Annotated in this window: 65 protein-coding genes (2 of these 65 running past the window's edge); 12 read left to right on the plus strand and 53 right to left on the minus strand. The window is 74.2% G+C overall.

Features of this window, described 5'->3' with window-relative positions:
- From LPU43_RS19580 to LPU43_RS19735, 32 genes are all read right to left on the minus strand, one after another.
- A protein-coding gene (locus tag LPU43_RS19580) for a hypothetical protein (protein WP_229401918.1) crosses the window boundary here: on the minus strand, positions 1-69 show its 5' portion. Its footprint begins 342 nt before the window's first position; the window shows 69 of its 411 coding nt (coding positions 1-69); its start codon is at positions 67-69; its stop codon lies off the left edge, out of view.
- Entirely contained in the window at positions 69-476 is a 408-nt protein-coding gene (locus LPU43_RS19585) for a DUF6093 family protein (protein ID WP_229401919.1), read from the minus strand. The genes LPU43_RS19580 and LPU43_RS19585 overlap by 1 nt, the downstream gene beginning before the upstream one ends.
- 16 nt (positions 477-492) lie before the next feature.
- Positions 493-873: a hypothetical protein gene (locus LPU43_RS19590; protein WP_229401920.1), complete on the minus strand. Its 381-nt coding sequence runs from the start codon at positions 871-873 to the stop codon at positions 493-495.
- A gap of 3 nt (positions 874-876) precedes the next feature.
- Positions 877-1,380, minus strand: a complete 504-nt coding sequence (locus tag LPU43_RS19595) for a hypothetical protein (protein ID WP_229401921.1) — start codon at positions 1,378-1,380, stop codon at positions 877-879.
- 23 nt (positions 1,381-1,403) lie between these two features.
- Positions 1,404-2,060, minus strand: a complete 657-nt coding sequence (locus LPU43_RS19600) for an endonuclease VII domain-containing protein (RefSeq protein ID WP_229401922.1) — start codon at positions 2,058-2,060, stop codon at positions 1,404-1,406.
- 20 nt (positions 2,061-2,080) lie between these two features.
- Positions 2,081-2,983, minus strand: coding sequence for a major capsid protein (locus LPU43_RS19605; protein ID WP_229401923.1), 903 nt, complete (start codon positions 2,981-2,983; stop codon positions 2,081-2,083).
- 14 nt (positions 2,984-2,997) lie between these two features.
- Positions 2,998-3,375: a capsid cement protein gene (locus LPU43_RS19610; protein WP_229401924.1), complete on the minus strand. Its 378-nt coding sequence runs from the start codon at positions 3,373-3,375 to the stop codon at positions 2,998-3,000.
- 3 nt (positions 3,376-3,378) lie between these two features.
- Positions 3,379-4,701 (minus strand): head maturation protease, ClpP-related, encoded by a 1,323-nt coding sequence (locus LPU43_RS19615; protein ID WP_229401925.1) that lies wholly within the window; start codon positions 4,699-4,701, stop codon positions 3,379-3,381.
- A complete protein-coding gene (locus LPU43_RS19620) occupies positions 4,701-5,951 on the minus strand; it encodes a phage portal protein family protein (RefSeq protein WP_229401926.1) in 1,251 nt (416 codons plus the stop codon). Before LPU43_RS19620 ends, LPU43_RS19615 begins: the two co-directional genes overlap by 1 nt.
- A gap of 14 nt (positions 5,952-5,965) precedes the next feature.
- Positions 5,966-7,615, minus strand: coding sequence for a terminase large subunit domain-containing protein (locus LPU43_RS19625; RefSeq protein ID WP_229401927.1), 1,650 nt, complete (start codon positions 7,613-7,615; stop codon positions 5,966-5,968).
- The gene (locus LPU43_RS19630) at positions 7,615-8,196 is read right to left on the minus strand and encodes a hypothetical protein (protein ID WP_229401928.1); all 582 of its coding nucleotides are present in this window, start codon (positions 8,194-8,196) and stop codon (positions 7,615-7,617) included. The genes LPU43_RS19625 and LPU43_RS19630 overlap by 1 nt, the downstream gene beginning before the upstream one ends.
- A gap of 717 nt (positions 8,197-8,913) precedes the next feature.
- A complete protein-coding gene (locus LPU43_RS19635; protein WP_229401929.1) occupies positions 8,914-9,132 on the minus strand; it encodes a hypothetical protein in 219 nt (72 codons plus the stop codon).
- A complete protein-coding gene (locus tag LPU43_RS19640) occupies positions 9,129-9,587 on the minus strand; it encodes a DUF6221 family protein (protein ID WP_229401930.1) in 459 nt (152 codons plus the stop codon). The genes LPU43_RS19635 and LPU43_RS19640 overlap by 4 nt, the downstream gene beginning before the upstream one ends.
- A gap of 14 nt (positions 9,588-9,601) precedes the next feature.
- Complete coding sequence (locus LPU43_RS19645) at positions 9,602-9,895, minus strand: hypothetical protein (protein ID WP_229401931.1); 294 nt, start codon at positions 9,893-9,895, stop codon at positions 9,602-9,604.
- The gene (locus LPU43_RS19650) at positions 9,895-10,491 is read right to left on the minus strand and encodes a hypothetical protein (RefSeq protein ID WP_229401932.1); all 597 of its coding nucleotides are present in this window, start codon (positions 10,489-10,491) and stop codon (positions 9,895-9,897) included. The genes LPU43_RS19645 and LPU43_RS19650 overlap by 1 nt, the downstream gene beginning before the upstream one ends.
- Positions 10,492-10,499: 8 nt before the next feature.
- A complete protein-coding gene (locus LPU43_RS19655) occupies positions 10,500-11,276 on the minus strand; it encodes a DNA-methyltransferase (RefSeq protein ID WP_229401933.1) in 777 nt (258 codons plus the stop codon).
- 76 nt (positions 11,277-11,352) lie between these two features.
- Positions 11,353-11,736 (minus strand): hypothetical protein, encoded by a 384-nt coding sequence (locus LPU43_RS19660; protein WP_229401934.1) that lies wholly within the window; start codon positions 11,734-11,736, stop codon positions 11,353-11,355.
- Between the two features lie 2 nt (positions 11,737-11,738).
- Positions 11,739-12,887 (minus strand): hypothetical protein, encoded by a 1,149-nt coding sequence (locus LPU43_RS19665; protein ID WP_229401935.1) that lies wholly within the window; start codon positions 12,885-12,887, stop codon positions 11,739-11,741.
- Positions 12,888-12,908: 21 nt separating this feature from the next.
- A complete protein-coding gene (locus tag LPU43_RS19670) occupies positions 12,909-13,427 on the minus strand; it encodes a hypothetical protein (protein WP_229401936.1) in 519 nt (172 codons plus the stop codon).
- A gap of 10 nt (positions 13,428-13,437) precedes the next feature.
- Entirely contained in the window at positions 13,438-13,860 is a 423-nt protein-coding gene (locus LPU43_RS19675; protein ID WP_229401937.1) for a PDDEXK family nuclease, read from the minus strand.
- Positions 13,861-14,222: 362 nt separating this feature from the next.
- Positions 14,223-16,022, minus strand: a complete 1,800-nt coding sequence (locus tag LPU43_RS19680; protein WP_229401938.1) for a DUF927 domain-containing protein — start codon at positions 16,020-16,022, stop codon at positions 14,223-14,225.
- On the minus strand, positions 16,019-16,381 hold the full coding sequence (locus tag LPU43_RS19685) for a hypothetical protein (protein ID WP_229401939.1): 363 nt from the start codon (positions 16,379-16,381) through the stop codon (positions 16,019-16,021). Before LPU43_RS19685 ends, LPU43_RS19680 begins: the two co-directional genes overlap by 4 nt.
- Positions 16,378-18,003 (minus strand): DEAD/DEAH box helicase, encoded by a 1,626-nt coding sequence (locus LPU43_RS19690; protein WP_229401940.1) that lies wholly within the window; start codon positions 18,001-18,003, stop codon positions 16,378-16,380. Before LPU43_RS19690 ends, LPU43_RS19685 begins: the two co-directional genes overlap by 4 nt.
- A gap of 95 nt (positions 18,004-18,098) precedes the next feature.
- Positions 18,099-18,815 (minus strand): ERF family protein, encoded by a 717-nt coding sequence (locus LPU43_RS19695; protein ID WP_229401941.1) that lies wholly within the window; start codon positions 18,813-18,815, stop codon positions 18,099-18,101.
- Positions 18,815-19,702: a hypothetical protein gene (locus tag LPU43_RS19700; protein ID WP_229401942.1), complete on the minus strand. Its 888-nt coding sequence runs from the start codon at positions 19,700-19,702 to the stop codon at positions 18,815-18,817. The genes LPU43_RS19695 and LPU43_RS19700 overlap by 1 nt, the downstream gene beginning before the upstream one ends.
- Before the next feature lie 172 nt (positions 19,703-19,874).
- Positions 19,875-20,174, minus strand: a complete 300-nt coding sequence (locus tag LPU43_RS19705) for a hypothetical protein (RefSeq protein WP_229401943.1) — start codon at positions 20,172-20,174, stop codon at positions 19,875-19,877.
- Complete coding sequence (locus tag LPU43_RS19710; protein WP_229401944.1) at positions 20,171-20,545, minus strand: hypothetical protein; 375 nt, start codon at positions 20,543-20,545, stop codon at positions 20,171-20,173. Before LPU43_RS19710 ends, LPU43_RS19705 begins: the two co-directional genes overlap by 4 nt.
- Positions 20,542-21,165 carry a hypothetical protein gene (locus LPU43_RS19715; RefSeq protein WP_229401945.1) on the minus strand — a complete coding sequence of 208 codons (624 nt, stop codon included), beginning with the start codon at positions 21,163-21,165 and terminating at the stop codon, positions 20,542-20,544. Before LPU43_RS19715 ends, LPU43_RS19710 begins: the two co-directional genes overlap by 4 nt.
- Positions 21,162-22,040 carry a hypothetical protein gene (locus LPU43_RS19720; RefSeq protein WP_229401946.1) on the minus strand — a complete coding sequence of 293 codons (879 nt, stop codon included), beginning with the start codon at positions 22,038-22,040 and terminating at the stop codon, positions 21,162-21,164. The genes LPU43_RS19715 and LPU43_RS19720 overlap by 4 nt, the downstream gene beginning before the upstream one ends.
- Before the next feature lie 75 nt (positions 22,041-22,115).
- Positions 22,116-22,295 carry a hypothetical protein gene (locus LPU43_RS19725; RefSeq protein WP_229401947.1) on the minus strand — a complete coding sequence of 60 codons (180 nt, stop codon included), beginning with the start codon at positions 22,293-22,295 and terminating at the stop codon, positions 22,116-22,118.
- Entirely contained in the window at positions 22,292-22,552 is a 261-nt protein-coding gene (locus LPU43_RS19730) for a hypothetical protein (protein ID WP_229401948.1), read from the minus strand. The genes LPU43_RS19725 and LPU43_RS19730 overlap by 4 nt, the downstream gene beginning before the upstream one ends.
- Positions 22,549-22,788, minus strand: a complete 240-nt coding sequence (locus tag LPU43_RS19735; RefSeq protein ID WP_229401949.1) for a helix-turn-helix domain-containing protein — start codon at positions 22,786-22,788, stop codon at positions 22,549-22,551. Before LPU43_RS19735 ends, LPU43_RS19730 begins: the two co-directional genes overlap by 4 nt.
- 211 nt (positions 22,789-22,999) lie before the next feature.
- On the opposite strand from LPU43_RS19735, the gene LPU43_RS19740 reads away from it, so the two are divergent.
- A complete protein-coding gene (locus tag LPU43_RS19740) occupies positions 23,000-23,422 on the plus strand; it encodes a hypothetical protein (protein ID WP_229401950.1) in 423 nt (140 codons plus the stop codon).
- Positions 23,423-23,478: 56 nt separating this feature from the next.
- Here the strand turns inward: LPU43_RS19740 and LPU43_RS19745 are convergent, their stop codons facing one another.
- The 9 genes from LPU43_RS19745 to LPU43_RS19785 all read right to left on the minus strand — a co-directional run bounded on the left by LPU43_RS19745 (position 23,479) and on the right by LPU43_RS19785 (position 29,944).
- Positions 23,479-24,387, minus strand: a complete 909-nt coding sequence (locus tag LPU43_RS19745) for a tyrosine-type recombinase/integrase (RefSeq protein ID WP_229401951.1) — start codon at positions 24,385-24,387, stop codon at positions 23,479-23,481.
- 64 nt (positions 24,388-24,451) lie between these two features.
- On the minus strand, positions 24,452-25,321 hold the full coding sequence (locus tag LPU43_RS19750; RefSeq protein ID WP_229401952.1) for a DUF72 domain-containing protein: 870 nt from the start codon (positions 25,319-25,321) through the stop codon (positions 24,452-24,454).
- A 50-nt stretch (positions 25,322-25,371) separates the two neighbouring features.
- Positions 25,372-25,770 carry a TraR/DksA family transcriptional regulator gene (locus LPU43_RS19755; protein ID WP_229401953.1) on the minus strand — a complete coding sequence of 133 codons (399 nt, stop codon included), beginning with the start codon at positions 25,768-25,770 and terminating at the stop codon, positions 25,372-25,374.
- Between the two features lie 262 nt (positions 25,771-26,032).
- Positions 26,033-26,662 carry a nucleoside/nucleotide kinase family protein gene (locus tag LPU43_RS19760; RefSeq protein ID WP_229401954.1) on the minus strand — a complete coding sequence of 210 codons (630 nt, stop codon included), beginning with the start codon at positions 26,660-26,662 and terminating at the stop codon, positions 26,033-26,035.
- A 46-nt stretch (positions 26,663-26,708) separates the two neighbouring features.
- Entirely contained in the window at positions 26,709-27,329 is a 621-nt protein-coding gene (locus LPU43_RS19765; protein ID WP_229401955.1) for a winged helix-turn-helix domain-containing protein, read from the minus strand.
- Positions 27,330-27,699: 370 nt separating this feature from the next.
- The gene (locus LPU43_RS19770; protein WP_229401956.1) at positions 27,700-28,344 is read right to left on the minus strand and encodes a winged helix-turn-helix domain-containing protein; all 645 of its coding nucleotides are present in this window, start codon (positions 28,342-28,344) and stop codon (positions 27,700-27,702) included.
- 54 nt (positions 28,345-28,398) lie between these two features.
- On the minus strand, positions 28,399-28,896 hold the full coding sequence (locus tag LPU43_RS19775) for a rhodanese-like domain-containing protein (protein WP_229401957.1): 498 nt from the start codon (positions 28,894-28,896) through the stop codon (positions 28,399-28,401).
- 59 nt (positions 28,897-28,955) lie between these two features.
- Positions 28,956-29,414 (minus strand): cysteine dioxygenase, encoded by a 459-nt coding sequence (locus tag LPU43_RS19780; protein ID WP_229401958.1) that lies wholly within the window; start codon positions 29,412-29,414, stop codon positions 28,956-28,958.
- A 146-nt stretch (positions 29,415-29,560) separates the two neighbouring features.
- Positions 29,561-29,944 (minus strand): cupin domain-containing protein, encoded by a 384-nt coding sequence (locus LPU43_RS19785; RefSeq protein ID WP_229401959.1) that lies wholly within the window; start codon positions 29,942-29,944, stop codon positions 29,561-29,563.
- Positions 29,945-30,012: 68 nt separating this feature from the next.
- Between LPU43_RS19785 and LPU43_RS19790 the strand changes: the two genes are divergently transcribed.
- Positions 30,013-30,405 (plus strand): ankyrin repeat domain-containing protein, encoded by a 393-nt coding sequence (locus tag LPU43_RS19790; RefSeq protein ID WP_229401960.1) that lies wholly within the window; start codon positions 30,013-30,015, stop codon positions 30,403-30,405.
- A gap of 35 nt (positions 30,406-30,440) precedes the next feature.
- Positions 30,441-31,418, plus strand: coding sequence for a DUF3500 domain-containing protein (locus tag LPU43_RS19795; RefSeq protein ID WP_229401961.1), 978 nt, complete (start codon positions 30,441-30,443; stop codon positions 31,416-31,418).
- On the opposite strand, the gene LPU43_RS19800 is transcribed toward LPU43_RS19795, so the two are convergent.
- From LPU43_RS19800 to LPU43_RS19825, 6 genes are all read right to left on the minus strand, one after another.
- Complete coding sequence (locus LPU43_RS19800; RefSeq protein WP_229401962.1) at positions 31,405-32,166, minus strand: class I SAM-dependent methyltransferase; 762 nt, start codon at positions 32,164-32,166, stop codon at positions 31,405-31,407. The genes LPU43_RS19795 and LPU43_RS19800 overlap by 14 nt on opposite strands.
- A gap of 72 nt (positions 32,167-32,238) precedes the next feature.
- Entirely contained in the window at positions 32,239-32,739 is a 501-nt protein-coding gene (locus LPU43_RS19805; protein ID WP_229401963.1) for a DUF2231 domain-containing protein, read from the minus strand.
- A gap of 76 nt (positions 32,740-32,815) precedes the next feature.
- The gene (locus tag LPU43_RS19810; protein ID WP_229401964.1) at positions 32,816-33,556 is read right to left on the minus strand and encodes a GAF and ANTAR domain-containing protein; all 741 of its coding nucleotides are present in this window, start codon (positions 33,554-33,556) and stop codon (positions 32,816-32,818) included.
- Between the two features lie 230 nt (positions 33,557-33,786).
- Positions 33,787-36,081 carry an accessory Sec system translocase SecA2 gene (secA2, locus tag LPU43_RS19815; protein WP_229401965.1) on the minus strand — a complete coding sequence of 765 codons (2,295 nt, stop codon included), beginning with the start codon at positions 36,079-36,081 and terminating at the stop codon, positions 33,787-33,789.
- A gap of 43 nt (positions 36,082-36,124) precedes the next feature.
- Positions 36,125-37,213, minus strand: coding sequence for a zinc-dependent alcohol dehydrogenase (locus tag LPU43_RS19820; protein WP_229401966.1), 1,089 nt, complete (start codon positions 37,211-37,213; stop codon positions 36,125-36,127).
- Positions 37,206-38,207, minus strand: a complete 1,002-nt coding sequence (locus LPU43_RS19825; protein WP_229402014.1) for a Gfo/Idh/MocA family protein — start codon at positions 38,205-38,207, stop codon at positions 37,206-37,208. The genes LPU43_RS19820 and LPU43_RS19825 overlap by 8 nt, the downstream gene beginning before the upstream one ends.
- A gap of 226 nt (positions 38,208-38,433) precedes the next feature.
- On the opposite strand from LPU43_RS19825, the gene LPU43_RS19830 reads away from it, so the two are divergent.
- From LPU43_RS19830 to LPU43_RS19850, 5 genes are all read left to right on the plus strand, one after another.
- Positions 38,434-39,414, plus strand: a complete 981-nt coding sequence (locus tag LPU43_RS19830) for a glucosyl-3-phosphoglycerate synthase (RefSeq protein ID WP_229402015.1) — start codon at positions 38,434-38,436, stop codon at positions 39,412-39,414.
- Between the two features lie 28 nt (positions 39,415-39,442).
- The gene (locus tag LPU43_RS19835; protein ID WP_229401967.1) at positions 39,443-40,600 is read left to right on the plus strand and encodes a glycosyltransferase; all 1,158 of its coding nucleotides are present in this window, start codon (positions 39,443-39,445) and stop codon (positions 40,598-40,600) included.
- A gap of 75 nt (positions 40,601-40,675) precedes the next feature.
- Positions 40,676-41,407 (plus strand): ATP-binding protein, encoded by a 732-nt coding sequence (locus LPU43_RS19840; RefSeq protein ID WP_229401968.1) that lies wholly within the window; start codon positions 40,676-40,678, stop codon positions 41,405-41,407.
- 107 nt (positions 41,408-41,514) lie between these two features.
- Positions 41,515-43,518 (plus strand): aa3-type cytochrome oxidase subunit I, encoded by a 2,004-nt coding sequence (gene ctaD, locus LPU43_RS19845; protein WP_229401969.1) that lies wholly within the window; start codon positions 41,515-41,517, stop codon positions 43,516-43,518.
- A 111-nt stretch (positions 43,519-43,629) separates the two neighbouring features.
- Positions 43,630-43,860 (plus strand): hypothetical protein, encoded by a 231-nt coding sequence (locus tag LPU43_RS19850; protein WP_229401970.1) that lies wholly within the window; start codon positions 43,630-43,632, stop codon positions 43,858-43,860.
- Positions 43,861-43,912: 52 nt separating this feature from the next.
- On the opposite strand, the gene LPU43_RS19855 is transcribed toward LPU43_RS19850, so the two are convergent.
- A complete protein-coding gene (locus LPU43_RS19855) occupies positions 43,913-44,794 on the minus strand; it encodes a SigB/SigF/SigG family RNA polymerase sigma factor (protein ID WP_229401971.1) in 882 nt (293 codons plus the stop codon).
- Between the two features lie 314 nt (positions 44,795-45,108).
- Entirely contained in the window at positions 45,109-46,479 is a 1,371-nt protein-coding gene (locus tag LPU43_RS19860; RefSeq protein WP_229402016.1) for a hypothetical protein, read from the minus strand.
- A gap of 391 nt (positions 46,480-46,870) precedes the next feature.
- On the opposite strand from LPU43_RS19860, the gene LPU43_RS19865 reads away from it, so the two are divergent.
- Entirely contained in the window at positions 46,871-47,095 is a 225-nt protein-coding gene (locus LPU43_RS19865) for a CDGSH iron-sulfur domain-containing protein (RefSeq protein ID WP_229401972.1), read from the plus strand.
- Positions 47,096-47,280: 185 nt separating this feature from the next.
- Here LPU43_RS19865 and LPU43_RS19870 read toward each other — a convergent pair whose 3' ends face one another.
- Genes LPU43_RS19870 through LPU43_RS19880 form a run of 3 tightly spaced genes read right to left on the minus strand, consistent with a single transcriptional unit; the run spans position 47,281 to position 51,278 of the window.
- Entirely contained in the window at positions 47,281-48,366 is a 1,086-nt protein-coding gene (locus LPU43_RS19870; RefSeq protein WP_229401973.1) for an iron-containing redox enzyme family protein, read from the minus strand.
- 49 nt (positions 48,367-48,415) lie between these two features.
- Positions 48,416-50,161, minus strand: a complete 1,746-nt coding sequence (locus tag LPU43_RS19875) for a thiamine pyrophosphate-binding protein (protein ID WP_229401974.1) — start codon at positions 50,159-50,161, stop codon at positions 48,416-48,418.
- On the minus strand, positions 50,154-51,278 hold the full coding sequence (locus LPU43_RS19880; RefSeq protein WP_229401975.1) for a baeRF2 domain-containing protein: 1,125 nt from the start codon (positions 51,276-51,278) through the stop codon (positions 50,154-50,156). Before LPU43_RS19880 ends, LPU43_RS19875 begins: the two co-directional genes overlap by 8 nt.
- A gap of 160 nt (positions 51,279-51,438) precedes the next feature.
- Here LPU43_RS19880 and LPU43_RS19885 point away from each other — a divergent pair, with 160 nt between their 5' ends.
- Positions 51,439-51,984, plus strand: a complete 546-nt coding sequence (locus tag LPU43_RS19885; RefSeq protein ID WP_229402017.1) for a hypothetical protein — start codon at positions 51,439-51,441, stop codon at positions 51,982-51,984.
- Positions 51,985-52,140: 156 nt separating this feature from the next.
- Positions 52,141-53,001 (plus strand): alpha/beta fold hydrolase, encoded by an 861-nt coding sequence (locus LPU43_RS19890; RefSeq protein WP_229401976.1) that lies wholly within the window; start codon positions 52,141-52,143, stop codon positions 52,999-53,001.
- 219 nt (positions 53,002-53,220) lie between these two features.
- Here LPU43_RS19890 and LPU43_RS19895 read toward each other — a convergent pair whose 3' ends face one another.
- Positions 53,221-53,589, minus strand: a complete 369-nt coding sequence (locus LPU43_RS19895) for a DUF3817 domain-containing protein (RefSeq protein ID WP_229401977.1) — start codon at positions 53,587-53,589, stop codon at positions 53,221-53,223.
- Positions 53,590-53,743: 154 nt separating this feature from the next.
- Here LPU43_RS19895 and LPU43_RS19900 point away from each other — a divergent pair, with 154 nt between their 5' ends.
- Positions 53,744-53,971 carry the start of a glutamate-cysteine ligase family protein gene (locus LPU43_RS19900; RefSeq protein WP_229401978.1) on the plus strand. Its footprint extends 1,251 nt past the window's final position, so 228 of the gene's 1,479 nt are visible here — the first part of the coding sequence; its start codon is at positions 53,744-53,746; its stop codon lies off the right edge, out of view.

A 53,971-nucleotide genomic window follows, 5' to 3' on the forward strand; every position in this document is an offset into this window, starting at 1 on the left:
GCGGGCGATCGCGTCCTCGATGCTCTGCGCCCACTCATCGAAGTCGCCGTGGTCGATGCGGATCGGCATCAGCTTGTCCTCTCCTCGACCTGCAGCCGCCGCATCGTGGCCTGCGACGCGTGGTGCAGGCCGCGCACCACGAACGAGCGGCCCACCGCGTCCGGGTCGTGCCGTGAGGCGGTCACGGTGACCGTGTCGTCGGCCCGCACCCCCACCGCCGAGGCCGGCAACTGCAGCTCGCGGCGCAGCATCAGCAGCACCCCCTGGCCGTCGTCGTCGGTGCGGGGCAGCGCGGTCGGCTGCCGCAGCCGGCACCGACCCACACCACCTGGCAGCGGATACACGGTCTCCCAGGTGGGGGTGATGGTGCCGTCGTCGTCGGTGCTCTCCCCGGTCCTGCGCCGGATGACACACCGGTCGACCATCAACTGCTCGGCGGCCCGGCGGCCACGGGCGAGCGCAGGCGCCACAGCCATCGACCACACCTCCCGGTCAGCATCGCGGCGTCTCCCACGACCAGTCCGGTGCAGGGAACGACCACTGGGGGCCGGCCCCGGTCGGGGCGGCCGACGGATACGCGGCCCGGGCGGCGTCGAGGATCTGCCCGCGTCGCTGCGCGTCGTTGACGACCTTGTAGTCGTCGATCTGCTCCGACTGGGCGCCGTCGGGGTTGTTGTAGGCGATCGCGGCCAACTCGATGCCCCACGACCACAGCCGCTCCGGTACCGGATCCGGCCACACGGTCAGGCCGGTGGCGTCCGATAGCCAGCCACCGGCCTGACGGCGCGCGATGCCCGCGGCGTCGCTGTCGAACTCGTCGACCGGCAGGCGCAGCAGCTTCCGCAGGTCCTCCAGCTCGAACAGCTCCGCCACCGGTCAGTCCTGCTTGCCGTTGTAGCGGGCGACCAGGTCGGCCTTCGTCATCGCCTCGGCCTCCGCCCGGGCGGTCGCCTCGTCGATGTCGTCGGGCCGCTGGTCGACGTGGTACGCCACCCAGTCGGCCTTCGACGCGGCCACCGGCGGTCGGCCCTCGCTGGCCGTCGCCCCGCCCCCGGGCGTGCCCGGCACGGTGGCCGGGTCGATCAGGCCCGACTGGATACGCGGGTCGGCCGACCCGGCCGGCGAGGTGCGGGCCTCGACGTCGGCCGGGTCGACGTACACCACGCCCGGGGTCCCGGCCGCCGCCCGCCGGTCGACGAACGCCCGGAAGTCGGAGCCCTCGGCCAGGTCCTCATCGGTGGCGAACGCGCCGTGCCGCTCGCCCCGCTTCAGGTCCTCGTCCCGGGTGATGTCGACGGTGTCGCCCCGGACCGCAGTCTGGTGCAGCCCGTCCCGGTCCAGGTACCAGAAGCTGCCGTGGACGATCGTCTTCTCAGCCATTCAGGCTGCCTCCGTTCGGGTTGTCACCGCCCCTCTGCGGAGGCGGCGAGGTAGGCGATGGCTCGCCGTAACGTGTCGATGTCGTCGCCGAGGAGGCCGATCGCTCGGTTGCAGCGGTTGCACAGCAGCCCGCGAACTGCCGAAGAGTCATGGCAGTGATCGACCACGAGGACGTTATGCCGGTTCGCCGATCCGCCGGTGCCGAGTCTCTCGCCGCGTGCTGCACAGATCGCGCAGCGACCGGACTGGTCGTCGTAGCGGGCGTCGTACTCCTCGGGGCTGAGGCCGTACCTGGCGAGTTGCCTGGCTCGGATGGCGGGGCGGTTGCGCTCGCGGTACTCGGCTTGCTGGAGCGAGATCCGCGCCTTGACCTCCGGGAGCGCGTGTCGCGCCCTGGCACGCTCCCTGAGGCACTCTTTGCACTCGGCGTGCCGGGCGTAGAAGTCCGAACTGGCCTTCGTTTCAAGGCACTTGGTGCAGCGCTTCAGGTCGGACGGCGGAAGAGACGCGGCAAGCTCGCGTGCCTGCCTGCGCTTCTCGGCCTTGGCTCGATTGTTGGCAGCAGTGGTGCAGGGCTTGCACCAGGCGCTGAGGTAGCCGTTGCTCCGGCGGTAGAAGTCCTCGGTGGGCTTCGAGGACTGGCACGACTTGCAGAACTTGAAGAGCTTGGGCCCGGTCACGAACCCAAGCTTATCAAGAACTACCCATTAAGGCCGGTCACCTTCTTGATCGAGTACGGGTTGGTGACGTACATGATCGGCACGACGGAGGACTGGACCCAGTCGCGCTTGGTGGCCTGCTCGTACCACGTCTCAGTCTCCAGGCCCTGCTCGACGCGCAGCTCGCCGACCTGGCCCCGCGCGACCGCGTACGCGGTGCCGTTCGGGACGCGGTTGGAGGCGAACATCTCGTCGATCCCGGCCGCCTCCAGCATGTCGGGCAAGGCGTTGCCGTAGGCGGTGACCAGGTCCATCTTCTGCTTCGGGTTGACGATCCACAGGTCGTACTGCACGCCCAGTTCGTCGACGTCGGCGAGGTACTGCGCGTTGGCGAAGTCGGCCGCCGGCCAGCCGGAGTTGTTGGTCTGGCTGGCCCCGGCCGTGACCACGGTCGCCCAGTTGTGGCCAACGAACGTGCCGGCACCGCCGAGCGACGCGATCGCGGCCTCCAGCACCGCGATCGCGTTCGTGTTCACCCGGCGGACGATGGTGTTCGCCAACTGCGTCACCTGGTTGTTGAAGAACGCCACGTCGTTGCGCCGCCGCGCCTCCCGGGTGATGAAGAACTTGCCACCCCAGTCCTCGGGCAGGGCGACCTTCGGCGTCGGCCGCTGCGAACCGACGATCGGGTACTCGTCGCCCGGGCCGCGGCGCTCGACGTCGCGGTCGGTGTAGAGCTCGTTGACGGTGGCCTGGTCGTAGACGACCGAGCCGGTGGCGGTGCCGCCGGTAGCGAAGATCCGGTCGACGATGAACCGCTGCAGCGTGATGTCCATGATCCGCCGGGTGATCCGGGTCGGCTGGGCCAGCGCCGTGTCGACGGTGAGGGTGTTGCCGCTGAGCGTCGGTGCGGCCAGCGGGTACGCGGTCTGCTGCGTGGGCATCAGGTCCTGCCTTCTCAGTCCAGCGCGATCTGCGCGAGGTTGCCGGACGTGGCGCCGGTGACGACGGTGCCCACGGCGACGCCGGAGGCGAGGATGATGGCCTGGCCGTTGGTGCCGACCTCCACGCGCTGGTTAGCGGCGAGGTTCGCGCCGGCCATGACCGGCACGACGAACCCGTCGCCGCGGATGATGCCGACCTTCTCGCCGCTGGCCGCGTCGTAGGCGGCGACGCCGAACGCCTTGGTGCCGGCGGCGGCGTGCGCGACGGAGATGGACCCGTCGGCCTGCCGGTTGCCGGAGATGGCCACGAACCGGCAGCCGGTGACAGCGGCCGTGGCGTGCCCGGTGAGCCGCTTCCCGGGCTCGTAGAACGGGATGCACTCGTTCGCCATGGATCAGTCCCCCTTGCGGGCCGGGGCGCCCGCTGCGCCCGGGAACCAGTAGTCGTCGTTGTCGGCCGGGTCGGTCGGCTTGTCGGCGGCGTAGCCGATCTCGTTGACCGGCACCAGGCCCGGCTTCAGCGCGGCCAGGGTCTCGCTGGCGCCCGGGTCGGCTTCGAGCTGCGCCAGCCAGTGCTCGGCGCGGGCCGGCGGGATGCGGCCGTCGCGGACCGCCGCCTGGACGGTGGCCTCGCGCTGCTCGCGGAGCTGCTGGGCGCGGGCCTCCCGGCCGTCGCGGGCGTCCGCGAGGAGCTGGGCGTGCTGGGCCTCGTCGAGCACCACGGTGCCCGGTGCGGTCTGCGGCGGCGCGGGCCGCTCGGCGAGCGCCGTGTCGAGGGCCGCCAGGATGGTGGCCTCGTCGGCGTCGTCGGCGACGTGGAGCCGCTGCCGCAGGGTGGTGAGCTGCTCGTCGCTGAACGCCACGGCAGGCCTCCGTTCCTGGTTGGTGATGGACCCGGGCGCGGTCGCGGCCGGGAGTCGAGGTGCCGGGGCGTTCTGCCGTCCGGCGTGGGCGAAGACCGACAGGTCGAACCGGTCCTGCGTCTTGTAGGAGTCCCACAGGTCCCAGAAGCTGCCGGAGCCACCCGGGGTGACCTGCTCGCCGGTGGCCGAGCCGTTGTCGGCCTCGGTGGCGACCCGATCCGCTAGACCGGCGGCGACCGCCTCGTCGGCGGTGTACCAGGTCTCCTCGCGCATCAGTGTCCGCCAGTCCTCCGTCGTGCCGCCGGCGCGGGCCGCGTACGTCGAGGCGATCGAGTCGGAGGTGCTGGCCAGCATCCGCGCCATCTGCTCCATGTCGGCGGCGTTGCCGACGCAGACCCCCCACGCGTCGTGGATCATCATCTGCGAGCCGACGCCCATCACGATCTCGTCGCCGGCCATCGCCACTACCGTGCCGGCGCTCGCCGCCAAGCCGTCGACCATCACGGTCACCCGGGCCCGGTGCTGGCGCAGCACGTTCGCCATGGCCACGCCCTCGAAGACGTCCCCGCCGGGGCTGTTGAGGTGCAACCGGATCTCGTCGACGTCCAAGGCGGCGACGTCGCGGACGAAGTCGTCGGCGGTCACACCAAGCCAACCGCCGATGGTGTCGTAGACGTACACGTCGGCGCTGGTCGTCTCGGCCGGCGTGCCCGGCGGGCCGTCGGCGGGTGCCGCAGCGGCGAGCACCGGACCGACCCGGTACCAGGACCGGTCCGGATCTGCGGGGCCGAGCGCCAACGCCCGCCGGTTCGTCGCCTGCGACGGCTCCGGGCGGCGCAGGTCGCGCAGCTTCATCAGCTACTCCCATCGTCGGCCGGCCGTGCCGGCGGCGGGTAGTCCTTCGGCGGCAACCCGAACTGCTGCCGGGCGGCTTCCTCGAGGGACCGGTCCGGCAGCAAGATCCCGGCGTCGGCGAGCAGTTTCAGCGCCTGGGCGGTCGCCGCCTGCTTGGAGCCGATCTCGTCGCACACGATCCGGGGAGCCGGCTCCTCCGTGCCCCAGTTGACGTCGACCAGGTCCTCGACGATGTGCTGGCTGGCCACGTCGGCGATCTGTTCGGCGAGGGTCTGCAGCGACATCGTGAAGAAGTCCGCGAACGTGCTGCCCAGCGCCCAGCTACCCGTCTGGGTGCCGAGGTTGAGGAAGTGGGCCAGGACGGAGCGGCCGATCTGCTCGTCGTGGTAGCGGATTGACGGCAGCGCCTGCGGCAGGTCGCCCTCCACGCCGACGAGCCGCATCTTGGCCCCGTGTGGGGTCGCCGCCCCGGCCGACTCCCCGGAGCGCCACTGGCGGGCCATCGACGCGCCCTTGGTCAGGTCTGCCTCCCCGGGCGCACCCTCGTACACGGGCACTCCCATGCCGTTGCGTTCGATGGTCTGCGCGTCGACCCGCAGCAGCCGGTCTTTCAGCAGCCAGTTCTTGTAGCAGCCGCGTAGCACCGATCGGCCCATCCAGTTGCCGCCCTCGCGCTCCAGCACGTACGCCACCAGCCGGTCCACCGGGATCGGCCGCTGCATCCGGCCGACCTTCGACGACGTCTGCGTGATCGAGGTCAGGCCGCCGTCGTCGGCGACGTCGATCCGCTCGATCGTGCGGGGCATCCGCTCGCCCAGCTTCCGCAGCCGGGCCCGGCCGGCGTCGTCGATGCGGTACACCTGCTCGAAGAACATGAACCCGAACGGCAGCATCAGCAGCGCCAGGCGCAGGTGCTCCGCCCAGGAGAACCGGTCCCGGGTGCGGGGCAGCGGACGCGGCTCCGCACCCAGGATCGGCAGGCCCACGTTGTCGGCGACGAACTCGACGACCTCGTCGCGGGCGCCCGCCGGGTTGATCCGCCACGGCGTGCGGCGCAGCGGGTACGTCACCGCCCGCAGCACCGACCCGACCTGCGCGTCCTGCGAGCGCATCGCGTCGTACACCTCGACCGAGCGGGGCCACCGCAGCTCCGGCGTCGGCTCGTCGTCGATCCACTCCATCCAGCCGAGGACCGACGACCGGGCCGCGTAGCCGATCTCGGTCACCGGCGCGGGGACAGGGCTCGTCACCGGTCACCTCCCGCTCAGAACCCGGCCACCGCCAGGTCGCTCGTCTCCGACCAGCCCGCCGTCACGGGGATCGACACCGGCTCGGCCGGCGGCGGCGCGTCCGGGGCCAGCCCGCCGTCTTCGATCGCCCGCCCCCGGGCGTGGTAGGCCAGCACCGCAGCGACCGCCGCGTCGATCCACAGGCCGTCGCCGCGCTTGGCCAGCTTCAGGTAGTGCTGGGCCAGCTCCGTTTCCTCGCCCGGGCGCAGCTTCTTGCGGCTGCCCTTGACGATCACGGCGTTCTTCATGTGCTGGGCCAGGGTTTCCGACCCGTCGTGGGTGATGTCCGCGGCGGCGGTCTGGAACCGCTCGATGGCCTTGTCCATCCGCTGCTCGACGTTCGTCGGGAACTCCAACACCCGGTCGGGGAACGCCGCCGACCACAGATCCAGGTAGTCCTGCCACCGGTACGGGTCGGCGTACATCAGCACCACCTGGTACGCGCCGAACGCGTCCCGCACCCGCCGGTCCACGGCGACCCGGTCGACCCGCCAGTCCCGGTCGGCGTTCTGCGGCGACTCCCACACGCCGAGGGTGAACAGCCGCCCGTCGCCCAGCCGGCACGCGATCAGCGCGGTGGCGTCCCGGTTGCGGGAGCCGTCGAACCCCAGCGTGATCCGGTCCCCGGGGCGTAGCTGGTCCTCGCGGGCCTGCAGATCCCAGTGCGTCGGATCGACCAGGGCCGCCTGCCCGACGACGATCTCGTTGAGGAAGAACCGGCGCCGGTCCGACTCCATGTGCCGGGCCGAGCGGACCTCGTGGAAGATCCGGCCACGGATGTTCACCCAGCCGCCGCGCTCCCGCGCCGAATCGCCGTACTGCCGCAGCAGCTCCGCGTACAGCGCCTCGTCGTCGGTCAGCGACTCCACCCGCTGCGGCTCGACCGTGTCGACGTACACCCGCTCGTCGCCGGCCTCGGCGGTGACCTGCGCCTCCGAGCCCTCCGTCGGGTCCCAGGCGTTCGTCAGCTCCAGCCACCGGCCGTCCATGCCGGCCACGTTGCGCTTCACCGCCCCGGCGACCTTGCGGAACCCGCCCTGCAGGGTGAACAGGTGCGACTCCGTCAACGTCACGAACGTCATCGGCGCACCAAGACGCGCCCGCGCCGACGTGGTCACCGGCTCGATGCGCCCACCGGAGGGCAACTCCACCCGGGTCTGCCCGGCGTCCATGCCCGGCAGGTCCACCAGCGGGCCGCCCCGCAGCATCGACAGCAGAGGCCGCCACGTGTTGTCGGTCTGGTCCTCGGCCGTGCCCAGGCACACGATCAGCGGCGACGGGTACGGCGACCCGACCGGGTCGCCGGCGGCGTTCCACCCGTCGAAGCGGGTCGGCCCCAGCGCCTCGGCCAGGATGATGGCCGCACCGAACGGGTCCTTGCCCCACTTCTGCGACCGGCGCAACTGCCCGCCGACGTAGCGGAGGGCGTCCGGGGCCGGCCAGGGGCCCGCGTGCGGGTACAGCCGGTAGAAGTGGACCAGGAACGTCCACATCTCGTCGGTCAGCCGGTACGGCGCACCCATCCGGTAGCCGTCCGGGACGACGCAGTGCTCCTCGATCCACTCCCCGACGTCGTACCCGAGCGTGGGGAACTCACCCGGCTCGCTGGGTCCACGCCAGGGCATCAGCCGACCGCCTTGATCCGCCCGCGCGCCGTACCGGCCGCCCGCTCCTGCCGCTTCTCGGCCACCTCATCGGCGGCGACCCGCCACCGCAGCCGCAGCATCGCCATCGGCGACAGGCCCAGCCGGTCCGACCACTGCCGGGCTTCCTTCGCCGCGTCCAGGTCACCCAGCTCGGCCAGGACCTTGTGCCGCACGTACTGGGCGACGTCGCGGGTCCAGCCGAGTCGCTCCCACTCCACCGCCTGCGGCAGCGCCCACAGGTCCTTCCACAGCGACGACTCCAGCTTGCGCTGCTGCCGTAGCTGCGCGTCCAGGATCGCCAGCTTCTCTCGGGCCGCGTCGAGCTTGCGCTCCAGGCCGCCGGCCTTCGCCGTGCCCTCCGCGTCGGCCAGGTCGAACTCCAACCCGGCGACCTTCGCCGCCGCCAGCTTCTTGCGGGTCGTGAGCACCACGTCGGGCGTCAACGGCCACCGTGGCGGCGCACCGGAGCGGCCCTCAGACGGCAGGCTCGTCATCGCCACCGTGGCGTTACGGCGTACCCGGGTGCCCGGGTCCTTCGGTGGGGGGCCCATTCCTGCCACAGCCAACCACCTCCCGCGTGCTACTTTCCGTCACATTCGGTCGGGTTTGGGCGCATGCATATGCATGCTGTCGGTCCCCAGACCCGTACAGATTTCTAGCTGGCTGCCCCGGGGGTCCGGCATAATCGGACATCCTGGATTTTTTGAGCATGCATATGCGCCGCCCGGCTGCATACCTATGCAGAGCGGCATAACTCAGCGTGACATTGGGGGCGGCGGTGAGGTCGCGTCGGCGTTCCCTCGAACCTGGTTGCAGCGTACACCGCACGTCCCACACGGCTCGGTGCCGTGTGCCGGCCGCAGGTTGGACACCGCACTGGTCCCGCCCTTCGACTTCGGGATCACGTCGTCGGCCTGGTCCGCCCCGTCGTGCCCGCACAGCCAGCACACCGTCGACTTGCCGAGCACGATGGCGCGGTTGCGTTCGTGCTCTGTGGTGTAGCCGCGCTGCCGGGCGGTGGGCCGCGCCCGCGCCCTGTTCCGGGCCAGCCGGCACGGCTCGCACCTGGTGGCGTTGCACGGCCTGCCGCAGTCGAGACACGGCTTGGCCATCGTCACCTCCGGCGGGTGGGTGCGGGCCGGCCGGCCACCACAGCGACCGGCCCGCTCTCCACCGCCCCCGAGCGTGGTCTGGATACGCGACAGCCCGGCGGCGCTGGGCGCTCTACCGGGCTGCGGGCAGACCTCGCCTACGAGGTCCGTGAACAAATCATGCGTCTACGCGGCGGCAAGGTCAAGTCGGCGGGGCCGTCCGCGCGTCGAGGTGCGGGTGGCCAGCTCGATGGCGGCGGCCTCGTCGAGGGGGCTGTGGCCGGCCACGGTGGTGAGGCCCTTGCGGTCGCGCCAGCGGCGGACCATGCCGGGCGTGACGTCGGGGCCGAGCCGGGCGGCGAGCTGCTCGGGCGTGCCCCACTCCCGGCCGTCGACCCGGATCACGCCCGCCACTCCTCGCGGTATCCGGGCCGGTCGGCGTACGGCAGGGCGATCAGGCGCACCGTGAGGCAAGGGAACCCGTGGCTCACGTGCGAGTCCTCATCGCGCTGCGCGTCCGGGTACCAGTCGGAGCATCGCGTGCAGATCCACAAGGGGACGCGGGCAACCTTCACGCCTTCGGCGTTGGTCCGCTCCTCCACAACGTCGGCGCGGTCCGTGACCTCTGCGGACGTGACCCAGATGAAGCCGGATTGGCCTCTGGCATGTTCGTCGAGGATGCGCCGCTTCGCGTCCACCTCGGCCAGCGCGCGGGCCGGGTCGAGCGCCAGGTCCACGAACGGCCGGGCGTCGTCGTCGATGAAGTCGAAGTAGTACGGCTTGTAGGGCCCCTCGACGGCTCTGGCTGCCTGCTCGTCGTCGTCGAGCTGCTGCCGGAGCCAGGTGAGCAGGTCTTCCACGGTTCGATTGTCCCTCACTGGTCGAGCGGCACCCGTTTCTGCCTGTTATCTGGTTCCGGCCCGGGATGGCGGGTCGGTGCGGCCCCCGCGACCGCACCGGGATCGGGTCCGTCGGCGTCGCTGATCGCCTCGGCGAGGCTGATCCGCTCGGCGACGGGTACGGCGGGCATCCGGGGGTCGTGGCGGATGAGCACGATGGCCCATCCCCGTCCGGCGGCGAGGGCGCGGAACCGGCCGCCGCCGCCCCACAGGTTCGACAGGACGGCGATGCGGCGGATGGGGGTCCAGCCGAGGGCGAGGCGCAGCATCAGGCCACCCCCGCGACCGCACCGAGCACCAGGGCGCGGGGCCAGATGCCGGCGCACGCGGCGCACATCACGGCCCGGTCCGGCTCGGGGCCGCACGTGGTGACCTCGAGGCGGCGCTGCCCGCAGCCGGGGGCGGGGCAGGGCACGCCGACGAGCGGGGTGCGGGCGGGTCCGATGCGGAGGGTGCGGCGGGCGACCTCGTCGAGCCGGCGGAGGGCCTGGGCGGTGCGCTCGGCGGCGAGCGGGCTCATGGCGGGGATGGCGCGGCGGATTCGGGTGACCGGGTCCATGCCGGGCGCTCCGGGCAGGAGGCCGGCGATGGGGTCCAGGGCGCGCAGCAGGTCGCCGAGGGCCTGCGCGTGCGGGTCGGGCCGCCCGGGGGCCCATGCGCCGAGGGCGGCGTCGGCGGTGGGGTCGCCGTGGCCGCCGAGGCCGTGCCGGCGGCCGAACACCTGGGAGGGGATGGCGATGTCGCCGGAGCGGTCGCCGTCAACGGCGGCGGCGATGGCGGCCTTGGCGGCGGTTTCGAGGGCGGCCAGCGCCGCCTGGAGGGACCAGGCGGCGGCGGTCGCGGCGAGGTGGTGCGGGGTGGTCACGGGGCTCCTCAGGCGATGCGGGCGACGTCGAAGAGGTCGGTCTGGGTGTCGACCTGTCGGGGTTGGATGCCGGCGAGACGACGGGCGGCCAGCTCGGCGTAGTGGTGGGACAGCTCGATCCCGATGAACCGCCGTCCCTCGCGGAGCGCGGCCAGGCCGGTGGTACCCGATCCCGCGAACGGGTCGAGGACCACGCCGTCCACGGGGGCAGCACGGACCAAGTCGCGGAGCACAGCGACCGGCTTCTCCGTCTGGTGCATCCGGTCTGCACCTCGCAGCGGCGAGACGTGCCAGAAGCCCGGCAGGGTCTCGCCTTCCAGCGGCCGTGCTCCGGCGGTACCCCAGACGTAGAACTCGCAGGCGGCGGCGGGACGGCCTTGTTGAGGGCGGGCGTTGGGCTTGGCCCAGGCGGCGATGCCCCGCCACACCCACCCTCCGGCTTGGATGGCATCGGTGACGGTGGGAAGTTGCCGCCAGTCGGTGGCGACGGCGATCAGGGAGCCGGGGCGGGCGATGCGGTGGCATTCGCCGAGCCAGAGGGCGCACCAGTAGCCGAATGATCGTTGGTCGCGGTTGTCGCCGGTGAAGTCCTGTTGGGTGTGCACTTCGCTGCGGAGGTACTTGGATCCGGTGCTGGCGGAGCGGTCGCCTCGGTACTGGCCGCCAGAGGAGTAGGGCGGGTCGGTGATGACGGCGTCGACGGATGCGTCGGGAAGGTTGCGGAGGGCGGCGAGGGCGTCGCCTTGGTAGAGGGTGGTCCGCTCGTCGGAGTAGTGCGGGGTCATTGGGTCCTCCAAGCGGCGGCCTCCGGGCCGGGGGCCGCCCCCACCACCACGGCGGGGGCGGCCAGGTCGGGGCGGGTCACGCGGGCGCTCCGGGGAGGGTCACGCCGAGGGCGGGCGCGATGTCGCGCATGGTCGGGCAGGGCCATGTCTTGCGGTCCTCCCGGCAGCGGCCGGTGTCCTCGTTGGGCATGTGCCGGTTCATGACGTCGCCGAGGGCGCGGAGGTAGTCGCGGGCGTCGGTGAGGGCCGTATATCCGGCGACGGCGGCGGTCTGGGCGGCCACCGCTCGGCCCTCCCGCGTGCTGGCCGGCTTGGTGGCGGCGAGCACGGCGTCCCGAACGGCGCGTACCTCGGCGGCCTGCGCCGGCGGCGTCCAGCGCATCGCGCCGTCGAGGCCGGGAGCCGCCCCCGCGCCGTCGAGGGTGAGGACGACGTGGTTCGTCGTGGTGGGGGCGGTCATGGTCAGCCCTCCTTGGCCGGGTTGTTGGCCGGGCAGGTGGTGGTGTGGTCGTGGTCCGGGGTGGGCTCGCCGAGCCGGTCGGCCACGTGGCCGTCGCGGATGGCGGCCTGGAGCTGGGTGGCCTCCCGCCGGATCTGCGCGAGGGTGGCGTCCCGCTCCGGGTCGGCGGGGCGGATGGGCTCGGGCGCGCCGACGAGCTGGGTCAGGTGGGCGAGCGCGTCGGCGACGGTGGGCATGTCGACCACGGCGGACACGACGACGTCGCCCGCGGTGAGCCCGCGCGGTCCGTGGTGGAGGCGGCGGGCCACGATCTCGTAGCCGGCGGGCTCGCCGAGGTCCTGCGCGCCGGCCTGGGCGGAACCGGGGGACGGCGCGTCGTCGCCCTCCACCGCGTCCTGGTCCTGCTCGTCCTGGCCGTCGGTGGCGAGCAGCAGGGCGGTCCGGCCTCCGAGGGAGTCGAGCTGCTGCTCGGTGATGACGCCGTAGGTGGGGTTCTGCCAGCAGCGGTCGGGGGCGGGCCGCCAGATGTGGTCGCGGGCGTCGACCCTGACGGTCTCGGCCCGCTCCATGGCGTCGGCGAGGCGCTCGCAGTGGTCGCGCTCGTCGGTGCCGTCGTCGTCGGGCTGCGTCCCGGTGTCGCACGCGGTGAGCGCCCGGTCGATCAGCTCCACGCCGTCCCGGGCGAGGCCGAGCGCGTGGCGGAGCTGGTCGCGTTCGGCGGCGACGATGGCGGCCATGCCCTGCCAGTAGTCGGCGGTGACGCGGTGGTCGGCGGCGGCGCGCCGGGCCTGGTCCCGCTCGGCCTCCAGCTCCCGTACCGCCCGGTCCTGCGAGCGGTCGTCGGCGGCCTGGCCGGCGTGGTCGCGGTGCTGCTGGTCGGTGTGCCCGCAGCCGGCGGGCGCGAAGATCCCGGCGACGCGGGCGGCGACGACGCGGAGCACGGCGGGCGTGGCGGCGGCGGCGAGGTCTTCGGCGATGGTGGGCCAGCCGTCGCGGGTCCACCGGTCGAGGTCGAGGCGGGCGGCGATGGCGTCGGCGGCGGCCCGGGTGGCGGCGGCCGGGTCGATGCCGGCGCGGATCTCGTCGGCGGTGCGGATGCGGCGGGCGTCGGAGGCGGCGTCGGTGCGGGCGATCAGGTCATCGATGCTCATGGCGGGCGGAGTCCTTCCGGGTCAGGCGGGCTGGGCGGCGGCCTGCGCGGCCGAGCAGTCGGGGCGGTGCAGGTAGGCGGTCTCTCCGCAGGTCGGGCAGACGTACGGCGCGTCGGGGACGAAGAGGCGCACCGCCTTGGCGAAGTCGGCCGGGTCGAGGTCGGGGTCGACGGCGGCGGGGTTGATGCCGTGGCGGACGAGGGTGTCGGCAAGCCAGTCCTCCCACTCGCCGTTCAGGGCGCCGGCCTCGGGGGTGAGGTCCCAGATGAGGGCGGGGGCGTCGTCCGGGTCGACGAGCGCGGCGGCGGCGGTGAGCGCGGACGTGGCGATCAGCCCGAGGCGGCCGAGGTCGGGGCGGGAGCCGGGGGCCGGGTTGCGGGGGAGGTTGCGGAATCCGGCCCGCTGCTCGGCGTACGCGGCGAGGGCGAGGGCGGCGTAGTGCCGCACCCACGCCTCCCGGGTGGCCGTCTCCCGGGTGTCGGGCTGCGGGGCGAGGGTGAGGGCGGTGTTGAGCAGGTTGCGGGCGGTCTGGTCGGTCACGGCGGTCTCCTCAGGCGGTCTGGGCGGTCGGGTCGGCGGGCTGGCACGCGGCCAGGTCGTAGTCGGGCGGGTAGGTGTCGGCGTCGAGGCCGGTGCCGTAGCCGCCGGCGGCGAGCAGACGCAGCAGGGTGGCGCCGTCGACGGTGACGAACCAGTCGGCGGGGTTGGCCTTGCCGCGGCGCTTGTGCCACACCACGGCCAGGTCGGCGTTGTCGTTGACGCGTTCGCGTTCGGCTTCGGCGAGCCACCCGGCGAGGTCGGTGCGGGCGCAGTTCTTGACCTCGATGACGACGCCGGGGATGCCGGCGATGTCGCCGCGGTCCTTGGTGGAGCCGGCGAGGCGGCGTTCGGCGTGGGGCCAGCCGGAGGCGCGGAGGAGGTCGACGACGGCGCGTTCGGCGCTGCTGCCCTTGGCCTTGTTCGGGTTGGTCATCGGGGCTCCCGGGGCGGTGGGTTGGGGTACGTGGGGTACGTCTTGGGGTACGTAGTGGGGTACATGACTTAAGGGGTCTGACCTGGGGAAATAGAGATCAGAGAAGCGACGTACCCCACGTACCCCAGCGATTTGGCGTACCTCATGACGCGTGCGAGGCCGCAGCGATGAACGCCTATCGAACGCGATTACAATGCGTTGCGCGGATCGCGTTCGCTGAAAAAACCTATATATGTTCGCCAGAGGGTGGGGTACGTGGGTACGTTGGCCGAAAATCGGCCTCCCACCTGCGGTTACGCGGGACGCACCACGTACCCCAAGGTTGGGACCCCCATTGGGGTACGTAGCCCCGATCCGGCCCATCACGGCTCCACGTCCGAATACGGAACGTGACCGTCGCGGACGCTCGGGTCGGGGTCGCTCTCGTAGTCGCCGCCCGCCTGATCCGGGTGGAACGTCAACATCCGGGGCTGCCCCGAGCCGAGGCGCTTCTTCGGGTCCCAGGGCCGCTTCTCCTCGCTGCCCCTGACCAGCCAGCCGTTCTCCTTCCACGCCGGCAGGACCGTGTCCAGGGTGATCCCGACCCGCTCCAGCGCGGTCTTGAGCCGGCCCGGCAGCACCGCCACCGTGGCCTTGTCGCCGACCTTGACCGTCCGGCCGATCCACCCGCCCGGCGGGTCCCGGCGGGTGCACTTCGGGTACCAGAGGGCGAAGCTGTTCGCCGCGACCCACTCCATGGCCGCGTCGAGCGCCATCTCCGGCCGGTTGTCGGTGGCCTCGTCGGCGGCGAACAGGTCCAGCCAGACCTCCAGCGTCGGCATGGTCAGGCCGGGCGCGATCTTCCACCGGCGGCACAGGTCGGCGGCCAAGGCGAGGACAGCGACCAGCGGGGCCCGCCGGCTGGACAGGTCGTTGGGGCCGCGCAGCTTCTCCGTCAGGTCCCGGTGCCGGGCGACCAGGTCGGCCCGGCCGCCGGGGGTGGCGAGCATGTCCCGCAGGTGGGCGACGAACAGCGGCCCAGCGTGGCCGTAGTTCTCGTCGACGGCCCGGCCCACGGTGATCGCGGCCTGGCCGTTCTCGGTGGTGCCCTTGCCGAACGGCGGCCGGGTGATGCCGAGGACCCGCGCCGACGCGCCCTGGTGGGTGGTGAAGCTGAGCGCGGGCTGCTCGCCGGTGGAGATGACGACCGTCGACCAGGGCAGCAGCGACGGGTAGCCGCCGGAGCGGGCCTTCCCGTGGTTCTTGCTGACCTGGTAGAGGACCTCGTCGACCATCTCCGGCTTCGTGACGACCCGGGTCTCGTCGAGCAGCACCGGCAGGCCCCGCACCAGGTTGAGCCGCTTCTCGATGGCGAAGATGGTGGTCCGCCACGAGAAGGTGCCGTCGCCCTTCTCCGACGGGTCCGCCCAGCACGACAGGCCGATCTTCGCGGCGGTGGTCTTGCCGCGGGTGGACCGGCCGGCGAAGTCGACGACGAAGCTGTCGACGCCGAGGACGTCGAGCAGCGGCGCGGCGAGCCCGGCGTAGAGGGCCATCTTCGCCACCGGCAGGGACTCCACGGCGGCGACGCCTTCCTGCCAGCCGGCGAGGCTGCCGACCGGCCGGTGGGCGTTGAGGGCGGGCTGCTGCTCGGGGAACGCCACCTCGAGACGGACCGCCGCGTCGGCGGCGCTGGAGAGGAACGTGCCGTCGGGCTGCCAGCCGAGCCACCGGGCGATGCGGTGGTCGGGGATGACCCGCCGGTTCAGTGCCTCGGCGGCGGCCAGCCACTGCTCGATGTCCTTGCCGGAGCCGTCGGTGGCCGGGAACCCGGCGTCGCCGAGGGCGGCGACGAGTCGCTTGCCGGCCTTGGCCGTGGACCGGGGCACGAGGCGGTTGACCCAGCGGAGCCCGTCGAACCACACCAGCTCGACGAGCTGGGAGCCGTCGGGGTCGCTGTGGGTGGCGACGGGCAGGATCGGCCCGTACGCGATCCGCACGTCCACGGGCCCGTCGCGCCGTTCGACGACCTTGTGGATGCCGTACTGGTCGCACCGCCAGCCGAGCGGGATGAGGAACCCGTCGGGGATCTCCGGGCACTTCTTGGCCCAGGGGCCGAGGCGCTGCGGGTCCAGTAGCGCCTCGGCGGGACCGCCCTGGTCGACGGTGATGTCCTGGGTCACGCCGCTTCTCCGATGGGGTAGAGGTGGTTGATGCGCTGGACGGGTTCGCCGGTGTGGAAGTCGACGGGCCCGCCGGGGTGCACCCGGTACGGCTGGTCTCGGCGGGCGGCGTTCACCTGCGCGCGGTGTTCCATGTCGCCGAGCCGGTCGGCGACCCGCTGCTCCCGGGTGGGCCGGGGTGCGGCCATCTCCATCCAGGTGCCGTGCAGCTCGGCGAGGTCTTCGGCGGCGCCGTGGCGGCGGCCGGTCTCGTAGGCCAGGTGCAGCAGGACGGACACCTGCGCGGCCGTGAAGGTGGCCTGCCCCCGGGTGAGGGCGTCGGCGGCGGACATGACGATGCCGGGTTCGATGGTGGTCACGCCGCCACCCGGTGCTGGTCGATGCGGGCGAGGGCCTTACGGGCGTCGTGGGCGGCGATCAGGTCGGACGCCTCGCCGCAGGTGCTGGCCGGGCCGAGGCGCAGCCGCTTGAGGATGCGCTTCTGCGCCTCGGACACCGGCCGGGCCCGCCACGGCGCGTCGGCGCGGGCGAGCTTGGCGCGGGTGCCGCGGGCGAACTCCTCGGCGACGCCCTGGGCGTATTCGAGGGTGAGCTGGTCGGCGAGCACGGTGGGGTTGCCGTTGCGGGGGACGTTGATGGCCCGCCACCGGTCGGGCTGCTCGCCGGGGCGGACGATGAGGGCGGCGTCGCCGCAGGCCAGCACGTAGGAGCCGTCGACGGTGACCCAGGACAGCCCGGAGCGGCCGAACAGGGCGACGGCGCGGCCGGTGACGACGGTGCCGGTGGCGCGGGCCTGCTCGGCCTGCGCGCGGGCCGCCGCCTCGACGAGGGTTTCGCCGTCGCCGGGCCGGACCTGCTGTTCGCCGGGGAGGCTGCCGGCGAGGGTGGCGATGGTCGCCAGCCCGGACTCCGGCGGCCCGGCGAGGGTGAGCAGCAGGCAGTCGTCCTTGCCCGGGTACAGCCGCAGCCCGCGCCCGGCCATCTGGGTGAACAGGGTGGCGGAGGTGGTGGGGCGGGCGATGAGGACGCAGGACACCCGGGGCTCGTCGAAGCCTTCGGTGAGGACCTGGGCGTTGGCGACGACCTGGGTCTCTCCGGTGTGGAGTCGGCGCAGGATCGCGGCGCGGTCGTCGCGGGCGGTGAGCCCGGACAGGTGCTCGGCGGTGATGCCGCGCCGCCGGAGCTGGTCGGCGAGGTGCTCGGCGGTGGCGATGGTGGGGGTGAACGCGACGCCGGGCCGGTCGGCGGCGTACCGCTCGTAGGCGATGGCGGCGGCCTCGATGGCGTGGCCGTCTTCCATGGCCTGGCCGAGGCTGCCGTCAGTCCAGTCGCCGCCGCTGGTGTTCACCTGGTTGTAGTCCAGGTCGGTGGTGATTTCCAGGGCGCGGACGTCGGTGAGGTACCCGTCGACGATCATCTGGAGGATGCCGCGCTGGTAGACGACGTCCTGCCAGACGGTGCCGAGGGCCACGCCGTCGGCGCGGCCGGCGGTGGCGGTCACCCCGACGGTGAGCGGCCCGTCGTCGTCGAAGCTGCCGAGGGTTTCGAGGGCTTCGACGTAGGTGCGGGCGGCGGCGTGGTGGGCCTCGTCCACGACGATCGTGGAGATGGTGCCGACCAGCGGGGCGATGCGGTGCGGGCGGGCGATGGTCTGGATGGACGCGACGATGACGTGGGCGTCGGCGTGCTCGTCGCGCTCGGCTTGGACGATGCCGACGGTGAGGTCGGGGGCGACGAGCCGGATCTTGTCGGCGGCCTGCCGGAGCAGTTCGTCGCGGTGGGCGATGACGAGGGCCCGCCCGGAGTTGGCGCGGCGGCGGATGAGGTGGGAGAACACGACGGTCTTCCCGGCGCCGGTGGGCAGGACGATGAGCTGCCGGCGGACGCCGCGATACCAGTTCTGGCGGACCGCTTCGACGGCTTCGCGCTGGTAGGGACGCAGGGGCAGGTGAGGCGGTGTCGTATCGGTGGTGCTGGTCATCAGGTCCCCCTGGTCGTCGTGCTGCTGGTCGAGTGGGTGGCGCCCCGTCGCGCGCTCGATGCGCGGTGCCGGCCGGGTCCGGGCGGGGCGGGCCGTCATCCGGCGGCCTGGGCGAGACGGTCGAGAACCAGGGACGCCTCAGCCCCGGTCAGGTCGCCCGTCGAGGTGATCTCGTGGCCGACGACGTCGGAGATGTAGGCCAGGGCGGACGCCCGGTCGGCCTTGCCCGCGTCGCGCAGGGAGGCGTGGAGCTTGCGCTGCTGCGGCTCGCTGATCCCGCCACCGGCACGGCCGGCGGTCGGCTGTTCGCCCGGCAGCGCCGGCCCGGCCTGGCGGGGGCGATGGGCGCGCTGCGCCGTTGCCCCACCGCCCGCGGCCGGCGGCCGGCGCCGCTGCTCGGCCCGCTGGGCGTACCGACCCGATGCGCTCTGCCCGTCGTCGTCCTCGTCCTCGGCCGCCACCCCGGTCAGCGCCAGCAGCACGTACCGGCGGGCGTAGGTGATCGCCGAGCCCATCTGCATCGGGTTCTCGCTGAGCTTCAGCGGGTACTCGCCGGCCTCGGCCGTGCCCGACGCCACGTGCCGCAGCTCGTAGGCGAGCACGAACCGCGGCTCGACGTCGCGGACGATCGGCCTCGTCTTGTAGACCACGCCGAGCTTGTTGAGCGCCGACAGCACCACCGCGTTGACCTGAACCAGGTCGGCGTACCTGGTGCGCTGGTTGCCGACCTGGCCGCTCTTGTCCTTGACCAGCGTCGGCGGGTCAGCCTGGAAGGCGAGCAGGGCCTCGTCGAGGGTCTTCGGGTCGGCCATCAGAACGCGGCTTCCGTGAGCTCGCCGACCTCGGCGGCCGGGTCGAGGTCGATGCGGGTCAGCTCGAACCGGGCGGTCGTCGGCGGGATGACCGGCTCGCCCACCAGGTCCCGGGACGTGTCGACGAACCGGGCGACCTCCTTGATGTAGAGGAAGTCGCGGTACTGGTCCGGTCCGGCCAGCACCGGCCGCAGCTCGTAGCCGTGCGGGGTGACGTGCACGGCCCCGGTGAACGCGACCTCCGGCATGTCGATGACCTGCTCGTCGCCGCTCTCCGGGTCCCGGGCGATCAGGAACTCCGAGTAGCGGTACGGGGCGAGCTGCACGGCGACGTCACCGAAGATGCCCGTCCGGCTCGTCTTGACGTCGATCAGCGACCGCACGTACCCGTCGGCGCTGCGCTCCAGGTCGTCGTACTCGGGCATGTCGGGGAACCGCAGGTCGGCGATCAGGTCGAGGGTGCCGACGTGCCGGTGGGTCTCGGAGTAGACGACGGCCTCGACGTGCACGGGGTCGACGTCGAAGTCGTCGAGGAACTGCACGTACGAGCGGACGTACCCTTCGAGCAGCGGCGGGACGGTGACCTGCTCGCCGAGGAGCAGGCGCTCGCCGAGCTTGTGGACCTGGGTGCCGCGGTTGGCGGCTTCGTCGCGGCTGGCGTACCGGCCGGCCTTGATGGCCTTGAGCCGGGCGGCCGGGCCCATCGCGGCGAGGGTGTCCCAGTTGTCGACGGCGTACTCGGCGGTGGCCTCTCCGGCCCAGTTGATGAGCGCCGGCTTGGGCAACCCGCCACCGGTGATGGTCGTGACACCGGGGACTCGTTCGCCGCTGGCGTCCTGGTCGACGTACCAGTGGTTACGGCCCCGGTTGACGCGTTGGATCTTCACGCGGTCTTTCCTCCGTGGATCAGTCGCAGGGGCCGGCCGCCGGGCTCACACCCGGGGTGCCGGTCGTAGACGCCCGGCTGCCCGTCCCATCCGGCCGCAGCGGCGGAATCGAGGTACCTGCCGCAGCCCCGGCACAGGGCGGTGGGCGGGAGGGTCGCGACGACGGTGAGGGTCACGGCTGCTCCTCTCGGGTCGGGCTAACCGGGTCGGCGATGGCCGGCATGACGCCGGTGCGGTCGTCGGGGCCGGCGGGGAGGGCCGTCTCGGTGTAGTGGCCGGGGGCGATGCGCTGCCGGGTGGCCGGGTCGAGCGGCGACCAGTCGCCCGGCACGGGCTCGGCGACCTGGTGGTGGGTGCCGCGCCGCTCGCTCCGGCCGGCGCGGTGGCGGCCGACGTAGCCGGTGGGCGGGGTGGCCGGGCCGGCCGGCCCCACGGTGGGGGCCGGCACGGTCGCGGCGGTGGTGGTGCTCACCGGGTGCCCTCGGCGTCGGCGTCGGCGTCGTCGAGGGCGATGCGCATGCTGGCGGCGCGCTGCTCGGCCTCGGCGAGCGCGTCCTCCAGCCGGGAGGTGCGCTCCCGCTCGGCGGCCAGCTCGGCGCGGGCCTGCTCCAGGTCGGCGGTCAGGTACGCCACCTGGCTGCCCAAGCTGCCGGTCTCGCCGGCCATGTCGGTGACCAGCGACCGGACTCGCTGCTGGTCGGCGGCGGCGGCCGTGAGCATCCACTGGACGCCTTCGGCGAGCTGCCGGGCGGTGGTGTCGGCGGGGCCGGCGAGGGCGGCCTCGGCCAGGCGGCGGATGTCGGCGAGGCGGGCGGCGCTGGCGGTCTGGGCGGTGGTCGTCATCGGGTCTCTCCCAAGGTGTCGGTGGGGGCCGTGTCGAGGGCCCAGATCTGCTCGCAGGTGTCGAGGTCCCGGGCGGCCCGGGACGGCAGGGCGTCGGGGGTGAGTGCGGCCGAGGCGACCGCGTGCTGCTCGGCGAGGCGGCGGAGCACGGACAGCTCCGCGCGGAGCTGCCGCTCGGTGCGGGCGGCGGTCAGCCGGTCGGCGCGTGCCTCGGCCCGCTCGGCGGCCAGGGCGGCGCGGAGCCGGTCCACCTCGGCGGCCAGCTCGGCGCGGGTCGGGGTGGTGGGCTGCTGCACGATCACCGGGGCCTGGCGGATCTGCTCGGCCATCTCGGCGCAGTCGCACTGCTCACCGGCGAGGACCTCGCCGCAGCAGGCCTTGATGGGGACGGTGATCGCGGGGCCGGGCCGGCGGCGGCCGGTGATGGCGTGCCCCTCCACCCCAGCGGGGAGCGGACAGGCGGCGGGCTCCTCCTCGACGTCGCCGCGGTCGTAGCGCAGGCCGGTCGGGTCGGCGACGGTCGGCCCACCGGAGCCGGAGCCGGGGATCGGGCCGAGCGGCCGGACCGGGGGCAGCGGCGGCAGGTCGTCGGCGGCGCGGTGCCGCAGCGGGCCGGTCACCGGGTGCCGCCGGTGGTCTGCTGCGCCTCCAGCTCGGCGACCCGGGCGCGGAGCTGCTCGACCTCGCTGCGGGGGTCCGGGTCGGCCTGCAGGCCGACGTGCAGGGTCGCCCTGGTGCCGAGCTTGATTGCGCGCTTGGTGCTCGGGATGCTGTTGGCGGGGTTGACCTTGACCGGGCTGCCGAGGTAGTCGGCCCACCCGTCCAGGTCGGCGCGGGAGTCGAGGATCCCGAGGTGCAGGTCGGCGCGCATGTACCCATCGGGCAGCGGCAGGTCCTCGCGGAGCAGGTCGGCGGCGATGCGGTGGAGCTCGGCGGCGAGGCGCTCGCGGACGGTCAGCTCGGCCGGGGCGGCGGCCGGGGCGAGCCCGGCGGCGCGGACCGCGGCGACCGCCTGGTCGAGCGTCAGGCCGGTCAGGGTGAGGTCGACGGTGCTGCCGGGGCGGGTCCGGGCGGTGATCTGCGGCCCCGCCGGGTGGAGCAGGGTGTGCTCGCGGCCGTCGACCATCGGGACCGTGCTGTCGAACAGCCAGCCGGCGGCGTACAGGTCGCGCAGCAGGGCGACGGCGGCGGTGAGGTCGGGGCGCTCCGGCTCGGCCGGGGCGGCGACGCCCGGGCCGGTGATCGGGGCGTCAAGCGGGCCGCCCTGCCAGACGATGCGCGCCATCCCGGCGGCCAGGTCGACGGTCACGTCGAGGTCGGCGTACCCGACCTCGGTCAGCTCGGCGTGGATCACCCGGGCGATCTCGTCGGCGGTGTGCGGGGCGGGGATCACGAGCTGCCGGTCAGCCCAGGCGAACGCGCCGGGGATGGTGACCGTGTAGCGCTCCGGCTCGGCCGGGGCGGTGGTCGTGTCGGGTAGGGTCTGGTGCTGCATCTGGACTCCTTGCTTCGCGGGTGGGTTGTCCGGGTGTTGAGCCCCTGCCGTGGCCTCGGTGGGGGCTCGCTCGTTTCAGGCGGCGGCGCGGATCGCCAGCCGCTCACGGCGGCAGGTCTTGCACTCCCGCCGGGCGTAGCCCTTCGCGGTGCGTCGGCTGTAGGTGTTCTGCGGCGTGTACTCGTGGCCGCGCGGGCAGTGCGTCTTCGCCGCGTTGTGGTGCGGCATCGTGTGCGGGGACCGCAGCGGGTTCATGCGGCGCCCTTGCGGCGGGCCCGAGCGGCGGCGCTCTTGATGGCGAGCCGCACGAAGTACGCCTTCTTGGCCGACTCGGCGCGGAGGGCTCGCTCCTCCGGCGGCAGCACGCCGTCGGGGTCGACCTCCCTCTCGAACCGGTCGATGAAGGCGGCCCGGGCCTTGCCGGTAGCCGCCTTCCGGTCGCTCTCGCGCGACCAGCGGGTGTGGGCAGCGACTTGGGCGTGAAGCCGGCGGCTGCTGGGGTTCTGGCTCATGACAGCTCCACTCGGAAGAGCCGCTCGAAGGGGACCTTCGGGTAGGCGAGGTGGACGCGGGCGATGAACTCGGTGCTGACGCCCTGGCCGCGGAGGATCCGGCCGAGGTTGCCCGGATCGACGCCGAGGTGGCGGGCGATGTCGGTGGTGGTGTCGAAGCCGAGGGGCTTCAGGAGGTCCAGGAAGACGTCGGCGTTGAGCCGAATCTTCGGAGCACCTCCGGGCGCTGCAAGCATGCAACCACGCTAGCGCTGTGCAGGCATGCATGCAAGACTGTGGGCCAGAAAATGCACGCGTGCACGAAGGGATAGAGAGAGACCCATGGACCATCCACGCAGGTCAGCCACTCCCCTGCTTCGACGCCCAGCCCAGGGACGCGCGGCCGTGCCGGGCGCGATCTACCCGGTGCCTCGTGCACGCGCGCACAATGCCGTAGCCTTCCTGCATGTGAGCACCGATTGGGACCACGTCAAGTTCCGCGAGTACGTGATCGGCCACGCCAAACGGGCCAAGGTGGCCCACGATCAGGCGAGCCTGTCCAAGCTCACGGGCATCGACTCGGGGCTACTCGGCCGGTACTTCCGAGGAGAAGTCCAGCCCGGCGAGGCGAACTTGGAACGCATCCAGCGGGTCGTCCCAGGAACGACGCTGCGCGACCTGCGGATTCTTACCGGCCGCGCCCGGCCGTCGGAGTACGAACAGGCCGCAGAGCCAACCGTCCCGCGCACCGCCCACCCGCTCGCCGACGAGGTAGACCGGCTCCTCGCCGACGACAGCGACCTCGACAGCGGCGAGCGGGACCTGCTCACCGCTCTACTCGATCGGGTGCTGGAGCCGTACCGAGCCGGCCCCCGCCGCCGCACCGCCTGACCCAGACACGACAAAGCCCCGGCCGCCCGCAATGGGAGCCGGGGCTTCTCGCTGTGTCAGATTCGGTCGCCCAGCGCCAGGCGCCGGTACGCCTCCTGCGCCCTCTCCCCCGCCGCGACCTTGCCGTATCGGTCGAGCATGGCCCGATTCCGCCACCCGCCGAGCACCATCAGGTCACCCTCGTTGCCGCCGGCCTTGCGGAACTCCGAGGCCCACGTGTGCCGGAACATGTGCGGGTGCAGATCGAGCCCAACGAGCTCCCCGCGGCGCTCGATCATGCGCTTGACCCCTCCGCCGCCCAACGTCTGTCCTCGGGCTCCCAGCCAGAGCTGCGGCAGCTCCGCGTACGGATGCCTGCGCCGCTCCCGCAGGTACCGATCCAGCGCCCGCGTGGCCTTCACGCCGAGCGGCACCGCCCGTCGCCGCGGCCCGGACCGGTTGGTGCCCTTGCCCTCTACAAACAGCAGGCGGTCCCGGGTGTCGACGTCGGCCACCTGGAGGCCGGCCATCTCAGCGAGCCGGAGGCCGCCGTCGACGAACACGTAGATGATGGCCGCGTCTCGGCGGTCGATGAAGGTTCGGGAGCCGCACGTGCCGAGCAGGTCGCGAACCTGGGCGATGGTAAGCACAGGGGTGGTGGGGTCATTGGCCGCCGGCGTGCGAATGCCCTCGGTGGGGTCGACGTCGACTTCCCCCTCTTCGACAGCCCACCGGTAGAACTTGCGGATGCCAGCGAACCAACTGCGGGCAGTGCCGCTGGATGACCGGTCTCGGACGTGGATGATCCAACTGCGTATGTGGGTTCGGGTGACATCTGCCGGCCCGACGCCCGGATGCTCCTCGGCCAGCCACTCAGCTAGGTGCCTCATCGCTCGCTCGTAGCTGGTGAGCGTGTTGGCGGCGTACCCGTCGGCGTCAAGGGCGAGCTTCCAGGACTCGGCGAGCACGGCGAAGTCGGGGTGCATCCGGAGACTTTATCGGAACTATGTGCGATGTGCGCAACCCCGGCTCGCCCGACTGAACAGTATTTTACCTGGTCAACAGGCGTTTGAGGGTAGCCGCATTGGTCTGCGCGTAGTCCCGATAACAGTTGTTCATGAGCACGTGGGTCTCGGCCGCCTGGTCGGCAAGCTTCCGCAGCTTCGGGGCCCACTCCCTCAGCTCCCGGTCCGAGTAGTCGTAGCCGAACTTCTCGTGGATGTCCTTGCTGGTCCACTTCTCGCTGTGGCCGTGGAAGCGGACCACCGCCAGGTCGGCGGTGGCCTCCAGCACCGGCGGCACCGAGGAGCGGTGGCCCTGCGGCATGTCCACGCTGACGTACGCCAGCTCGTGCTCGCGCAGGAAGCCCAGCGTCTCGTCTCGGTTGGAGCCGTCGAACCAGGACGCGTGGCGGAACTCGAACACCGGCCGCAGCGGCGCGCACCGGCGGGCCACCTCCAGCAGGTACTGCTTGTTGTCCCGCTTGATGGTGAACCACGGCGGGAACTGGAACAGCAACGCGCCCAGCCGGCCCGCCGCCACGAGGGGGTCGAGGGCGGACAGGAACCGGGTCCACACCTCCTCGTACGCCTGCGCGGGCAGGTCGTCGGGGTAGACGTTGCGCTTGTCGGTCTCCGGCCGCAGGTCCTTGTAGAGGGCGGAGACCCGCGTCGGGTGGCCGGTCAGCAGGCTGAACGCCTTGACGTTGAAGGTGAACCCCGCCGGCGTGCGCTCGGCCCAGAGCCGGGCCGTGCGCTCCGCCGGCGGCGAGTAGTAGGTGGCGTCGACCTCGACCAGCGGGAACTGCCTGGCGTAGTACGACAGCCGCTTCTCCGGGGTGTCCGCCGTCTGCGGGTACCAGCCGGAGTCGAGCAGGGTCCGGTCGGTCCAGGACGCGGTGCCCACCTTGATCTCACCCATCGGTGGAGTCCACCGCGTCCGCGTTCGACCGGCAACCGGAGGCGGGGCGCTCAGGCGGCCCGGCGCTCCCGGGTCTGCTTGCACGTCACGCAGGAGGTGGCCGCCGGGAAGATTTCCAGCCGCTCCACCGCGATCGGGTCTGTGCAGCCCTCGCAGAAGCCGTACGTGCCCTCGTCGAGGCGGCTCAGGGCGTGCTCGAACTGCGCCCGCCGGTCGAGGATGGTGCGCAGCAGGGACTGCGCGGTCTCCCGCTCGGCGCTCTTGGTGCCGCTGTCGGCCTGGTCGTCGCCGGCGGTGTCGCCGACCTCCACCAGCCGCAGCACCTGGCTCTGCGCCACCGCGTGCTCGTACTCGGCGGACAGCTCGGCGTAGCGCGCCTTCAGGGACGCCCGGATCTGGTCGCTCTCCGCCTGCGAACGGACGGGGGCAACCGTGTCGTGGACGAGCATCACTGCCTGCCTTTCGTGGCCTGGTACACCGGGGCCTCGGCCCCGGGCCCGGTCGGTACGGTGGGCGCGAATGGAGATCATCCGCGCCCTGTTGAGCGGGGCGATTACCCACGCTCCCGAAGGATCAAACCGGGGAATCGTCGAACCGCCCGCTCGCGTCCGGCTCGGGCCCCGGTCGAGGCGTCCGGCCCCACGAGCGCGGACCCCGGTCCAGGCGTCCGGCTCCACGAGCGTCGGCCCCGGTCCAGGCCGCCGGCCGGCCTCAGTCCGGCTCCACGAGCGCGGGGTGGCGCGGGTCGTCGAGGCGGACCACCACGTCGGCGAAGCCGGCCGGGTCGACCTCCTCGGCGTACCGGGCGAAGGCCGGCAGCGTCCAGTGCAGCTCCGGGTCGGTGCGGCGGGCCAGGGCCGCCGGGGAGAGCGCCAGGTGCACGGCGAGGTCGACGGGGAGCCCGCCGCCGAGCAGCAGCGTCCCGCTGACCAGGACGATGCCATCGGGCGGCAGCGTGACGTAGGCGGCCCGGCTGGCCCGGTCGGTGCGGGGGTCCCAGAGGGAGGGCAGCACCCGGCCCGAGCCGCCCGGCCCCGCCGGGGCGAGCACCTCGCGGCGCAGCCCGGGTTCGTCGACCCAGCCCTCGTAGTAGGAGTCGGGGTTGTTGCGCCCGTGTTCGAGGCGGACGGAGGCGGGGCGCAGGAAGCCCTCGGCCCGTACGTGCAGCACGGGGCGGCCGAGGGCGCGCAGCGGGTCGACCAGCGCGGCGGCCAGCGCCTCGGGGGCCGCCGCCGGGGCCCCGTCGACGGCGACGCGGAGCCGGCCGGGCGCCTCGGTGGTGGCCAGCCGCTCGGTCAACTTGGTGACGAGTCGCTCGGGGGAGATGGGTCGCACGCGCATGCCGACCATCGTGCCCGTATCGCCGGTGGGATGCTCCCGAGGAAGGTCAGCCGGTGCGGTCGATGGTGACCAGGGCGTCGTCGGCGAGCCGGTAGCCGACCCCGTAGACGGTGGTGACCAGCGGCACGTCCATCCCGACCTTGCCGCGCAGGCGGCGCACGTGCACGTCGACGGTGCGCACCCCGGCGTGCTCGTACCCCCAGACCGCGGTGAGCAGTTGCAGCCGGGTGAAGACGCGGCGCGGGTGGGCGACCAGGTGCAGCAGGAGGTCGAACTCCAGCCGGGTCAGGGGCAGCGGCTCACCGTCGCGCAGCACCGACCGGGACGACGCCAGGATGTGCAGGACGGGGATCGTGGGGGCCGCCGGCCGGGCCGGGGCGCGGCCGGCCGGCACCTGGCCGGCGGGCGTCTGGTCGGCCCGGCGTTCCGGGGCGGGCCCGGTGGAGACGACCGCCTCGCCGCCTTCGAGCATCTCGCGGGCCGCCTCGAGCAGGCGGCGGGCCGCCGGGGTCAGGGGCTCGTCGGCGGTCAGGGGGATGTTGAGCGTCACGGTGAGGACCTGTGTGTTGCCGCTGGTGGGACGGCGCTGACCGCCGGGGGGCCGACCGGGGACCGCGGGCTGCGACGTATGCCATCCGGCACGCGGCGAGGCGGGGCTGACCGACATGGTCCTCCTTGGCTGGTCCGGGTGACTCCCCCGCGGCCCGGGACGCCGCTACGTCGATGCTTCCCGGCACCGGGCGGAGGGTCAAGGGACGGCTCGTTGCATGAAAGTGACAATTGACGAACGCATCGGAGCCGACCGCTCGCTCTGCGTACGAGATCTGATGATTACAGCAGAGTCGCCGCGACGGTGGGGGTCCGGGGTGGCACCGCGTGGGTTCGCCTCGTCCGGCGGGGCGCGGCGGCGGCCCGGCCGACCGGAGCGGGCGTCCGACACGCGGACGCGGCGCACCCCGGGTCGGGGTGCGCCGCGGGCCGCCGGGCCGTCGGCGGGGGGGTCGGGTTCGGCGGGCACGGGGGCCGCAGGGTCCGGCTCAGCGGTACGGGTCGACGCTGATGCGGGCCTCGTCGGCGAGCCGGTAACCGACACCGTAGACGGTGGTGACCACCGGGTTGGCCACGCTGAGCTTGGCGCGCAGCCGGCGCACGTGCACGTCGACGGTGCGGGCGATGGCGTGCTCGTAGCCCCAGACGTTGCTGAGCAACTGGAGGCGGGTGAAGACCCGGCGGGGGTGCGCGGCGAGGAAGTGCAGCAGGTCGAACTCGATGCGGGTCAGCGGGATCACCCGGGAGCCCTGCCGCACCACCCGGGAGGCCGCCAGGACGCGTACCTCGTCGGGGTCCTCGGGCCGGGGGGCGACGGCGAGCGCCCGGGGCGCGGCGGGCGCGGCCGTCGCCGGGCGGGGCCGGTGCTCCGCCGACGGGCGCTGCGGCGGGGCCGCCCGCAGCGTGCCCTCCCCCGACTCGGCCAGCTCGCGCAGCAGCTCGACCAGCCGGGTGAGCCCGGGGCTCAGCTCGCCCGGGGTCAGCTCGATGGTGACGGTGAGGGTCGACGCGGAGCGCGACGGTGCCGGCGACGGGCCGCCGTCGGCGGCGAGCGGACGGTCGGCGCGGCCCGGGCGGGCCCGGTCGGCCCGGTTTGCCGGGTGGGGACGCGGGGAGATGGCGACGACGGACATGGTGCCTCCTGGGATGGCGGTGCCGACCGCCGCGCCTGGGTGGGGCGCGGCCGGTCAGCGATGCGGCTGGCCGGCGGTCACCGGCGGCGCGACGGACGGGGTGCGGGTCGGGGGCGTGGGGCCGAGGGCGGGCAGGCCGGCGATGCGCCAGGCGGCGAAGCCGCCGACGACGTCGGTGGCGCGGTGCAGGCCGATGTCCTGGAGGGCCGCGGCGGCGAGCGAGGAGGTGTAGCCCTCCTGACAGAGGATCATCACCGGCAGGTCGTAGCCGACCGCCTGGGGCAGCCGGGCCGGACAGCGGGGGTCGAAGCGCCACTCCAGCACGTTGCGCTCGACCGTCAGGGCGCCCGGCACGGTGCCCTGCGCGGCCCGCTGCGCGGCCGGCCGGATGTCGACCAGCAGCGCGCCTTCGCGGTACGCCACGTGCGCCTGCTCCGGGTCGAGCCGACGCAGCCGGGCGCGGGCCGCGGCGAGGATCTGGTCGATGCCCCGGGAGCCGGAGGGCGGCACGGGGACGGGACAGCCGTCGGCGGGGGCGGGGCGGTGCGGCATGGTTCGGTCCTTCCAGGAACGGCGGGCGGTCGTCCGCCCGGTCGGAGTCGTCAACGATGTCACCAGGCGACGCCGGCCTCGGCGACCTCGGCGACGCGGAGCCGCCCGTCGACGAGCCGGTAGTGGGTCATCCGGGTCAGGGCGGGCCGGTAGACGTGCACGCTGACCGCCGGCCGGTCGCCCCGGTTGGTCACGACGTGCACGTGGCGGGGGCCGAACCGCCGACCGGCCCCGGCGGCTAGGGGGTGCGGGCGCAGCCGGCCGCCGCTGACGGTCTCCTCGGTGAGGACGCCGTCAACGACGAGGAACGCCCCGGAGGAGCCACCGTGGTCGTGCAGGTCGGTGCCCTGGCCGGGCAGCCAGCTCAGCGCCCACACCTCGTGGTCGTCCGCGACCGCGAGCCGGGCGTACCACCGCTGGACGGGGTCGAAGCGCAGCGACACCGGCCAGCCGGCCGGGTCGGCGGCGTGGCGGGCGGCGACGGCGAGCAGGTCGGGCTCACGGCGGCTGGTGACCATTTGCGGGGACCTCACGGGATCGGGCGGAACGTGCCCCGACAGCATACGCTGCAAACCCTATAGGCTTAGTAGGTAATACCGAATGCTGGGACGGGGGTTGCCCGCCCGGCCGACTACGCCCCGCCCGGTCGACCACGCACCGTCCGTCAGCGGCGCACCGGCGGCGCGACCCGGTAGCCCGGCAGCGAGGGCCAGCGCACGGCCAGCAGCACCGAGTCGCGCTCGGCGTACCAGGAGTGGTCCACGCCCCGGCCCCAGACCACGTAGTCGCCCGGCTCGGCGAGCAGCACCGTGCGGTCCGGCAGCTCCAGGCGGAACGGGCCGCCGCTGACCAGCACCAGCAGCGCGGTCCGCTGCTCGTCCGTCGCCCAGCGGGAGCGCGCCTCCCCCGCCGCGTGCACGCCCCACTTCACCTCCACGTCGGTGCTGTGCCGGGGGTCGCCCGGCGGCAGGAAGTGGCCGAGCAGCCAGCCGCCCTCCGCCGGGCCGTCCACGCCCGCGTTGCCCACGTACACGCTGTCGTCGTCCATCCGCCCCTCCCGCGCCGGCTCGGCAAGCTACCAGGCGGGCGGGGCCCGCGGGCCACTAGCCTGGACGGATGAGCGACGACCTGGACGCGGAGACCCTCGCCTTCGCCCACCGCATGTTCGACCTCGCGCGCGGCGGGGCCACCGAGGAGCTGAGCGCGAACGTCGACGCCGGCCTGCCGGTCAACATGACCAACGACAAGGGCGACACGCTGCTGATCCTGGCCGCGTACCACAACCACCCCGACACGGTGGCCGCCCTGCTGGAGCGCGGCGCCGACCACGGCCGGGTCAACGACCGGGGGCAGACCGCGCTCGCCGCCGCCGTGTTCCGGCGCAACGCCGACACCGTACGCGCGCTGCTGGCCGCCGGGGCCGACCCGGAGCACGGCGGCCCGTCCGCGGTGGAGACCGCCCGCTTCTTCGACCTGCCGGAGATGCTCGCCCTGCTCACCGCCCGCTGACCCCCGCCGGACGGCCGACGCGGTATACAGGGGCGATGGAGGATCCCCTGCCCGAACAGATGCGCGCGGCCGGCACCGCGCTGCTCGGCACGCTCGACGAGGCGGGGCGGGCCGCGGCGGCGCACCCCTTCGACGACCCGGCCCGGCGGTGGCTGGAGTACCGGCCCCGGCCGCGCCCCGGCGTCTGCCTGGCCGACCTCGACCGTGCCGGCCGCAAGGCCGCGCACCGGCTGCTGGCCACCGCGCTCAGCCCCGGCGCGTACGCCCAGGCCATGTCGGTCGTGGCGCTGGAGGAGGTGCTGGACCGGGCCGAGGGCTGGCGGCGCGGCCGGCACAGCGGCGACTACTGGATCGCGGTCTTCGGCGACCCGGCCCGCGACGACCGGTGGGCCTGGCGGTTCGAGGGGCACCACCTGTCGGTGAGCATGACCGTGGTCGACGACCAGGTCTCCCCCGCCCCGCTGTTCCTCGGCGCCAACCCGGCCTGCGTCCGGCACGCCGGGCACCCGGTGTCCCGGCCGCTCGGCGCGGAGGAGGACCTGGCCCGCGCCCTGCTCGACGCCATCGGGTCGGCGGGCCGGGCGGCGGCGATCGTGGCCGACGACGCCCCGGCGGACATCATCAGCGCCACCCGGCCGAGCGCGCCGGGGCAGATCGAGCCGCTCGGCGTGCCGCGCGGGCGGCTCGGCCCCACCGGCCGGGCGCTGCTCGACCGGGTCGTCGCGCTCTACCTCGACCGGCTGCCGCCGGAGCTGGCCACCCGGGAGGCCCGTCGCCTAACCGGCGGCGAGACGCACTTCGCCTGGGCCGGCCCGACCCGGCCGGGGCTGCGCCACTACTACCGGGTGCAGGCCGAGGACCTGCTGATCGAGTACGACAACACCGCCGACGACGGCAACCACGCCCACACGGTGCTGCGCCGCCCGGCCGGCGACTTCGGCGCGGACGTGCTCGCCGCGCACCACGCCGAGGCGCACGGGGCGGGCGGCGGCGACCCGGTCAGGCCGGCTTGACCGCCTCGATCAGGAACCGCCGGGCGTGGGTGACGAACGCGCCCTCGGCCTCGATCCGGGCGTGCAGCCGGGCGAGCTGCGGCCGGTACCGCCCGACGGTGAACCCGGGGACCGTCCACACCACCTTGCGCAGGAAGTAGACCACCGCGGCGATGTCGTGGAACACAGTGCGCAGGGTGGCCTCGCGCAGGTCGACCACCGTGAGCCCGGCCGCCCGCGCGGCGGCCACGGCCTGCCCGGGGAGCTGCCGGTCGGGGTCGGGCAGCGGGCCGAGCAGGGCCTCGCTCAGCTCCCGGACCGTGCCCCCACGGATCTGTTGGGACAGGAACGTGCCGCCCGGCCGCAGCACCCGGGCCACCTCGTCCCAGGGGGTGTGCACCGGGTGCCGGCTGACCACGAGGTCCAGCGTCGCGTCCCGCACCGGCAGGGCGCCGCCCTCGGCGACCCGGAGCACCGTGCCGCCGACCCGGCGCAGCGTGCGGCGGGCCACCTCCACGTTGGGCGGCCACGCCTCGGTGGCCAGCAGCACCCGGGGCGGCCGGGGCACCCCGGCCAGCACCTCCCCGCCGCCGGTCTCCACGTCCAGCGCCGATTCGGCGCGGGCCATCCGGTCGGCCACCAGCCGGGAGTAGCCCCACGGCGGCCGTTCCTCGCCGGCCCGACCGTGCAGCCACGAGAAGTCCCAGCCCCGCAGCGGCACGGCGGCGCCCTCGGCCAGCAGTTCCTCGAAGCCGCGATCCCCGCTCATCCGGCCACCCTGACCGGTCCCGGGCCCGGCGGCAATGAGTTTTTCCCGCCGCCCCCACCGGCGCCGCGGCGGTCAGGCGCGGGGCCGGGCGATCTCCACCGTGGAGCCGCCCCGGCCGCCGAGCGCGTCGAGCGCGCCGGTCTCGGCGCGAACCGCCTCGAACTGCCGCATCAGCCGGGCGCCGAGCCACACGCCGACGCCGCCCACGGCGAGGGCGACCAGCTCGGTGGCGAGCAGGGCCGCCGTCGCGCCGCGCTCCGGCGACTTCGCCCGCACCAGGCAGCTCAGCAGGAACATCGCGGCCATCACGGTGTTGGCCAGGTTGAACGTGATCTTGGTGCGGCGGGTCCGGCCGCTGCCGGCGTCCCACAGGTCGACCATGCCGGCCACCGTGGTCAGGGCGGCGGCGACCAGCCCCGCGACCGAGGTCCAGTAGCCGACCTCGCCGAGGAACGCCGGCCCGACCGCCACGTCGGCGAAGTCGAAGACGGTCGCGCTGACGAAGAGCCCGAACGGGAACGTCACCAGCATCGGTTGGATCGGATGACCGTGCACCCGCAGTCGGCTCTCCATCGTGTCCTCCCCTGTCGCGTCAGCGCACCGGTCCTGGGTGCTACCCCCGGCACCGGCAGGGGAAACGACGGCCGCCCTAGTTCTCGCGGGGCCGGGAGACCGTGACCACCAGGCGCTCGGCCACCTCGCGCAGCGGGATGTCCAGCGCCGCGGCGGCGCTGCGCAGCACCTCCAGGGCCTCCGGGGCGGGGCAGCCGCGCTGGGTCATGATGACGCCGACCGCCTGCCCGACGACGCCCTCGCCGAGCAGCGCGGCGTCCAGCTCGCCGGCCCGCGCGGCCCGCCGCTGCGCGTCCCGGACCGCCGCGAGCAGGAGCCCGGCGTGCTCCGCGAGGAGCATCGCGGTGAGCTGGTGTCGGGTGCTCAGCGCCTCCGGCGTCGAGGCGTACAGGTTGATGGCGCCGATGACGTGCTCGTCGACGTCGACGGGGGCGGAGACGACGCCGCGCACCCCCAGCTCCCGGGCCTGGGTCGTCCACTCCGGCCAGCGGGGCTCCCGGCTGAGGTCCGCGGAGAGGATCATCTCGCGGCGGTGGATGGCGCTCATCGCCGGCGAGTCGGGGCCGTGCCGCAGGTCGTCCAGGCCGGCGAGGGCCGGGTCGGAGGCGGCCACCCCGGCCGGTTCCCCCGCCCGCAGCGCGGTGAAGCCGCACCAGTCGACGCCGGCCACGGCCTCCCGGGCGATCCGGACCAGGGCCGCCAGGGCCTCGTCGAAATCGGCCACGCCGATCAGGCCGGCGGTCAGCTCGCGCAGCAACGCCGCGGTCTCCAGCACGCTGAGGGTCTCGTCGCCGGGGACCTGGATCTCCAGGTTCACCGGGCCACTGCCTGCGCCGGGAGGGCGGCCGGCAACCGGCGCCCCGCACCGCCGTTCGGCTGTCTCATCGTCTGTTCTCTCCCGATTCATCCGACCCGGCCTACTACCCCCGCCGGGCGGGCTCGAAACTGGCGACGGGCAGGCGCTTGCCCAGGTCACGGCCGGGTTGAGCGGCGACTGCGGCGCGGGCCGGCGGGCGGCTCCCGGCGTGGGGAGCCGCCCGCCGGGCCTCAGCGCGGGGCGGAGCTGAGCCGGCGGCCCACCGACGCGATGAGGCGGTCCAGCTCCGAGCCGAACGGGTTGTCGTGGACGAGGTACGTCCAGGTGGCGCTGGGCCGCACCAGCGTCGACGCGTCCGGCTCCCAGTCGTCGTCGAATTCGGTCTCGGTGAAGGTGGCGATGGTGCGCGCCTCGATCTCCGGGACCAGGGCGTTGAACGCCGGCACGGCCGCCCGGTGGAACTCGTCGAGCGGGTCGAGCCGGCCCAGGGCGCGCAGGTGCACGCCCTCGCGCACCTCGGAGAGCTCGGCCAGGTGCTCGGCCCAGAGCCGGTCGAGGTGATAGAGGGCGATCGACCGGGCCGCCCGGGCGAGCAGGTCCTCGTCCATCTCCTCGGCCTTCTCCGGCACCCGCTCCAGCAGCATCAGCGCCGCGACATCGCTGGTGAGCAGGCGCTCGCGCCGCTCGGCCAGGGCCTTGCGCTGCTGCTCGATGACCACGCTGTAGCGCCAGGTGTTGCGGTGGATCTCGTGGTTGACGCCCTCGGCGACCCGCTGGGCGTGCTCCACCGCGTAGTCGACCTGCGGGTCGGTGACCAGGCCGTCGGCGTTCATCCGGGGCGAGGCCGGGATCGCGTCGCCGGCGTGCCGGACCACCAGGTCGTCCTCCAGGCTGACGAAGAACACCGAGCCGCCCGGGTCGCCCTGCCGGCCGGCCCGGCCCCGGAGCTGGTCGTCGACGCGGCGGCTGTCGTGCCGCCCGCTGCCGATGACGTAGAGGCCGCCCAGCTCGGCGACCCGCTCCTGGTCGGCCTGGTCGCTGCCGCCGAGCCGGATGTCGACGCCCCGGCCCGCCATCTGGGTGGAGACGGTGACCGCGCCGTACGCGCCCGCCTCGGCGATGATCGCCGCCTCCTCGTCGTCGTTCTTGGCGTTGAGCACCACGCAGGGCACCCCGGCGGCCTCCAGGCCGGCGGCGAGCTGCTCGGACTCCTTCACGTCGAGGGTGCCGACCAGCACCGGCCGGCCCTTGTCGTGGTTGCGCTTGATCTCGTCGACCAGCGCGTCGTCCTTCTCCGTGCGGGTGGCGTAGATGCGGTCCGGCTCGTCCTCCCGCACACAGGGAGTGTTCGGCGGGATCACCGCCACCTCCAGGCCGAAGAACTCGCGGAGCTGGTCGCCCACCAGCACCGCCGTGGCGGTCATGCCGCACACCTTCGGGTAGAGCGCGATGTACGCCTGCACGGCGACGGTGCCCAGCACCTCGCCCTCGGCGGTGGCGTCGAGACCCTCCTTGGCCTCGACCGCCGCCTGGAGGCCGTCGGGCCAGCGGCGGCGCTGGGCCACCCGGCCACGCATCTCGTCGATCAGCTCCACCGAGCCGTCGCGGACGATGTAGTCCACGTCGCGGTGCAGCAGGGCGTGCGCGTGCAGCGCCACGTTGACCGCGGAGAGCTGCCCGACGTGCTCGGCGTCGTACAGGTCGATGTCATCGAGCTTGGCCTCGACGGCGGCCAGGCCGGCGGAGGTGAACGCGACGCTGCGGCCGTCCTCGGCCACCGTGTAGTGCTTGCCCTTGCGCAGGCCGCGCACCAGCGCCGCGGCGGCGTGCACCGGGTCCTGCTCGCCGCCGACCGCGCCCGCCAGGACCATCGGCACCCGGGCCTCGTCGATCAGGATGGAGTCGGCCTCGTCGACGATCGCCGTGGCCAGCGGCGGCTGGACCCGGTCGTCGATGTCGGTGACGAGCTGGTCGCGCAGGAAGTCGAAGCCGGCCTCGCTGACCGAGACGTACGTGACGTCGCAGGCGTAGGCATCGCGCCGCTCCTGCGGGGTGGACGCCTCGTTGACCCAGCCCACCGTCAACCCGAGCAGCTCGTAGACCGGCCCCATCCACCGGGCGTCGCGGCGGGCCAGGTAGTCGTTGACCGTGAGCACGTGCACGGGGCCGTTGCCGAGGCGGACGTGCCCGTACGCGGCGATCGCGGCGGTCAGCGTCTTGCCCTCACCGGTGGCCATCTCGGCGACCTTGCCGGAGAGCAGGGCCATCGCGCCGAGCAACTGCACGTCGTACGGCCGCTGGTCCAGCCCGCGCCGGGCGGCCTCGCGGCCGATGGCGCAGATCTCCTCGTACCCGGTGGCGGCGCCGGCGGCCTCGGTGAGCTCGGCGTCGGTCAGCGCCGACAGCTCATCCTCGCGCGCCTCGACGGCCGGCAGCAGCTTCTCCAGCGGGCCGAGGTCGACCGTGGTGCCGGGGCGCTGGAGGAACCGCCGGAACCTGCTCTTCAACCGTTGCGACACACCCATGAGCCGCAACGGTACGCGACCCGGGGCGACTTTTGCGGCCCGGTCAGCCGCCCAGCACCACCTGGAGTTCCTGGCGGCGGCGCTGTGCCAGGTCCGTGAGCAGCTCCGGGGCCTTGTCGAAGGGCACCACGGCCGACACCAGGTGCGTGCGGATCGCGTCGCCGTGGGCGCGCAGCAGGTCGATCGTCTCGGCCGAGAGCCGCTCCCGGTCCCACGTCGGGGCGAGCCCGCGCGGCACCCGCCCGATCTGGGCGCAGCGCAGCGACAGCCCGTTGTGGTGGAACTCCTCGCCCAGCCGCACGGCGTCCGCGCCGCCCTGGTAGAAGGCCAGGTCGACCACGGTGCCCTGGGGACGCAGCAGGCGCAGCGCGAGCTGCAACGCCCACGCCTGCCCCCGGCACTGGAAGACCACGTCGGCGCCCCGGTCGCCGGCGGCGTGGTTCCACCGGGTCTTCAGCACCATCGCCGGGTCGTCCGCGTCCGGGTCGAGGGTCTCCAGGCCGAGCGCCTCGGCGACGGCCCGGCGCTGCGGGGTCGGGTCCAGCACCACCACCGACGCCGCGCCGTGCCGCCGGGCGAACAGGGCGGTGAGCAGGGCCACCACCCCGCTGCCGACCACCGCCACCCGCCGGCCGCGCACCCCGTCGCCGAGGGAGCGCACGTCGGTGCCGCACAGGTCGGCGGCGGCGTGCAGCACGCCGTTGGCGCAGATCGGGCCCATGTGCGCGACGTAGACGCCGAGCAGGGGGTCGAGGTCGTCGGGCAGCGGGACGAAGCGCTCGGCGAGCGGGTCGGCGACGTACCCGGTGCGGTGGCCGTAGGTCATGGCCCCGACGGTGCCGACGGCGACGGCCGGGGTGCGGCTGGCCACCACTCGGCCGACCTGCATGTAGCCCAACCGGGTGACCGGGTACGGGGTGCTGGCCTCCCCCGGCCGGAACAGCCCCAGGGCGGCGTCCCAGGTGAGGTTCAGGTACGGGTTGGTGCCCTTGACGAAGCTCAGCTCGGTGCCGGCGGAGACCCCGCTGTAGAGCGTCTCCACCCGGAACGTGCCGTCGCGCAGCTCGCCGGGGTCCTGCTCGACCAGCTCGACCCGCCCCGGGCCGCTGACCACCACCACCCGGTCACGCATCGACGCCCACCCCCGCCGGAGCCGCCGGGCCGGTGGGCAGGGAGACCGGCCGGCCGGTGCGCGCCGACTCGGCGATCGCGAGGGCCAGCCGCTGGGTGCGCAGCGCCTCGGCGTACGGCACCCGTACGTCGTCGCCGACGCCCCGCACCGCGTCGACGAACGCCCGGTCGACGGCCGTGCGCGCGCCGTCGGGGTCGGCGGGAAGGTGCCGCTCGCCGTCCGCGTCGCGGATCGTCAGCCCGTCCTCGGCCAGGCGCAGGGCCAGCCCGTCGGCGAGGATCTCCAGCCCGGCCCGGTGCTTCCAGCCGAGCACGCAGGCGGCGGAGAGGGTGCCCACCGCGCCGCCGGCGAAGCGCAGGGCGGCGGTGGTCACCGAGTCGATGTCGGCCCCGTCGACCGGCGGCGGCGCGCCGTCGCCGTACGCGCTGACCTCGGTCACCTCGCCGACCAGCGCGCGCATGAGGTCGAGCACGTGCGCGGCCTGCTCGACCACGGGCCCGCCGGAGCGGTCCCGCCGGGCCCACCACGCCACCGGGGGCACCTTGTCCAGCCAGGCCCCGCCGACCATCCGCACCGGGCGGCCGGCGAGCAGCTCGCGGGCCTCGGCCACCACGTGCAGGTACCGCCAGTGGTGGCCGACGCCGGTGAGCAGCCCCCGCCGGGCCACCAGGTCGGCGATCCGCTCGGCGGTGTCCAGGTCCACCGCGACGGGCTTCTCCACGAACATCGGCACCCCGGCGGCGACGATCGCCTCCTCCACGGGCCCGTGCGCGAACGGCGGCACGCACACGTACACGGCGTCGGGGCCGGCAGCGAGCAGTTCGTCGACGTCGGCGAACGCGCGCCCGCCGTGCGCGTCGGCGAGCCGCTGGGCGGCGTCGCGGGCCACGTCGGTCACGCCGACGATCTCCACGTCGTCGAAGCCGTCCAACACCCGGGCGTGACGCTGCGCCACTCCACCCGCTCCGACCAGTCCCACCCGGCACGTGCGCATCCGGAAGCCCTCTCGCCGTGGTTTCACCTTTCGCCCTTGCACTCCCCGGTGGGGCACGCGACCAAACGTTCATGCCCTGGGAACCGCCGATGGGCGGTTCGTGATCAGGCTGTTAGGGGCGATCCGGTTAGCGTGGGTCCGGAACTGGGAAAACTCTGTTCCGCGTTTTCCGCCACGAGCTGGGGGTGTGTCAGTGCGGGATACAGATGTAGGCGTCTCACCGGTGGTGGAGGCGTGGGCGACATACCGGACCACCTCGGCGGCGGAGTGGACCGCCCGGCGGCTGCTGGGCGCCAAGGGCGACAGTCGGGTCAGCGTGGTGCTGCCGGCCCGCAACGAGGAGGCGACCGTCGGCGCGATCGTGTCGACGATCCGCGAACACCTGATGGACCGGGTGGCCCTGGTCGACGAGCTGATCGTCGTCGACTCCCGGTCCACCGACCGGACGGCGTCGGTGGCCCGGGCGGCCGGCGCGGAGGTGGTCGGCCAGGACGAGATGACCCGGGGCCTGCCCCGGCTGACCGGCAAGGGCGACGCCCTGTGGGCAGGCCTGGCGGCGGCGGAGGGCGACATCGTCGCGTTCGTCGACGCCGACCTGCGCGAGTTCCGCCCGCACTTCGTGACCGGCCTGATCGGGCCGCTGCTGACCGACCCGTCGGTCGACTTCGTGAAGGGCTTCTACCACCGGCCCCTGGTCAGCGCGACCAGCGTGGAGCCCGACGGGGGCGGGCGGGTCACCGAGCTGATGGCCCGGCCCCTGCTGAACCTGTTCTGGCCGGAGCTGGCCGGCTTCGTCCAGCCCCTCGCCGGCGAGTACGCCGGCCGGCGCGACGTGCTGGAGCGGGTGCCGTTCGTCTCGGGTTACGGCGTCGAGACGGCGATGCTGATCGACCTGCTCGACCTGGTCGGGCTGGACGCGCTGGCCCAGGTGGACCTGGGCGAGCGCAAGCACCGGCACCAGGACACGGCGGCTCTGGGCCGGATGTCGGCGCAGATCATGCTGACCGCGTGGTCGCGGTTGCAGCGGCGGGGCTGGGCCGACCCGGGCACGACCCCGGCCGCCCTGCTCACCCAGTTCCGCCGGGGCGGCGCCGACGCGCTGCCGAACCTGGACCGCGAGATCGTGGTCAGCGACGTCTCGATCGAGGAACGCCCGCCGCTGGCGGAGCTGCGGCACCGCCTGCCCCGCCGCCGGGTCGCGGCATGAACCGGCCCACCGAGAGAGGGAGTCGCGCATGAGCCTCACCGTCCTGATGAACGCCGGGCCCTGGCTGTCCGTACCGCCGCCCGGCTACGGCGGGATCGAGAACGTGATCGCCACGCTGGTGCCGGAGCTGCGCCGCCTCGGCGTACGGGTGGTGCTCGCCTCCGTCGACAGCAGCACCCTCGACGTCGACGAGAAGGTCTCCGTCTTCCCCGACGGGCAGTTCTCCGCCCTGCAACGCCCCTACAACCAGGTCTGCGGCGTCGCCCAGGCGCACCTGTCCGGCGTGGTGCGGCGGCTGCGACAGCGCGACGACGTCGACCTGGTCCACGACCACGTGGAGGCCGTCGGCCTGGCCACCCTCGCGGCGATGGGCCCGGACGCCCCGCCGGCGCTGCACACCCTGCACTGGGACCTGGCCAAGCACCCCCACCTCTACGGTCACCTCGACGGCGGCGACCGGGTCCGGGTCAACGGGGTGTCCGCCTCGCAGCTCGCCCGCGCCCCCCGGGCGCTGCGCGAGCACTCGGTCGGTCACGTGCACCTGTCCACCCCGCTCGCGGTCGACGCCGACCGGCGGCCCCGGCCGGAGAAGGGCGACCACCTGGTGATCCTGGGTCGGATCAACCCCGGCAAGGGCCAGGACGTCGGCGCCCGGCTGGCCCAGCGGGTCGGCGTGCCGCTGGTGCTGGCGGGCCCGGTCGGGCCGTACCACCGGCCCGAGGACCTCGCGGCGGCGGGCGACGAGGCCCGGCAGAACCCGGACGTGCGGTTCTTCCACGACGAGGTGGCCCCGCACGTCGACGGCGACCTGGTCCGCTGGGTGGGCACCGTCGCCGGTCGGGAGCGCGACGACCTGCTGGCCGGGGCACGCGCCGCCCTGTTCCCGCTGCGCTGGGAGGAGCCCGGCGGCACGGCCGTGGTCGAGTCCCTCGCGCTGGGCACCCCGGTCGTGGCGACCGCCCGGGGCTGTCTGCCGGAGCTGATCGAGCACGGCCGCACCGGCCTGCTCACCGACGACGAGGACGAGTTGGCCGACCTGCTCCTGGCCGCCGGTCGGCTCGACCCCGACGAGTGCCGGCGGGAGGCCGCGGCGCGGTTCACCCCGGCGGTGATGGCGCAGCGCTACGTCGAGCTGTACGAGACCGTCCGCCGGGGGGCCGCCGCCCGCCACCTGCTGCCGGCCTGACGCGGGGACGGTCGTTTCGGGGGGCGGGGCCGGGGGTACCTGCCGGGAATCCCCAGACGCGAAACGAGGAACACCATGCCGAGTCGGATCACCTGCGACGTTAGCGACGAGTCGCCGGTGACCGTCGTACGGATCTCCGGCGCGCTCGACATGTCGACCATGCGGGCGGTGCACCTCGTCCTCGACCGGTGCCTCACCGCCCAACCGGACGCCCTGGTGGTCGACCTCGACCGGCTGATCGTCCGCGACCCGCTGGCGCTGGCGGTCTTCGCCGCCGCCGCCCGCCGGGCGACCGACTGGCCGGGCGTGCCCTTCGTGCTCTGCGCCCCGCCCCCGGACGCCGCGAGCTGGCTGGCGTACTCCACGGTCGGGCGCGTGGTGCCGGTCCGGCGCGACTACGCAGAGGCGACCCGGACGGCGGGGGCCGCCGCCGCGCCCCGGCTGCGGGCCCGGCTGGAGCCGGTGGCGGGGGCCTGCCGGCGGGGGCGGGAGCTGGTCGCCGACGCCTGCGCGCGGTGGAACCTGCCGGAGCTGGCCGGCCCCGCCTCGATCGTGCTCAGCGAGCTGGTCGGCAACGTCGTGCGGCACGCCGGCACGCCGATGCAGGTCACGCTCACCCTGCGGCGGCCGTACCTGCAGATCGCCGTGACCGACGGCAGCCCGCGGGCCCCGCGCGCGGCGGCGGCGCGCGATCCGCGTGCGGAGGGCGGCCGGGGGCTGATGCTGGTGCGGGAGCTGGCGCAGCGCTGGGGCAGTTCCCCCGCCGGCGACGGCAAGGTCGTCTGGGCGATGTTGCCCGCCACCTGACGCCCCGACCGCGAATTGACCGAATTTGCCGCTCTGGCCTGGTTTCATGGGAGAAGGGGCGGGGTAGGCACGCCCGTCCTTTTGCCGTGACGACGGGGTGAGAGCCAATGCCCGAGCGGGTGACCACTGAACCCGGACGAGACCGGGGGCCGGCGATCCTCGCGCCGGCCCGCTTCGGCGGCTATCCGGGACCGGTGCGACCGGCGCTGCCCGGGGCCAAGCTGGTCAAGCTGCTCGGCAGCACCGACGCCAAGCAGATCGGCCTGCTGTACCTGATCACCGCCTTCGTCTGGTTCGTCGTCGGCGGCGTGCTGGCGCTGCTGATCCGGGCGGAGCTGGCCCGGCCGTCGATGCAGATGATCTCCCCCGAGCAGTACAACCAGTTCTTCACCCTGCACGGCACGATCATGCTGCTGCTGTTCGCCACGCCGATGGTGTTCGGCTTCGGCAACTACCTGGTGCCGTTGCAGATCGGCGCGCCCGACGTCGCCTTCCCCCGGCTGAACGCCTTCGCCTACTGGCTCTACCTGTTCGGCTCGATGATGGTCTTCGGCGGCTTCTTCACGCCGAGCGGCGCGGCGGACTTCGGCTGGACCGCGTACACCCCGCTGAGCCTGGCCCAGAACAGCCCGGGCGTCGGGGCGAACCTGTGGGTGCTCGGCCTGGTCGTGTCGGGGCTGGGCACCATCCTCGGCGCGGTCAACATGATCGCCACGATCGTGACCCTGCGCGCCCCGGGCCTGACCATGTTCCGGATGCCGATCTTCACCTGGAACCTGCTGCTCACCAGCGTCCTCGTGATATTCGTCTTCCCGCTGCTGGCCGCCGCGCTGCTCGCCCTGGCCTCGGACCGGCTGCTGCACTCGCACGTCTACGACCCGGCCACCGGCGGCCCGATGCTGTGGCAGCACCTGTTCTGGTTCTTCGGCCATCCCGAGGTGTACATCATCGCGCTGCCGTTCTTCGGCATCATCACCGAGATCATCCCGGTCTTCGCCCGCAAGCCGATCTTCGGCTACACCGGCCTGGTGCTCGCCACCATCGCGATCACCGTGCTGTCGATGACCGTCTGGGCGCACCACATGTTCGCCACCGGCCAGGTGCTGCTGCCGTTCTTCAGCATCCTGAGCTACCTCATCGCCGTGCCGACCGGGGTGAAGTTCTTCAACTGGATCGGCACCCTGTGGAAGGGGCAGATCACCTTCGAGACGCCGATGCTCTTCGCCGTCGGCTTCCTGGTCACGTTCCTGCTCGGCGGCCTGACCGGCGTGCTGCTGGCCAGCCCGCCGGCCGACTTCCAACTGCACGACACCTACTTCGTGGTGGCGCACTTCCACTACGTCATGTTCGGCACCATCGTCTTCGCGGCGTTCGGCGGCATCTACTTCTGGTTCCCGAAGATGACCGGCCGGCTGCTCGACGAGCGACTCGGAAAGATCCACTTCTGGACCATGTTCATCGGCTTCCACGCCACGTTCCTGGTGCAGCACTGGCTGGGCGCCGAGGGATTCCCCCGCCGGTACGCCGACTACCTGCCCCAGGACGGCTTCACCACGCTGAACACGATCTCCACCATCGGGTCGTTCATCCTCGGCGCGTCCACGTTGTTCTTCATCTACAACGTCTGGAAGTCGTGGCGGTACGGGGCGATGGTGACGGTGGACGACCCCTGGGGCTTCGGCAACTCCCTCGAATGGGCCACCACCTGCCCGCCCCCGCTGCGCAACTTCGACCGGATGCCGCGCATCCGCTCCGAGCGGCCCGCCTTCGACCTCAAGTACGGCGGCCGGGTCGCCGACCTCGGCCGGGACCTGCCGCAGCGCACCACGAAGCCGCCACAGAGCCTCGGCGAGGAGCTGCACCACGAGCGGCACGTGCCGGAGTCGCCGGCGGCCGAGGGGGCGCACGGCGCGCCGGAGGCCGCCGCGTACCACCCGGCACCGCAGTCGGGCGCGCGCCCGGTGGACGTGCCGAACCCGGAGGACGTCCGCCGGCCCAGCTTCGAGGAGACCGACGAGGCGGAGGTCGGCAACCTGGGCGCGGAGCGGGCCCCGCAGGAGGACGAGCGGTGGCGTCACCCGCACAGCAAGGGCGACACCACCGAGCACTGAGCCCCGGTCCCGCAGCTCCCCGGCGGGCGCGGCGCGGGCGAGAATCCGGTGGACAGGCGGCCTAGCATCGATCCCAGGAGGCCGCCTCGACCATCGGTGAGGAGTCGCGCCATGCCTCTGCTGCGAATCCACCTCCCCAGCGACCGGACCACCGCCCGTCGCGTCCTGCAACTGCACCGGGAGGGCAGGCACCATCACGAGTCGCAGGAAGCGGCTCGGGAACAGGTGTGGCGTCAGGGCCGCACCCCCGCCGGCGATCCGGTCTTCGTCGGCGTCACCAACGGCCGCCGCAACCTTCAGCTCCTCTACGACGTCGAGGTCTACTCGGACACCGTCCCCTGAGCACCCGCCGGGCCCGCCCGGCTCGGACGGCGACCCACAGGCCCCTCCCGCGTCACTTCCCGGCGGCGGGGTGCCGGGCCGGGGTCTTCGGGCGGGGCGGCTGATCCCCCTCGGCCGCGCCGTTCTGCCACGGCGGCGGGGCGTCGGCCAGCATCGCCTGCCGCAACCAGGTCAGCGCCCGGGACAGCAGCCGGGAGACGTGCATCTGGGAGATGCCGAACCGGGCCGCGATCTCGGCCTGGGTCTGGTTGCCGTAGAAGCGCATGGCCAGGATGCGCCGCTCCCGCCAGGGCAGCCGGTGCAGCAGCCCGCTGACGGTCACCCGGTCGTCGACGGACTCCAGGGCGTTGTCGGACTCGCCGACCAGATCGCCGAACTCGGCGGAGCTCTCCCCGCCCACCGGCGCGTTCAGCGAGGCCGGGCTGTAGCCGGCGGCCGACTCCAGCGCCGCGAGGATCTCCTCCTCCGGGGTCTCCAGCCGGGCCGACAGCTCGGCCACGCTGGGCGCGCGGGACAGCTCGCTGGTCAGCGCCGACGTGGCCTGGCCGACCTCCAGGATCAGGTCGCGCAGCCGGCGGGGCACGTGCACGCCCCAGGTCCGGTCGCGGAAGTGCCGCTTGATCTCGCCGACGATCGTGATCGCCGCGTACGCGGTGAACGAGCCGCGCTCCGGGTCGTACCGGTCGACGGCGTTGACCAGCCCGAGCCGGGCCACCTGCTCCAGGTCCTCCAACGGCTCACCCCGCCCCCGGTAGCGGCGGGCGAGCCGGCCGGCGAACGGCAGCGCGAAGCGGACCAGGTCGTCGCGGGCCTCCTGCCGCCGTTCGGGGGGCAGCCCCGCGATCCGCGCCGCGTACGCCAGGGCCGCCGCGTCGAGATCCTCCAGGCCCCGGTCGGTGGGTGGTGGTGTGGTCGTGGTGGGCTGTCCGAACATCCGCGCCTCCCTCAGGAAGGTCCCCCGCCCGGATCGGGAAAACCGGTCGTGCGCGTGGTCGGGCCACGCACCGGGCCGGAAAGTGGGTCACACATGACGGGACTCGTCGAGAAGCGGCAACCGCGGGCCGCACAGCGTGGCCAGGCCGTCGCAGCCAGCGGTGTTCCCGCTCCGTAGGTACTCAATCACGGCGGCACGGGTTCGCGAGGATGATTCGGCCGGCTCGTGCGGCCGGTCGCGGCGTGGCGCGCGGGGAGGACGGCCGGTCGCGGCGTGGCGCGCGGGGAACGCCGCGCCGGTGGGGACGGAACTGGTCAGCAGACCACCAGGCCCGGGTGGCCGGCCCCGTCGCGGAACGTCTCGACGGCGGTCGCGGCGGGCAGTGGCGGCGGCGCCGGCAGGTCGTACGGCTGGGCGCGGAGCACCTCCGTGGCCCGGCGGGTGGGCACCGCCGCGACCGGGTAGCCCCGGGCGGCCGTGCGGTCCAGGGCCCGGCGGCGGCGGCCGAACGCGGCCACGGCCAGCCACTGCGGCAGCCCCGCGAGCGCCGGCGAGCGCATCCCCGGCGACTCCGGCAGCACGTCCACCGAGCTGAACGGCTCGCTGCCGGCCAGCCACCACTCGGCGGCGTCGACGCTGCGCCGGGTGGCGTTCTCGCACCAGTAGGGCACCAGCCCCGCCCGCACCACCTGCCACGGGTCGAGCAGCCGGCCGCACTCCACGACCAGGCGGTCCCCCGTCTTGCCGGCCCGGCGCAGCCACGCCCGGTACACGTCGGCGACGGCGGCGCTGAGCGCCCCCGGCAGGGAGAACAGCACGCGGTGCACCCGGTGCCCGCGCCGGGCGGCCCACTCCCGCACGGCGAGGTCGAAACCGGGCTCGACGCTCTGCTCGGCGTGGCCCGGCGGGCCGGAGACCTCCGGCGGCTCCCAGCGGGCCCCGTCGCCGCCGACCGCGCGCAACACCTGGCGCAGCGCGTGCGAGTCGGGGTGGAAGTCCACCGGGTCCAGCCCGCTGGCCGGGGAGCCGGTCTGGAAGCTGTGCCCACGCCCGGCGTCGTACACCGGCCAGGTCCGCCCGTCGCGCAGCACCAGCACCGGGGCGCCGGCGTCGAGCCGGTCGGCCAGGAACCGGCCGTACGCCGCCGGCAGCGACCGCCAGCGCACGGCGAGGGAGACCGTCGCCCCGGCCAGCGTGCCCCGGCTGGCCGGGCAGTGCACCTGCCGCACGTGCACGTCCGGGTTGCCCGCGAGCAGCCGGGCGGCGAGCGCCGCGCCGTGGTCGAGGGCCGCCCGGGGCCGGTCCACCGCTCCCCCGGGCCACTGCACGGTCGTGTCGAAGGCGGCGGGCAGCCAGGGCACCCCGAGGGCCACCGCCAGGTGTACGGCCGCCCCGTGCGGGGAGCCGAGCACCGCGCCCGGGTAGCGACGGCGCGGGTACTGGTCGACGATCCACCCGGCGACCCGGGCGGCGTCGACCTCCGCCGTCTGCTCGGGGGTGAGCGCCACCCGACCGGCCGACCGGTTCGCCGCCGCCCTGCGCACCGACGCGGGGGCCCCGGTGAGCCGGGACAGCCCGCCCGGTTGGCCCAGGTCGGCGCAGTCCTCCCCGCGCAGCGCCCGCACCGCCGCGGCGATCAGGACCCGGCCGGTGCTGCCGGCCGCCACGACCCGGTCACCGGCCAGCCCGGCCCCCTGCGCCGTGAGTTCGCCGCGCGCGGTGTGCGCCGGTCCCGACCCGCCTCGTTCGCTCAGCACGCGGCCCGGCTTCCCGTCCCGATGGGGTCTAAACGGGGCGTCCGCCACCGCGCGGGGGCATTCCCCGGTGGACGGACCCGTGCCCCGCGCCGGCCCCCGCCGCGCCGGCTGGGCGGGGCGTCCGGGTCGCGCACCGGGGCGGGACGGGGGCCTCCGGCGGCGGGGCGCGGCTCCGGCGGCGCGCGGCTCGGCTCCGGCGGTGGCCGCTTCCGGCGGTGGGCCGCTTTCGGCGGCACACGGTCGGACGGGGCCCGGCCCCAGCGGGGGCGCGGTTGCGGTCGGCGGGTTTGGGTGGGGCGGGGGCGGGCACTGTCGGGCGGTGGAGCCCGACGACGCCGCCCCGGCGGCCACCATCACCCCGTACCCCGACGGGCCGTTGCTGGTCCGGGGCGACTTCGCCCTGGTGACCCCCGACGGGCGGGCGATCGACACCCGCCGGGGCACGGTGGCGCTGTGCCGGTGCGGCATGTCGGCGCTCAAGCCGTTCTGCGACGGCACCCACAAGGCGGCGCGGTTCCGCGCCGGCACCGACCGGGAGGGCTGAGCACCCTCCCCCGGCCCCGTGCCAGGACCTCGGCCCCGGTGCCAGGCCCCCGTGTCGGCGACATGGGGCGTTCCCCGGGCGAAGGAAGGCGCGATGTCGCCGACATCGAGTTGATCGAGGGGCTGGCGGCCAGGCCGCTTGATCGAGGGTCGGCGGCCCAGGCCGCTTGATCGAGGGTCGGCGGCTCAGGCCACGGCGGCCGTGAGGCGGGCCGGGGCGGCGACGGTGCCGCCGTTGAGGACGCCGCCGTCGCGCAGCGAGGTCTCCCCCCGGGCCCAGCGGTCCAGGACGTGGGTGGCGAAGAGCCGGTCGACCGCCAGCGCCGCCGCCGCGCCGAAGAGCACGTCCGGCACGAGCGCCGGCTCGGTGCGGGCCAGCCCGCCGCACAGGTCGTGCGCGGCGATCTGCTCGTGCACCGCGTCCGCCTCGACGTGCTCGTCGTAGAAGCGGGTGGCCACCTCGTCCAGGCCGAGTCGGCGCAGGCCGTTGCCGTAGCGGCGGTTCGGCAGCGAGGAGGTCATCTCGTACGCGGCCAGGTGGCCCAGCAGCGCCCCCCGCAGCCGGCGGTGCAGCCCGAACAGCGACATGAGGTTGTTGGTGGCGAGGGTGACGGCCGGCACCCGGTCCAGGTGGACGCCGTAGCCGGTGTCCAGGCCGAGCCGGTCGAGGGTGCGGCGGAACAGCTCGGCGTGCATCCGGTCCAGCCGGCCGTTGCCGTACTCGTCCATCTGGATCTCCACGAGCGCGGCCTTGGCCGGGCCGCCGAGCCGGGGCAGCCCCCAACTGTGCGGGTCCGCCTCCCGCAGGTGGTAGATCGAGCGGTGCGTGGCGAACTCGCGGAACTGCCCCAGGGTGGCCCGGCGCTGCAACGCGGCGGCCAGCGACGGGCCGTCGTCGGCGTCCACCAGGTCGGCGAGGGCGCGCGGCACGCCGCCGGGCAGCACCGCCGGCACGGGGCCGACGAGCCGGCGCACGGCGCCCTCGAAGGCGGCCTCGGCCCGGGCGCGCAGGGCCAGCAGGGAAGGCTGCCACTCCCAGTCGTCGGCCACCCCCGTCCAGCCCCGGTAGTGCAGCTCGTAGCAGAGGAAGAGCGTGAGCTGGAGGTCCTCGTCGGTCAGCGGGTCACCACCCGCCGGGGCGAGCGTCGCGCCGAGGTCGGCCGGGAGGTCGTGCGGCGCCAGCCGCAACGCCTCCACCACCGCGGCGGAGACCGGCCCCCGGGGCTGCGGCAGGGGCGCGGGGCCGTAGCGACGGTCGGTCGGCTCGGGCATCTGATCTCCTCCGTAGCGGGTACCTCGCAGATGCCCCGGCCCGGACCCGCTAAACGACGTGCTCGGCCGGCACGGCGACGCCGGTGCGCAGCGTCACTCCGCCGTCCGGCCGCCGGGCCGGGTCGCGGTCGGTCACGAGGCCGCGCAGGTCGGCCAGGGCCGGCTCGGCCGGGCGCAGGGCGACCGTCGGGTCGACCACGGCCTCCAGCACGCACGGCCGGTCCGCCGCGAGGGCCTCGTCCCACGCCGCGCCGACCAGCTCGGGCCGGTCCACCCGGACGCCGTGCAGGCCGAGCAGCCGGGCCCACCCGGCGTACGGCACGTCGGCGCGCCGCCCCGCCGCCCCGCCGGGGCCCGGCTGGTCGCGGTCGTTGAGCACCAGCACCACCAGCCGGGGGTCGGGCCACTTCGACCAGCGGTAGGCCACGGTGATCAGCTCGGCCAGGCCGTTGAGCTGCATCGCGCCGCCACCGGCCAGGGCGATCACCGGCCGGTCGGGGCGGGCCAGCTTCGCCGCCACCGCGTACGGCAGGGCGCAGCCGGTCGCGCCGAGGGTGCCGCAGAGGTGGGCGTCGACCCCGGGCGGCAGCTCCAGGTGCCGGGCGTACCAGTGGACGACCGCGCCCACGTCGACCGTGACCGACGCGGCGCGGGGCAGCCGGGCGGAGAGCTCGCGCACCACGAGCTGCGGGTTGATCGGCTGGGCGGGCTCGGCGGCCCGCGCCGCCGCGTCCGCGCGCCACCGGTCGACGGAGCGCTCCACGGTGGCCCGCCAGCCCCGGCGGGGGTTCTCCGGCACCCGGGCCAGCAGGGCGCGCAGCGTCTCGGCGGCGTCGCCGACCAGCGGCACGTCCACCGGGTACCGGCTGCCGATGCGCCGGCCGTCGAGGTCGACCTGCACGGTGCGGGCCTGCCCGGGCAGCGGGTAGTAGCCGGTCCACGGGTCGTTGGTGCCGACCATCAGCAGGGTGTCGCAGCCGCCCATGAGCTGCGCGGCGGCGCTCGTGCCCACCTCGCCGAGCACGCCGGTGTGGAACGGCAGCCGCTCGTCGAGCACCGGCTTGCCGAGCAGGCTGGTCGCCACTCCCGCGCCGAGCCGGTCGGCCAGCGCCACGATCTCGCCCGCCGCTCCCCGCCCGCCCTGGCCGACGAGGATCGCCACCCGGCCGCCGCCGCCCAGCAGCGACGCGGCGGCGGCCAGATCGGTCTCGTGCGGCAGCACCCGGGCGGGCGGCTCCCCCGGCGTCGCGGTGGTCACGCCCGCGACCGGGGGCAGCCGGTACGGCACCGGGGCCTGCTGCACCTGGAGGGGCAGCACCACGCAGGTCGGGCTGCGGGTGGCCGCCGCCGTGCGCAGCGCCTGGTCGAGCACGGCCGGGACCTGCTCGGGCGCGCGGGCGTAGCGGACGAACTCGTGGCAGGCGTCGCCGAAGAGGCGGCTCAGCCCGATCTCCTCGTGCGCGCCGCCGAGCGGGCCGGTGACGTCCTCCCCGACGAGCGCGACGACGGGCCTGCCGTCCAGCTTGGCGTCGTACAGGCCGTTGAGCAGGTGCACCGCGCTGGGGCCCTGGGTGGCCAGGCACACCCCGATGCCGCCGGTGAACCTGGCGTGCCCGCCGGCCATGTAGGCGGCGGTCTCCTCGTGCCGTGCGGGCACGAACTCCGGGTCGCCGCCCGCGCCGTCCAGCGCCGCGACGACCGGGGCGATCGCCGCGCCCGGACAGCCGAAGGCGCGCGGCACCCGCCAGGCCCGCAGCCGCTCCACCACCAGGTCGGCGGCGGTACGCTCAGGCATTGCCCCGCCCGGGGGTGGCCGCGTCGACGTAGCGCAGCACGGCGCCCACCCCGTCGGTCAGCTCGGGCGCCTCCTCCGGGGCGAGGACGGTCAGTTCCGCGTCGGTGCCGACCAGCGCCCGGACCAGGGCCGCGTCGGCGCGTACCCGGTGCGGGTCGGCCACCGAAACGGCGGTGAGGTCGCCCGGGCCGGTGGCGATGTCGGTCGGGGCCGGGCCGATCCAGAGCTGCGCGGTCGACGACGGGTCGTCCACGAGCAGCATCGTGTCGACCTGGTTGCGGCGCAGCGCCCGGACGACCGCGTCGAGCCCCGCCCCGACGTCCTCCTGCACGCCGAAGCGGTCGAGCGCGGCGCTGATCCGCTGGTCGGCCACCTCGGCGATGGTCTGCACGGTGATGTCGTCCATCAGGGCCGGGTCGGCCCCGGCGTGCCGGGAGCCGGCGTCGGTGCGCACCAGCACGTCCTGCCAGCGTTCGGGGAGCTGGGCGGCGATCATCCCGGTCGCCCGGACGTCCCCGGCGACCACCACCACCTCCGCGCCGACCTTCTCGGCCAGCTCCACCGTGGCCGCCGCCGCGTCCCCCGCGTTGTGGTGCCACGCCTCCACGGCCGCGCGCTGGTAGCGCGACTGCGACCAGCCGCCCGGCTGGACCCGGCGGAGCTGGAAGTCCTCCCGGCCGGCGACGTGGGCGCGGCGGGGCACCCCGCCGGCGCTCACCGCGACGGCGTCGGCTCCGGTGCGGTCGGCCAGCACCCGCACCCAGGCGACCTGCTCGCCGCGCTGGGCCAGCAGCGGCATGGTGTGCGGCAGCTCCGCCCAGGCGGCCAGGTCCCGCAGCGGCGGCGCGGAGAGGTACTCGGTGAGCACCGCCCGGCCCCGGGTCGCGAAGACGGCTATGCCGTAGTCGCCCGGCATCGGGTCGTGCCCCCGGACCACCCGCTCGACGGCGTCGACGGTGGGCGCGTCGGCGCCCTGGGCCAGCAGGTCGCCCTTGAGGGCGCGCCAGCGCAGGTCGAGCGCCGGGTGGGCGTCCTCGGTGTCGCGGGAGGCGTCCAGGTAGACCGAGCACCAGGGCCCGGGACGGTCGTAGAGCGGGCGCAGGAAGGAAAGCTGCATGCTCGACCCCTTTCCGGCTCGGCCCCCCGCTTACCCGCGCCGGTCGCCATGTCACCTGACCGCGCCACGAACGTGATTCGCGTTCATTCACGTCGTTCGGCCTGTCCTACCGATACGATCGGTGTCGACAAAGCGGACGTTCGGTGGCGGACAGCTCTCGGTGGTGAAAATGGACGGCGACCTCGAATACCGGCGGATCGCCCGCCCCACGCAACGGATCGTCACCGGCCGGGTCGTCCGGCTGATGGAGGGCTACCCCCGCGAGCTGAAGATCGGCCAGCCGGCGCTCGTCGCGGTGGTGACGGCGGCCAGCGTGATGGGCCTGCTGCTGCTGGCGATCCGCTCGCTGCTCTCGAGCGCCTCCGGCGGGGCCCGGCGGAGCTGGAAGGAGCTGCGCAAGGGGCCGGAGTTCCTGGTCACCCCGCTGCACCTGCGCGACTCCGACAACCGGCTCTGCGAGGTGGAGCTGCACGGCCACCTGGCACAGAGCGCGCTGCACCCCTCCGACTGGGTGCAGATCACGCTCAAGCCACAGGACCCGGACCTGCCGCCCCGGGTCGAGCGGATCGTCAACATCACCACCGGGCAGCTGCTCCGGCCGCGCCCCGCCACCCTGTGGACCCACCTCGGCCCGCCGCTGCTGCTCCAGGCCGTGCTGGGGGCGCTGCTCGTCCTCGTGATCGCCGTCGTCGTCGTGCTCTTCTGACGGCGGCTCGCCGGGCAGTTCCGACGCCGGACGGTTTTCGGGCCGGGCCGTTCGGGGGCCGGGGGCGGAGCCCGTCGCCGGGCGGGCTTCGGGGCCCGGGGGTCGAACGGGTCGCCGGGCGGTTTCGGGCCCCGGGGCGGCGGGCACCGTGGGGCGATGTTCGAGGGATTCACGCTGGAACACATCGACGTCGGCGAGGCCCGGCTGCGGGTGCGCCACGGCGGGTCCGGCCCGCCCGTGGTGCTGCTGCACGGTCACCCCCGTACCCACGCGACGTGGCACCGGGTCGCGCCCCTGCTCGCCCGCGACCACACGGTGATCTGCCCGGACCTGCGCGGCTACGGCGAATCGTCCAAGCCGCCCAGCGACCCGGAGCACACCGCGTACGCCAAGCGGGCGATGGCCCGCGACGTGGTGGGCCTGCTCGACGCGCTGGGCCACGACCGCGCGGCGGTGGTGGGCCACGACCGGGGCTGCTACGTGGCGATGCGCACGGCGCTGGACCACCCCGGCCGGGTCAGCCGCCTCGGCGTGCTCGACGGCGTCCCGATCGGCGAGGCCCTGGCACGCGCGGACGCCCGGTTCGCGGCCCGCTGGTGGCACTGGTTCTTCCTCGGCCAGTCGGACAAGCCGGCGGAGCGCGTCATCAACGCCGACCCCGACGCCTGGTACGGCGGGTCGCCGGCCGAGATGGGCGAGGAGGCGTACGCCGACTACCGCCGCGCCATCGGCGACCCGGCGACCGTGCACGCCATGTGCGAGGACTACCGGGCCGGGCTCGGCCCGGACCGGGCGGCCGACGACGCCGACCGCGCCGCCGGTCGACGGATCACCTGCCCGGTGCTGTTCTGCTTCTCCGAGCGCGACGACATGGTCGACCTGTACGGCGACCCGGCGGCAATCTGGCGGGACTGGGCCGACGACGTGCGGGTCGCCTCGGTCGACTCGGGGCACCACATGGCCGAGGAGGCCCCGGAGCAGCTCGCCGCCACGCTGGCCACCTTCCTCACCACCTGACGCCCGCCCCGCCCTCTGGAGGACGGGATGCCCGGGAGACGGGACGCCCGGGTAGATGTTGGTACGAAATGGCCCCCGTGGGGGCCGAAAACGTCCAAGATCTACCCGGCGGGGGGCCGGGCGGAGTCCGGCTGGGCCCAAAATGGGGCCAGGCGGACCCGGTCAGGCCAGACGGGAGCCGGTAAGGCCGGGTCGGGCGAGGGCCGCCGGCGGGGGGCGTCAGCCGACCGGGGTCAGCGGGCGGGACGAGTCGGCCGGGTTGGTCGTCAGCATCCCCCGGCGGGCGGCCCAGCGCTCGAAGAACACCGTCGCGAAGGGCGGCACGGCGCAGGCCAGCGCCACCAGGGTCGGCAGCAGCCGCCACCGGTGCAGCCTGGCCACCGCGAGGACCAGCACGCCGTACACGACGAAGAGCGCGCCGTGGATCGGGCCGAAGATCTTGACGCCGATCTCGTTGTCCGGCGGGCCGTACTTGACGGCCATGCCGACCAGCAGGGCCAGCCAGGAGCAGGCCTCGGCGATGGCCGCCGCCACGAACAGCTTGGTGATCTTCTCGCGCATCTCACTCCCCCACCGGTTGCCGGCCATGCTAACCACCCCGTCGGCGCTGAGGGCGCGCGACGGGCGGAAGCGACCGGCATCACGCGGATGGCAAGCGGGTAGAGAGAAGGACCTTCGGGTCTTCCCCGGCCGCGTTCGACCGTGCGAGGTTGAGGGAACCAACAGCGACAGGGCGGTGACCATGGGCGAGGACGTCGGCGTGCGGACCTTCAGTCGTGAGGACCGGGCCCGCTATCGCGAGAAGGTGCGGCGGTGCCTGGACGTCTTCGCCGAGATGCTCCGGGAGTCCCGGTTCGACGTCGAACGGCCCATGACGGGCCTGGAGATCGAGCTGAACCTGGTCGACGAGGAGTCGATGCCGACGATGCGCAACGCCGACGTGCTGGCCGCCGTCGCCGACCCGGACTTC

The organism is Micromonospora okii, from assembly GCF_020884795.1.
Taxonomy (GTDB): domain Bacteria; phylum Actinomycetota; class Actinomycetes; order Mycobacteriales; family Micromonosporaceae; genus Micromonospora; species Micromonospora okii.

Coding starts and splice junctions, on each gene's coding strand:
- LPU43_RS19710 (WP_229401944.1), bottom strand. CDS start 20,545: ATGACGACCACCGCCCAGACCGCCAGCGCCGCCCGCCTCGCCGACATC.
- LPU43_RS19745 (WP_229401951.1), bottom strand. CDS start 24,387: ATGCACCCCGACTTCGCCGTGCTCGCCGAGTCCTGGAAGCTCGCCCTT.
- LPU43_RS19730 (WP_229401948.1), bottom strand. CDS start 22,552: ATGAGCCAGAACCCCAGCAGCCGCCGGCTTCACGCCCAAGTCGCTGCC.
- LPU43_RS19615 (WP_229401925.1), bottom strand. CDS start 4,701: ATGAAGCTGCGCGACCTGCGCCGCCCGGAGCCGTCGCAGGCGACGAAC.
- LPU43_RS19690 (WP_229401940.1), bottom strand. CDS start 18,003: ATGACCAGCACCACCGATACGACACCGCCTCACCTGCCCCTGCGTCCC.
- LPU43_RS19725 (WP_229401947.1), bottom strand. CDS start 22,295: ATGAACCCGCTGCGGTCCCCGCACACGATGCCGCACCACAACGCGGCG.
- LPU43_RS19675 (WP_229401937.1), bottom strand. CDS start 13,860: ATGACCAACCCGAACAAGGCCAAGGGCAGCAGCGCCGAACGCGCCGTC.
- LPU43_RS19895 (WP_229401977.1), bottom strand. CDS start 53,589: ATGGCCGGCAACCGGTGGGGGAGTGAGATGCGCGAGAAGATCACCAAG.
- LPU43_RS19765 (WP_229401955.1), bottom strand. CDS start 27,329: ATGTCGGTCAGCCCCGCCTCGCCGCGTGCCGGATGGCATACGTCGCAG.
- LPU43_RS19665 (WP_229401935.1), bottom strand. CDS start 12,887: ATGAGCATCGATGACCTGATCGCCCGCACCGACGCCGCCTCCGACGCC.
- LPU43_RS19750 (WP_229401952.1), bottom strand. CDS start 25,321: ATGGGTGAGATCAAGGTGGGCACCGCGTCCTGGACCGACCGGACCCTG.
- LPU43_RS19610 (WP_229401924.1), bottom strand. CDS start 3,375: ATGGCGAACGAGTGCATCCCGTTCTACGAGCCCGGGAAGCGGCTCACC.
- LPU43_RS19585 (WP_229401919.1), bottom strand. CDS start 476: ATGGCTGTGGCGCCTGCGCTCGCCCGTGGCCGCCGGGCCGCCGAGCAG.
- LPU43_RS19625 (WP_229401927.1), bottom strand. CDS start 7,615: ATGCCCTGGCGTGGACCCAGCGAGCCGGGTGAGTTCCCCACGCTCGGG.
- LPU43_RS19735 (WP_229401949.1), bottom strand. CDS start 22,788: ATGCTTGCAGCGCCCGGAGGTGCTCCGAAGATTCGGCTCAACGCCGAC.
- LPU43_RS19835 (WP_229401967.1), top strand. CDS start 39,443: ATGAGCCTCACCGTCCTGATGAACGCCGGGCCCTGGCTGTCCGTACCG.
- LPU43_RS19820 (WP_229401966.1), bottom strand. CDS start 37,213: ATGCGTGACCGGGTGGTGGTGGTCAGCGGCCCGGGGCGGGTCGAGCTG.
- LPU43_RS19875 (WP_229401974.1), bottom strand. CDS start 50,161: ATGCCTGAGCGTACCGCCGCCGACCTGGTGGTGGAGCGGCTGCGGGCC.
- LPU43_RS19655 (WP_229401933.1), bottom strand. CDS start 11,276: ATGACCCCGCACTACTCCGACGAGCGGACCACCCTCTACCAAGGCGAC.
- LPU43_RS19720 (WP_229401946.1), bottom strand. CDS start 22,040: ATGCAGCACCAGACCCTACCCGACACGACCACCGCCCCGGCCGAGCCG.
- LPU43_RS19825 (WP_229402014.1), bottom strand. CDS start 38,207: ATGCGCACGTGCCGGGTGGGACTGGTCGGAGCGGGTGGAGTGGCGCAG.
- LPU43_RS19870 (WP_229401973.1), bottom strand. CDS start 48,366: ATGCCCGAGCCGACCGACCGTCGCTACGGCCCCGCGCCCCTGCCGCAG.
- LPU43_RS19800 (WP_229401962.1), bottom strand. CDS start 32,166: ATGAGCGGGGATCGCGGCTTCGAGGAACTGCTGGCCGAGGGCGCCGCC.
- LPU43_RS19880 (WP_229401975.1), bottom strand. CDS start 51,278: ATGCAGCTTTCCTTCCTGCGCCCGCTCTACGACCGTCCCGGGCCCTGG.
- LPU43_RS19605 (WP_229401923.1), bottom strand. CDS start 2,983: ATGCCCACGCAGCAGACCGCGTACCCGCTGGCCGCACCGACGCTCAGC.
- LPU43_RS19660 (WP_229401934.1), bottom strand. CDS start 11,736: ATGACCGCCCCCACCACGACGAACCACGTCGTCCTCACCCTCGACGGC.
- LPU43_RS19645 (WP_229401931.1), bottom strand. CDS start 9,895: ATGCTGCGCCTCGCCCTCGGCTGGACCCCCATCCGCCGCATCGCCGTC.
- LPU43_RS19775 (WP_229401957.1), bottom strand. CDS start 28,896: ATGCCGCACCGCCCCGCCCCCGCCGACGGCTGTCCCGTCCCCGTGCCG.
- LPU43_RS19785 (WP_229401959.1), bottom strand. CDS start 29,944: ATGGACGACGACAGCGTGTACGTGGGCAACGCGGGCGTGGACGGCCCG.
- LPU43_RS19805 (WP_229401963.1), bottom strand. CDS start 32,739: ATGGAGAGCCGACTGCGGGTGCACGGTCATCCGATCCAACCGATGCTG.
- LPU43_RS19795 (WP_229401961.1), top strand. CDS start 30,441: ATGGAGGATCCCCTGCCCGAACAGATGCGCGCGGCCGGCACCGCGCTG.
- LPU43_RS19890 (WP_229401976.1), top strand. CDS start 52,141: ATGTTCGAGGGATTCACGCTGGAACACATCGACGTCGGCGAGGCCCGG.
- LPU43_RS19755 (WP_229401953.1), bottom strand. CDS start 25,770: ATGCTCGTCCACGACACGGTTGCCCCCGTCCGTTCGCAGGCGGAGAGC.
- LPU43_RS19770 (WP_229401956.1), bottom strand. CDS start 28,344: ATGTCCGTCGTCGCCATCTCCCCGCGTCCCCACCCGGCAAACCGGGCC.
- secA2 (WP_229401965.1), bottom strand. CDS start 36,081: ATGGGTGTGTCGCAACGGTTGAAGAGCAGGTTCCGGCGGTTCCTCCAG.
- LPU43_RS19850 (WP_229401970.1), top strand. CDS start 43,630: ATGCCTCTGCTGCGAATCCACCTCCCCAGCGACCGGACCACCGCCCGT.
- LPU43_RS19780 (WP_229401958.1), bottom strand. CDS start 29,414: ATGGTCACCAGCCGCCGTGAGCCCGACCTGCTCGCCGTCGCCGCCCGC.
- LPU43_RS19790 (WP_229401960.1), top strand. CDS start 30,013: ATGAGCGACGACCTGGACGCGGAGACCCTCGCCTTCGCCCACCGCATG.
- LPU43_RS19695 (WP_229401941.1), bottom strand. CDS start 18,815: ATGGCCGACCCGAAGACCCTCGACGAGGCCCTGCTCGCCTTCCAGGCT.
- LPU43_RS19840 (WP_229401968.1), top strand. CDS start 40,676: ATGCCGAGTCGGATCACCTGCGACGTTAGCGACGAGTCGCCGGTGACC.
- LPU43_RS19855 (WP_229401971.1), bottom strand. CDS start 44,794: ATGTTCGGACAGCCCACCACGACCACACCACCACCCACCGACCGGGGC.
- LPU43_RS19760 (WP_229401954.1), bottom strand. CDS start 26,662: ATGCGCGTGCGACCCATCTCCCCCGAGCGACTCGTCACCAAGTTGACC.
- ctaD (WP_229401969.1), top strand. CDS start 41,515: ATGCCCGAGCGGGTGACCACTGAACCCGGACGAGACCGGGGGCCGGCG.
- LPU43_RS19595 (WP_229401921.1), bottom strand. CDS start 1,380: ATGGCTGAGAAGACGATCGTCCACGGCAGCTTCTGGTACCTGGACCGG.